The 57671-nt window shown below is 54.2% G+C and carries 49 protein-coding genes and 1 pseudogene (2 of these 50 cut by a window edge); 32 read left to right on the top strand and 18 right to left on the bottom strand.

Annotated elements, in window-relative coordinates:
• From WC598_RS08380 to WC598_RS08365, 4 genes and pseudogenes are all read left to right on the top strand, one after another.
• On the top strand, nucleotides 1-328 hold the 3' portion of the coding sequence (locus WC598_RS08380) for a hypothetical protein (RefSeq protein WP_372961032.1). It extends 59 nt beyond the left edge of the window; 328 of the gene's 387 nt are visible here — the last part of the coding sequence; the start codon falls outside the window, past its left edge; its stop codon occupies nucleotides 326-328.
• Between the two features lie 246 nt (nucleotides 329-574).
• Nucleotides 575-1249, top strand: coding sequence for a VWA domain-containing protein (locus tag WC598_RS08375; RefSeq protein ID WP_372961031.1), 675 nt, complete (start codon nucleotides 575-577; stop codon nucleotides 1247-1249).
• The gene (locus tag WC598_RS08370) at nucleotides 1246-2004 is read left to right on the top strand and encodes a PP2C family serine/threonine-protein phosphatase (RefSeq protein WP_372961030.1); all 759 of its coding nucleotides are present in this window, start codon (nucleotides 1246-1248) and stop codon (nucleotides 2002-2004) included. The genes WC598_RS08375 and WC598_RS08370 overlap by 4 nt, the downstream gene beginning before the upstream one ends.
• Before the next feature lie 12 nt (nucleotides 2005-2016).
• Nucleotides 2017-2691, top strand: a pseudogene (locus WC598_RS08365) (hypothetical protein); the annotation flags it as partial.
• Between the two features lie 278 nt (nucleotides 2692-2969).
• Here the strand turns inward: WC598_RS08365 and WC598_RS08360 are convergent.
• The 3 genes from WC598_RS08360 to WC598_RS08350 form a co-directional block, all read right to left on the bottom strand.
• Nucleotides 2970-3095: a CxxxxCH/CxxCH domain-containing protein gene (locus tag WC598_RS08360; RefSeq protein WP_372961042.1), complete on the bottom strand. Its 126-nt coding sequence runs from the start codon at nucleotides 3093-3095 to the stop codon at nucleotides 2970-2972.
• Between the two features lie 892 nt (nucleotides 3096-3987).
• A complete protein-coding gene (locus tag WC598_RS08355; RefSeq protein WP_372961029.1) occupies nucleotides 3988-4623 on the bottom strand; it encodes a class I SAM-dependent methyltransferase in 636 nt (211 codons plus the stop codon).
• A gap of 424 nt (nucleotides 4624-5047) precedes the next feature.
• Complete coding sequence (locus WC598_RS08350; protein ID WP_372961028.1) at nucleotides 5048-5800, bottom strand: class I SAM-dependent methyltransferase; 753 nt, start codon at nucleotides 5798-5800, stop codon at nucleotides 5048-5050.
• Nucleotides 5801-5849: 49 nt separating this feature from the next.
• Between WC598_RS08350 and pth2 the strand changes: the two genes are divergently transcribed.
• Together pth2 and truD are read left to right on the top strand one after the other, a co-directional pair.
• Entirely contained in the window at nucleotides 5850-6212 is a 363-nt protein-coding gene (gene pth2 / locus WC598_RS08345; protein ID WP_372961027.1) for a peptidyl-tRNA hydrolase Pth2, read from the top strand.
• Nucleotides 6209-7486, top strand: coding sequence for a tRNA pseudouridine(13) synthase TruD (truD, locus tag WC598_RS08340; RefSeq protein WP_372961026.1), 1278 nt, complete (start codon nucleotides 6209-6211; stop codon nucleotides 7484-7486). The genes pth2 and truD overlap by 4 nt, the downstream gene beginning before the upstream one ends.
• Here the strand turns inward: truD and sppA are convergent.
• Nucleotides 7483-8298 (bottom strand): signal peptide peptidase SppA, encoded by an 816-nt coding sequence (gene sppA, locus WC598_RS08335; protein WP_372961025.1) that lies wholly within the window; start codon nucleotides 8296-8298, stop codon nucleotides 7483-7485. The two genes, truD and sppA, sit on opposite strands and share 4 nt — an antisense overlap.
• The gene (locus WC598_RS08330) at nucleotides 8298-8987 is read right to left on the bottom strand and encodes a dihydrofolate reductase family protein (protein WP_372961024.1); all 690 of its coding nucleotides are present in this window, start codon (nucleotides 8985-8987) and stop codon (nucleotides 8298-8300) included. The genes sppA and WC598_RS08330 overlap by 1 nt, the downstream gene beginning before the upstream one ends.
• Before the next feature lie 132 nt (nucleotides 8988-9119).
• On the opposite strand from WC598_RS08330, the gene WC598_RS08325 reads away from it, so the two are divergent.
• Nucleotides 9120-9752 carry a CDP-alcohol phosphatidyltransferase family protein gene (locus tag WC598_RS08325; protein WP_372961023.1) on the top strand — a complete coding sequence of 211 codons (633 nt, stop codon included), beginning with the start codon at nucleotides 9120-9122 and terminating at the stop codon, nucleotides 9750-9752.
• Nucleotides 9753-9946: 194 nt separating this feature from the next.
• On the opposite strand, the gene artA is transcribed toward WC598_RS08325, so the two are convergent.
• Nucleotides 9947-10771, bottom strand: coding sequence for an archaeosortase A (gene artA, locus WC598_RS08320; RefSeq protein WP_372961022.1), 825 nt, complete (start codon nucleotides 10769-10771; stop codon nucleotides 9947-9949).
• A 162-nt stretch (nucleotides 10772-10933) separates the two neighbouring features.
• On the opposite strand from artA, the gene WC598_RS08315 reads away from it, so the two are divergent.
• Nucleotides 10934-11248, top strand: coding sequence for a transcription factor S (locus tag WC598_RS08315; RefSeq protein WP_372961021.1), 315 nt, complete (start codon nucleotides 10934-10936; stop codon nucleotides 11246-11248).
• Nucleotides 11249-11730: 482 nt separating this feature from the next.
• Here WC598_RS08315 and WC598_RS08310 read toward each other — a convergent pair whose 3' ends face one another.
• Nucleotides 11731-13794, bottom strand: coding sequence for an acetate--CoA ligase family protein (locus tag WC598_RS08310; RefSeq protein WP_372961020.1), 2064 nt, complete (start codon nucleotides 13792-13794; stop codon nucleotides 11731-11733).
• Nucleotides 13795-14063: 269 nt separating this feature from the next.
• Here WC598_RS08310 and acs point away from each other — a divergent pair, with 269 nt between their 5' ends.
• The 3 genes from acs to WC598_RS08295 all read left to right on the top strand — a co-directional run bounded on the left by acs (nucleotide 14064) and on the right by WC598_RS08295 (nucleotide 17759).
• The gene (acs, locus tag WC598_RS08305; RefSeq protein WP_372961019.1) at nucleotides 14064-15959 is read left to right on the top strand and encodes an acetate--CoA ligase; all 1896 of its coding nucleotides are present in this window, start codon (nucleotides 14064-14066) and stop codon (nucleotides 15957-15959) included.
• Between the two features lie 683 nt (nucleotides 15960-16642).
• Entirely contained in the window at nucleotides 16643-17203 is a 561-nt protein-coding gene (locus tag WC598_RS08300; RefSeq protein WP_372961018.1) for a TATA-box-binding protein, read from the top strand.
• A 181-nt stretch (nucleotides 17204-17384) separates the two neighbouring features.
• Entirely contained in the window at nucleotides 17385-17759 is a 375-nt protein-coding gene (locus WC598_RS08295; RefSeq protein WP_372961017.1) for an ArsR family transcriptional regulator, read from the top strand.
• Nucleotides 17760-17824: 65 nt separating this feature from the next.
• On the opposite strand, the gene rpiA is transcribed toward WC598_RS08295, so the two are convergent.
• A complete protein-coding gene (gene rpiA / locus WC598_RS08290; protein WP_372961016.1) occupies nucleotides 17825-18541 on the bottom strand; it encodes a ribose-5-phosphate isomerase RpiA in 717 nt (238 codons plus the stop codon).
• A gap of 71 nt (nucleotides 18542-18612) precedes the next feature.
• Nucleotides 18613-19395: a 5'/3'-nucleotidase SurE gene (gene surE, locus WC598_RS08285; protein WP_372961041.1), complete on the bottom strand. Its 783-nt coding sequence runs from the start codon at nucleotides 19393-19395 to the stop codon at nucleotides 18613-18615.
• Between the two features lie 81 nt (nucleotides 19396-19476).
• Between surE and WC598_RS08280 the strand changes: the two genes are divergently transcribed.
• The 9 genes from WC598_RS08280 (at nucleotide 19477) to WC598_RS08240 (ending at nucleotide 32239) form a co-directional block, all read left to right on the top strand.
• On the top strand, nucleotides 19477-20364 hold the full coding sequence (locus WC598_RS08280; RefSeq protein ID WP_372961015.1) for an ATP-grasp domain-containing protein: 888 nt from the start codon (nucleotides 19477-19479) through the stop codon (nucleotides 20362-20364).
• Nucleotides 20361-21299 (top strand): hydantoinase/oxoprolinase family protein, encoded by a 939-nt coding sequence (locus tag WC598_RS08275; protein ID WP_372961014.1) that lies wholly within the window; start codon nucleotides 20361-20363, stop codon nucleotides 21297-21299. Before WC598_RS08280 ends, WC598_RS08275 begins: the two co-directional genes overlap by 4 nt.
• 56 nt (nucleotides 21300-21355) lie before the next feature.
• On the top strand, nucleotides 21356-21559 hold the full coding sequence (locus WC598_RS08270; protein ID WP_372961013.1) for a hypothetical protein: 204 nt from the start codon (nucleotides 21356-21358) through the stop codon (nucleotides 21557-21559).
• 291 nt (nucleotides 21560-21850) lie between these two features.
• Entirely contained in the window at nucleotides 21851-22855 is a 1005-nt protein-coding gene (locus WC598_RS08265; RefSeq protein WP_372961012.1) for a chemotaxis protein CheW, read from the top strand.
• A gap of 1123 nt (nucleotides 22856-23978) precedes the next feature.
• Nucleotides 23979-26366 (top strand): methyl-accepting chemotaxis protein, encoded by a 2388-nt coding sequence (locus tag WC598_RS08260; protein ID WP_372961011.1) that lies wholly within the window; start codon nucleotides 23979-23981, stop codon nucleotides 26364-26366.
• Between the two features lie 11 nt (nucleotides 26367-26377).
• A complete protein-coding gene (locus tag WC598_RS08255) occupies nucleotides 26378-28798 on the top strand; it encodes a response regulator (RefSeq protein WP_372961010.1) in 2421 nt (806 codons plus the stop codon).
• 17 nt (nucleotides 28799-28815) lie between these two features.
• Complete coding sequence (locus WC598_RS08250) at nucleotides 28816-30138, top strand: response regulator (RefSeq protein WP_372961009.1); 1323 nt, start codon at nucleotides 28816-28818, stop codon at nucleotides 30136-30138.
• A 176-nt stretch (nucleotides 30139-30314) separates the two neighbouring features.
• Nucleotides 30315-31727, top strand: a complete 1413-nt coding sequence (locus tag WC598_RS08245) for a PAS domain S-box protein (RefSeq protein WP_372961008.1) — start codon at nucleotides 30315-30317, stop codon at nucleotides 31725-31727.
• A gap of 5 nt (nucleotides 31728-31732) precedes the next feature.
• A complete protein-coding gene (locus tag WC598_RS08240) occupies nucleotides 31733-32239 on the top strand; it encodes a GNAT family N-acetyltransferase (RefSeq protein ID WP_372961007.1) in 507 nt (168 codons plus the stop codon).
• A 93-nt stretch (nucleotides 32240-32332) separates the two neighbouring features.
• Here WC598_RS08240 and WC598_RS08235 read toward each other — a convergent pair whose 3' ends face one another.
• Together WC598_RS08235 and WC598_RS08230 are read right to left on the bottom strand one after the other, a co-directional pair.
• A complete protein-coding gene (locus WC598_RS08235; protein ID WP_372961006.1) occupies nucleotides 32333-32785 on the bottom strand; it encodes a hypothetical protein in 453 nt (150 codons plus the stop codon).
• A gap of 106 nt (nucleotides 32786-32891) precedes the next feature.
• On the bottom strand, nucleotides 32892-33938 hold the full coding sequence (locus tag WC598_RS08230) for a histone deacetylase (protein ID WP_372961005.1): 1047 nt from the start codon (nucleotides 33936-33938) through the stop codon (nucleotides 32892-32894).
• 473 nt (nucleotides 33939-34411) lie between these two features.
• Here WC598_RS08230 and WC598_RS08225 point away from each other — a divergent pair, with 473 nt between their 5' ends.
• From WC598_RS08225 to WC598_RS08210, 4 genes are all read left to right on the top strand, one after another.
• Nucleotides 34412-35290: a formate/nitrite transporter family protein gene (locus WC598_RS08225; RefSeq protein ID WP_372961004.1), complete on the top strand. Its 879-nt coding sequence runs from the start codon at nucleotides 34412-34414 to the stop codon at nucleotides 35288-35290.
• Between the two features lie 327 nt (nucleotides 35291-35617).
• Nucleotides 35618-36121: a nucleotide-binding protein gene (locus WC598_RS08220; RefSeq protein ID WP_372961003.1), complete on the top strand. Its 504-nt coding sequence runs from the start codon at nucleotides 35618-35620 to the stop codon at nucleotides 36119-36121.
• Between the two features lie 92 nt (nucleotides 36122-36213).
• Nucleotides 36214-37056 carry a hypothetical protein gene (locus WC598_RS08215; RefSeq protein ID WP_372961002.1) on the top strand — a complete coding sequence of 281 codons (843 nt, stop codon included), beginning with the start codon at nucleotides 36214-36216 and terminating at the stop codon, nucleotides 37054-37056.
• Between the two features lie 573 nt (nucleotides 37057-37629).
• Nucleotides 37630-38628: a PAS domain S-box protein gene (locus WC598_RS08210; protein ID WP_372961001.1), complete on the top strand. Its 999-nt coding sequence runs from the start codon at nucleotides 37630-37632 to the stop codon at nucleotides 38626-38628.
• Between the two features lie 95 nt (nucleotides 38629-38723).
• Here the strand turns inward: WC598_RS08210 and WC598_RS08205 are convergent, their stop codons facing one another.
• Nucleotides 38724-39392: a GNAT family N-acetyltransferase gene (locus tag WC598_RS08205; protein WP_372961000.1), complete on the bottom strand. Its 669-nt coding sequence runs from the start codon at nucleotides 39390-39392 to the stop codon at nucleotides 38724-38726.
• A 380-nt stretch (nucleotides 39393-39772) separates the two neighbouring features.
• Here WC598_RS08205 and WC598_RS08200 point away from each other — a divergent pair, with 380 nt between their 5' ends.
• On the top strand, nucleotides 39773-40372 hold the full coding sequence (locus tag WC598_RS08200; protein ID WP_372960999.1) for a carbonic anhydrase: 600 nt from the start codon (nucleotides 39773-39775) through the stop codon (nucleotides 40370-40372).
• Nucleotides 40373-40494: 122 nt separating this feature from the next.
• Here WC598_RS08200 and WC598_RS08195 read toward each other — a convergent pair whose 3' ends face one another.
• Nucleotides 40495-41136: an FmdE family protein gene (locus WC598_RS08195; protein WP_372960998.1), complete on the bottom strand. Its 642-nt coding sequence runs from the start codon at nucleotides 41134-41136 to the stop codon at nucleotides 40495-40497.
• Nucleotides 41137-41945: 809 nt separating this feature from the next.
• Nucleotides 41946-42368, bottom strand: coding sequence for a hypothetical protein (locus WC598_RS08190; RefSeq protein ID WP_372960997.1), 423 nt, complete (start codon nucleotides 42366-42368; stop codon nucleotides 41946-41948).
• A gap of 410 nt (nucleotides 42369-42778) precedes the next feature.
• Here WC598_RS08190 and fdhF (WC598_RS08185) point away from each other — a divergent pair, with 410 nt between their 5' ends.
• Nucleotides 42779-44848, top strand: coding sequence for a formate dehydrogenase subunit alpha (fdhF, locus tag WC598_RS08185; RefSeq protein WP_372960996.1), 2070 nt, complete (start codon nucleotides 42779-42781; stop codon nucleotides 44846-44848).
• Nucleotide 44849: 1 nt separating this feature from the next.
• Nucleotides 44850-46001 carry a Coenzyme F420 hydrogenase/dehydrogenase, beta subunit C-terminal domain gene (locus tag WC598_RS08180; RefSeq protein WP_372960995.1) on the top strand — a complete coding sequence of 384 codons (1152 nt, stop codon included), beginning with the start codon at nucleotides 44850-44852 and terminating at the stop codon, nucleotides 45999-46001.
• Between the two features lie 274 nt (nucleotides 46002-46275).
• Here the strand turns inward: WC598_RS08180 and WC598_RS08175 are convergent, their stop codons facing one another.
• The gene (locus tag WC598_RS08175) at nucleotides 46276-46875 is read right to left on the bottom strand and encodes a hypothetical protein (protein ID WP_372960994.1); all 600 of its coding nucleotides are present in this window, start codon (nucleotides 46873-46875) and stop codon (nucleotides 46276-46278) included.
• A 256-nt stretch (nucleotides 46876-47131) separates the two neighbouring features.
• Here WC598_RS08175 and fdhF (WC598_RS08170) point away from each other — a divergent pair, with 256 nt between their 5' ends.
• Nucleotides 47132-49198 (top strand): formate dehydrogenase subunit alpha, encoded by a 2067-nt coding sequence (gene fdhF, locus WC598_RS08170; RefSeq protein ID WP_372960993.1) that lies wholly within the window; start codon nucleotides 47132-47134, stop codon nucleotides 49196-49198.
• Nucleotides 49199-49200: 2 nt separating this feature from the next.
• Complete coding sequence (locus WC598_RS08165) at nucleotides 49201-50457, top strand: Coenzyme F420 hydrogenase/dehydrogenase, beta subunit C-terminal domain (protein ID WP_372960992.1); 1257 nt, start codon at nucleotides 49201-49203, stop codon at nucleotides 50455-50457.
• Nucleotides 50458-50742: 285 nt separating this feature from the next.
• Here the strand turns inward: WC598_RS08165 and WC598_RS08160 are convergent, their stop codons facing one another.
• Entirely contained in the window at nucleotides 50743-51411 is a 669-nt protein-coding gene (locus WC598_RS08160) for a DUF4013 domain-containing protein (RefSeq protein WP_372960991.1), read from the bottom strand.
• A 216-nt stretch (nucleotides 51412-51627) separates the two neighbouring features.
• Entirely contained in the window at nucleotides 51628-51801 is a 174-nt protein-coding gene (locus WC598_RS08155) for a hypothetical protein (protein ID WP_372960990.1), read from the bottom strand.
• Between the two features lie 324 nt (nucleotides 51802-52125).
• Here WC598_RS08155 and WC598_RS08150 point away from each other — a divergent pair, with 324 nt between their 5' ends.
• The 3 genes from WC598_RS08150 (at nucleotide 52126) to WC598_RS08140 (ending at nucleotide 57500) form a co-directional block, all read left to right on the top strand.
• Nucleotides 52126-53403, top strand: a complete 1278-nt coding sequence (locus tag WC598_RS08150; protein ID WP_372960989.1) for a GNAT family N-acetyltransferase — start codon at nucleotides 52126-52128, stop codon at nucleotides 53401-53403.
• 703 nt (nucleotides 53404-54106) lie between these two features.
• Nucleotides 54107-54481, top strand: coding sequence for a hypothetical protein (locus WC598_RS08145; protein ID WP_372960988.1), 375 nt, complete (start codon nucleotides 54107-54109; stop codon nucleotides 54479-54481).
• A gap of 58 nt (nucleotides 54482-54539) precedes the next feature.
• Nucleotides 54540-57500 (top strand): PAS domain S-box protein, encoded by a 2961-nt coding sequence (locus tag WC598_RS08140; protein ID WP_372960987.1) that lies wholly within the window; start codon nucleotides 54540-54542, stop codon nucleotides 57498-57500.
• A 130-nt stretch (nucleotides 57501-57630) separates the two neighbouring features.
• Here WC598_RS08140 and WC598_RS08135 read toward each other — a convergent pair whose 3' ends face one another.
• Nucleotides 57631-57671: the final stretch of a hypothetical protein gene (locus WC598_RS08135; RefSeq protein WP_372960986.1), read on the bottom strand. It continues 853 nt past the right edge of the window; 41 of the gene's 894 nt are visible here — the last part of the coding sequence; its start codon lies off the right edge, out of view — the gene reads right to left on this strand; its stop codon occupies nucleotides 57631-57633.

The raw sequence follows: 57671 nt of genomic DNA, 5'->3' as shown, positions 1-57671 counted from the left end.
ATGGCAATGCCCCAAATGCCAGGGACTTAATTTCAAGCTTCTCATGAAGAACATCCGGGAAACGGGGCTCTATCACACGCGGTGCAGGTACTGCAAGGCGAAATTCCGCGTGAGCTACCCGGATGCCGGCCGGAGCATTCCCGGTGAGGACGAATTCATGGAGCGGATCACCGAAGAGGATTTCCCGGATACCGACGTGCAGGACCTGATCAAGGACTACGCCGAGATCGAGTACCTGAAAGCCGACCGGGCCGCTCCCGGCGTAATTAAGGAAAAACAGAAGGCGCTCGAAGAGAAGATCGCCTTTGTAAAACGGCGGAGACGCTAGGCCGTTTTGATCCCGGGCAGAGAATACGGTGCGGGATCCGTTTCCGCTGAGGCGATGCGGGTCAGGATTTTACAGGACGGATACAGCCGTTTGTTTCCCTGTCCCCAGTTTTTTTTGGCGGGAGAAATCACCGCCCATTACCCCCGGGGTTAAAAACCAACGTGGAAACCTAAAATATTTAGAAAGCCGTATAGCTGGGTAAGAGTATGCGCTTTTCCGGGTACGGAAGATGTGCGGAGAATGTTAATGAGCGACGATTCCTATCTCGATCAGCAACCCCTTGGACCGGTAACTTTTGCGGAAAACCCCGAACCCCGCTGCCCCTGCCTGTTACTGCTGGACACATCCGGGTCCATGGCAGGACAGCCCATTGCCGAACTCAATGCCGGGCTCAGGGCATTTTACGAAGAACTGCAGGGAGATTCCCTTGCCTCAAAACGCGTCGAGGTAGCGCTCATCTCATTTGGCCCGGTGCGGGTTATCAGCAATTTCAATACCGTTGATTATTTCCTCGACCCGACACTCGTGGCCGAGGGCGACACGCCGCTTGGGGAAGCCATCCGGCAGGGAATCGATCTCGTGAGAAAGCGCAAGGAAGAGTACCGCGCCAACGGTATCTCGTTTTACCGGCCATGGATCTTCCTGATCACGGACGGCTCCCCCACCGACGCCTGGCAGCATGCAGCAGCTGCCATACGGGAGGGAGAGAGCTCGAAGTCGTTTGCGTTCTTTGTTGTAGGCGTCCAGAACGCGGACATGAAGACCCTCCGGCAGTTATCCGTCCGGGAGCCGCTCAAGCTCCAGGGTCTCAAGTTCCGGGAATTTTTCCAGTGGCTCTCCAATTCCATGAAATCGGCGTCAAGTAGCAATCCCGGCGACAAGATTATGCTTGCTCCACCCTCCGGCTGGAGTGAGATATGACATGGAAGCACATTGCAGCCACTGTTACGGGAATCTCGCACCTGAACCGCAATGAGGGCGGCCAGGATTACTGCAGGGTACAGGTTGTCCAGTTTGGCGACCGGGAATATTTTATCGGCCTTGTAGCCGACGGGGCGGGAAGCACGGCTGACGGTGGTGTCGGTGCGCAGATCGCCTGCGATACCATCCTCGGGTGCATCACCGTGTCGATCCGGGATACGGGTGAACTGTCCGGCATATCGCATGAGGATGTTGAACACTGGGTGTCCGCTGCCCGGGATGCAATAGCCCGGCAGGCAGAAATGAGTTCAAAACCCCTCCGGGAATATGCCTGCACGCTTCTTGGCGCGGTCATCGCCGACAACCATGCCCGGTATTTCCAGATTGGGGACGGGGGCATCGTGATCCACGAGGAGGCCGGTTACACTGCGGTCTTCTGGCCGGACCAGGGCGAGTATGCCAACACAACGTACTTCATCACGGACGAGGCCTTCCTCTCGCACCTCAGCCAGCAGAGTTCCGCAAGCCCCCCGGACGAGATCGCGCTCTTCACGGACGGGCTCCAGAACCTTGTCCTCTCGTTCTCCCGGAAGGTTCCCCATGACGGTTTTTTCAAACCCCTGTTTGAGACGCTCCGGAAAAGTTGTGGCGGAGAAAATCCCATACTGACCGAACAGCTCAGAACGTTTCTTACAAGTCGCGAGATCAACGAGCGCAGCGACGACGACAAGACCCTGATTCTTGCCACGCACTAGACGGTTTTTCTTATGGATGCACCTCCACCCGGATCATGTTTTGACAGCAGGGGCAGACAGGTACCGCTCGGGAAAATGATCGGCAGCGGGGGCGAGGGAAATGTATTCGAAATAGTCTCGTCAAGCCAGAAATTCGTGGCCAAGATCTATCACAAGCCGCTGGACGAGGCAAAGCAGGAGAAACTCCGCGTCATGGTGAGGGGGTGCAACGACACCCTCAAGGAGATATCCGCCTGGCCGGTCGATTTGATCCACAGCGGGGCCGGAGGGCCCGTGTGCGGTTTTGTCATGCCCCGGGTCATGGACTGCGAACCCGTCCACAAGGTGTACGGCCCCACCCACCGCAAGCAGTCGTTCCCGGAGGCCGACTGGAAGTTCCTTGTCCGGGCTGCAAAGAACCTTGCCGCCGCGTTCGACGCCATCCATTTCTACGGGTACGTGATCGGGGATGTCAATGAAGGAAACATCCTTGTTGACAAGCATGCCTGCGTGACCTTAATCGACTGCGATTCGTTCCAGGTCAAGACCTCGGCGGATGTGTACTGCTGCGAGGTCGGCGTTGCGCAGTTCACCCCCCCGGAGATCATCAACGGCAAGGACTTTGGTATCCAGCGGTCCCCGAACCATGACACGTTCGGGCTCGCCATCCTTATCTTCCAGCTCCTCTTCATGGGCCGGCACCCGTATTCCGGGGTGTATTCCGGCAAAGAGGACATGCCCATTGAAAAGGCGATCGCGGAATACCGGTTTGCGTTTGGGAAAAACTCCCGCTTGAAATCGATCTCCCCGCCCCCGAACTCCGTGGGGCTCGCGATCATCCCGACTGACCTTGCCGAACTCTTTGAACAGGCCTTTACGGAGAGCGGTACTTCGGGGGGACGGCCCACTGCCAACAAGTGGTGGAATGTCCTCAATTCCCTTGAAAAACACTTAAAGATCTGCCCGGCCGATTCTTCCCACAAGTATTATGCCGGGCTTGGTACCTGCCCGTGGTGCCGGCTCGAACTCCAGTCCGGCGTTTTTCTCTTCCTGAGCCGGGACGCGGTCTCGAAATTCGATCTCCCGTCAGAGTGGCAGAAGATTGCCGCCATCAAACCGCCCGGCCCGGCACCTGAGATCCAGCCCCGCAATTACCCGGCCCGGGCCACACCGCTTGCCCCGGGCATTGCAAATGCCCTTGCGTTCACGAGATTCCGCCAGGTGACCGGCGCGGTCATGATGATCGCGTGCATTGCCTTTGTCCTCCTGGACCTTGCCGGGGATTACTGGGGGGTTATCCTTGTCCTTGTCTTTGGAGCCGTGCTGGTCCTCGTACCCGGTCGGGAAGCCGGGGAGCGGGAGCGGAGGAAGGCCGCATACGAGAACGCCCGCTACAACTGGGGGCTCGTTGACCGGAAATGGAAGAAGGATGCCGGCGACGCGGAGTTCAATGCCCTGCTGGGAAAACTCAAAGCCATCCGGCGGAGTTATGAAAGTATTGAGCGGGAGTACAAGACGGTTCTTGCGTCCATGCAGCACACGGCCCGCGAACGGCAGCAGATCACGTTCCTTGAGAGTTGTTTCATTGACAGCTACAACTTTCTCCGGATCGGGGTAAACAGGAAAGCCACACTCCGGTCATTCGGGATCGAGACTGCTGCCGATATCACGCGGGCGTCCCTCATGCGGATAACCGAACTTGAAGAGATCCACAAGGATGAGCTGCTCACCTGGCGCCAGCAGATGGAGAACAAGTTCCGGTTCGATCCGGCGCACGGGATGGACAAGTCGGATATCCAGCCGCTGATCCATAAGTTCCAGCCGAAACTCAAACCCTTGGAGCGGGAACTGCACCTGGGCCCGGAGGCGCTGTACCGGATCCAGCAGGCAATCCTGAAAAACCGGGCGCGGTTTTTACCCATGACCGAGAAGAGTGCCCGGGAGCTTTCGCAGGCCCATGCCGATTACGAGCTCTTCCGCTTTTCCAATAAGTTCCCGTGAAGTCTATGCCGGTTTTTTCCCGGAGATGAGCGCTATTGTAAAGGTATGCGCTTTCCCGCCCGGCACCGGTTTTGTCCGGATGGCAGCGGTCCGGTCCTGTACCAGGACAAACCCGGCATTAAGGAATGCCTTTTTCTGGGCTTCGCGCTCGAACCCGAAGTGGAAGATCCCGGTATTATCGTCATGGAACTTCCCCCCGTCCGGGTCGAGATCCGCAATCGCAATCAGGCCCCCCGGGAGGAGTGCTTCAAAAAAATGCGCAAGGAGTTGCGGGATATCCTTTACGTGATGAAGGGTCATGCTGCTGACAATCAGGTGATAACGGCCGGGAATGTGGTCACCCCGGTCGAGATCGATGTGGCGGCTCTTCACGTTTTGCAGCTTGTTGTAATCTATCTTCTCGTTGAGGATGGCGAGCATTCCTTCCGAGCTGTCGATGCCGGTGATGGAGCGGACATGGGGCTGGATATGGAGCGTTAAGAGCCCGGTGCCGCAGCCGAAATCCAGCACGTCCATAGTGGGTGCAAGAGGAATGGTATCCGTAATTGCTGCTGCAACATCTGCGGCAAGCTTCACGCGGTCCGGGTTCTCGTCCCAGGTTTTTGCAACAGTATTGAAATCCCGAATCTCACCGGTCATGATTATCACCGGATTGTAGGCCGGGTCATGGGAAAAAGGTGGCGAAGACGGCGGGAACCAACCCCTGGTGTTCCGTGTTTTTGGAGGCACGATTCCGGGCATGTACAGGCCCCGGTTTCCTCATTATGGGATCGCACTTCATGTTTCCAGGGGAAGTGACGTCCACGCGGCTGGAAAAGTGCCAGGATTTACGTTATTTTTCAAAAATAATCCCAAACCGGCGAGTTTCAACCTGCAAAATAGCGGGCTTTGGCGGGCCTTCTTTCCGGCACCCTGTTTTATCCTGTGCCGGGATACAAACGCCAACCGGCATGCATCAGCACCCGTTTTCATTTTCACGTCGGAGAAACAGCGAAATATACGGCCATATGCTGGATCTCCCGCGGGCTCCCGGGAAAAACGTGCGAAAATTCCCGGCAGACCTTTACGCCCGTTCTGCAATGATCGTAATGAGACCATCTTCCGATTCAAAAAAAACAATGCCGAACCCGGCATCGGCCACCATCAGGACCAGATCGTCCGGTGCGACACGGAGCTTCGTGTAATCACTTGCCGTTCTCTCCCATTGTCCGGTTTTGCGGGAAACGAGAATGTCCGTCACGCTGATCGTTCTTTTGTCGTATTCCAGCCGGCAGAGAAAGATCCGGTCCGCATCCCGGCGTACCGGAATCACCACAACCGATCCCTCCGGTTCCATGGAATAATTACGGAGCGTGAGGACAAGCTTCCCGCCCGGTCCCAGCTCATCGTGACACTGCCGGATAAGATGGCGCACCGCGTCCAGGTCCGGCAGGTGGGTGAGCGTATCCCCCATGCAGACGATCAGTTCCGGATGGCGGGAAGTCCAGGCCATAAAATCAAAAATATCTGCTGCAATGCAATTGATGGGAAGCGTGCCGGCCCGGGCCCGGAGTTCAGCCAGCAGCGGCCGGCAGAAATCCACCGCGATAACAGAAAACCCGGCCTCCGCAAGCGGGATTGCCTGGAACCCGCAGCCGGCGCCAAGGTCGATTGCGGTATGCGTGCTCTGCGGGACCAGGTGATGCGAGGCAAAAAAATGCCGGTTCTTCCGGAGATTATGATCAAATCCCCCGCTCATCCAGAGGTACTGCTCAGCAAGAAACCGGTCATAGTGGGATTGTGTTCCGTTCGGGGGATCCTCCGTCATATCACGCATCACTGCCTGCTATACTTATTTGACGTGCGGCAACCAAGAAACTACCACAATGGCAATCGAGCCCGAGTTCCGGTACAAGCAGTGCCTCATCATCAGGAATGATGTCAAGATGAGCTGCGGCAAGCGGTGTGCGCAGGCAGCACACGCCTCCATAGGCGCCTACAATGGTGCAGACAAATCCCTGGTAAAATCCTGGACGGCAGAGGGTCAGAAGAAAGTCGTGCTCAAGGCAAACGACGAGCGGACCCTCTTTGAGATCAAGGTGATAGCCGAACGCGCCGGCATCTCCACGTCCCTGATCCAGGACGCCGGCATGACCGAGATCCCGCCCGGCACCATCACCGCCCTTGGCCTCGGCCCGGCAAAGTCCGAGGAACTCGACAAGATCACCGGGTCGCTCTCGCTCCTATGATGCAGAGCACTTATCCCCTTGAACGCGATCTCGGCATGCGGTATTACGCAAGCGATGCCGCCGGTACTGGCGGGAAGCTCCGGTCCGTTGCGGAGGATTTCATTGTCGAGGAGATCCCGCCCGAACCAAAAGGCGGGACAACCGGGCCGTACCTGATCTGCAACCTCACAAAGACCAACTGGGAACTCCAGCACGCGGTAAAAGAGATCGCAAACCGGCTCGCCATCAGCCACCGGAGGATCGGCTGGGCCGGCACCAAGGACAGAAACGCTATCACCAGGCAGCGGATCTCCATCTTCAATGTGACCGCAGAGCGGGTTTCTGAAGTCCGGCTCAAGGACATCGTGCTCGAACCCATCGGGATCTCGAACGAGAGCCTGCTCCTCGGTGATCTTCAGGGGAACCGTTTCGATATCCTGATCCGCGACACGGACTCAACCGATCTTGCGCATACGGTGGAGAGCATAACAAAGACGGCGAGCGAGGGAATCCCGAACTACTTCGGCCTCCAGCGCTTCGGGGCGCTCCGGCCGGTCACGCACCGGGTCGGGGAGTGGATCCTCAAGGGGAACTACGAACAGGCTGTCCTGACCTATGTCGGCATGGTATTTCCCGGCGAATCGGATTCCGCACGGGTTGTCCGCTCGGAGTTTCTTGAAAGCCGCGACATCGAGACCGCACTCCACCGCTTCCCGGTCCAGCTCTCGTTCGAGCGCTCCATGCTCCATTACCTCCGGTCGCACCCGGACGATTATGCCGGGGCACTTTTGGAACTCCCGCCCAAACTCCTTTCCATGTTCGTCTCTGCGTTCCAGTCGTACCTCTTCAACTGTGCGCTGAGCCAGCGGTTCGATGACGGGCACACCATGCACGACCCGCTGCCTGGCGACATGCTGATCTTCGCAAACGGGAGGACCGACACCGCCACGGCCACGAACCTCACGGCCGTCTCGATGCACATAAAACGCGGGCGGTGCGGTATTGCTCTTTTCATGCCGGGAAAAGAGATGGCAGCCGGCCAGGTTCCCGATGCCACAACGCTCTCGCTGCTTGAAGAGCATCACATAACGCCCTCTGATTTCGAGCGGGCAGCAAAGTTTGTCCGGACAAAATTCGAGGGGGCTTACCGTCCCATTGCCCTTCGGACCGAGATTGTCTCATCCCTTGAAAACAACGATAAGGACGTGCGGCTGAAGTTCACGCTGCCCCCCGGCCATTATGCCACAACGGTCTGCCGGGAGTTCATGAAGGCTGACCCGGTAAAAATGATCTAGGATCGGGACTTCGCCATCTTTTTTGCGCCTTCAATGGCGTCATGCAGGTTCCCGAGCTCATCTATCACATTGATCTTTATTGCATCTGCGCCCCGGATGACCCTGCCGTCATCGATACTGGACCGGTCGATCTTGCGCTGGCTCGTGACATCGCTGATGAAGGTCTCGAAGCTGTCGCTGACGATCTTCTGGGCATACAGTTCCTCATCGGAACTCAACGGGCGGGACGTGCTTCCCATGTCCTTTTTGCTGCCGGACTTGATGACGCTGACATTGTATCCCTCGTTGCTCATCCAGCGGCTGATATCGGAGAACTTCCAGATGACCCCTACCCCTGCGGTGAATGTGTCCGGGTTTGCGTAAATCCTGTCGGCATGGGCGCTCACGTAGTACGCAGCCGAGGTCCCCATGTCCCCCATGGAGACAACAACCGGCTTCTTGGTTTTCGCGTATTCCAAGTCGCCGATGATCTCCTGGGCGGCTGCCGGAGTTCCTCCGGGGCTGTCCACCCGGAGCACAATCGCTTCCACCATCGGGTCATCCGCTGCAGCGCGCAGCTCGCGGCCAACCACTTCGCTGCCTATTGAATCCCCGTCAGAGACCTCACCGGTCACCATAGCTCCCTCCAGGCGGACAACTGTTACGCCCCGCGTGTCATCGTGGGTGAGATAGTACGTTGAAAAGACAAAGCAGGCGATGAGGAACAGCCCGGCAATCAGCACGAGATACCATTTGAGCCCGGAGGGGGATTTCGGCGAGCCCTGCGGCTGCTGGCCGATGACCGGCCACTGCACGCGATCCTGTTCATCCATTAAGGTGCCTCACCATACAGCACGTCGAACTCGGAGACGAGGTTGCTGCCGCACAGGTAATATTTTTTCAGGTTGAGCCGGATCATCTCATCCTCGGAATTGATGTGCATGCCGCCAACGAGCGAGGGGGTGTCGGACCCTCCCACGATGAACGGCAGGTGGATGAGCCGGATCTCGTCTACGAGCCGGTCGTGCAGCATGTGCCAGTTGAGGGTCGGGCCGCCCTCGATCATCAGCTTGTTCACGCCGAATTTTTCCTTGAGGATTGTAAGGAGGAGCGGGAGTTCTACCCTTGTTTTCCCGGCCACGATAACGTGGGCTCCTTTTGCTTTGATAGCCTCGATGCGGTCCTTCGGAGCTGCTTCCGAGACGGCGATTGCGGTCGGGGCGTCGGGCCCGAGCACATTTGAATCAAGGGGGATATCCGCCAGGCTGCACGGGATCACCCGGAGCGGGCTCTTGCCCTGCACGTAACGGACGGTGAGAAACGAGTTGTCGATCCGGATCGTGTTGGCGCCGACCATGATGGCATCGTATTCCGCACGGGTGTTGTGGAGCAGAAGCTCGGTCTCGTGCGCCATATATTTCATCAGGATCTTGGAAGAGGCACCTTTTTTTAAGGTAAGTTTGCCGTCGGCAGTGATCTCTGACATCATCAGCACGTGAGGACGGTTTGTTTTAGTAGTCATTGCCACTTCACTCTCCGGTTACATTTGGTGCCAGGTATAAATAAAGTGATGATAGTGGAAGTAAAGGTATTAACCGCGCCGTTGCGACCTGAAGAGCAACTATTAATGGTTCGCGTACCCATGAAATACGTTATGAACATTACTGCCCTCCGGCCAAGGTTCATGAAATATCTTGAGCCGGTAGCAGATCTCTTTGTCCGGTTGAGGATAACTCCCAACCAGATCTCGCTCCTCGCCCTGCTTGCCGGTATTGCCTGTGCGTACCTGTTCTTCCAGCGCCAGTTTGCGCTCGGGGCTCTCATGCTGTTCCTTTCCGCCATTTTTGACCTTGTGGACGGGAGCGTTGCACGGAAGACCGGTGCCCACACCAATTTCGGGGCGGTCTTTGACTGGATTGTCGATAAGTACGTAGACGCCCTCGCATTGCTGGGCATCGGTCTTGCCGGCATCCCCATCATCAGCCAGTTTTTTGCTGTGCCGCCCGTTGCGGATTTTGCCGTGGTTGCCTTTGCTATCATCGGATCCCTGATGAACACGTTCATCAAGCCGGTGGTTTACGCCGAGATCGGGTACAAGGAGAAAGTGGAAGGAAAGATCGATGACCCGCTCGAAGGCGTTGGTTTTTTTGGCAGGCCCGAGACATTCCTTGTCCTGATCCTTGGCGGCATCTCCGGTTTTATCTGGGCATCGGTCATCATCATCGCGGTCTGCACGAACCTCTCTGCAATCCAGCGGATCGTTTACCTGTACCGGACGCTTGCCTGATCCTGTGTTGCAACAACTATCCCGTCACATTTTTTCCTGCCCGTGGTATGAGGGAACGGCAACAATTGCCGTTGCAAAAAAAAACGCCGCTGCAAAAAAGGAGCATCCCGTTTTCAGGATTTTGCATGAACAATACACGATTACGGGCATGCCGGGAAATGGTCATTTTTGTTACTGCGAAACCCTGCCCGGTATTATGGCTTCTTTTCAAATGCCTGCCGGATCTCCCCGTAATATAACCGGTACACCTCGTCAGCGAATTGGCCGAGGCTGGGGATCAGCCGGAAGAGGCCGTAGGCGATAAAGATGAGAACAAAAAGGGCGGTGATTTCGGCAACAACGTTGTGGGCCCAGAAGAAGCTCTCGTACCCGATCTCCCCGTTGCCGGCTATTTCCGGGTAATAGGGATACCACTGGTCCGTGTAAGCCATGATGACGTAGACGTTCCGGAGCAGGTTCAAGAAATAGATTGTCGGGGCTATGAGGAGGAATGCGAGGATCTTCTGGCGCAGTGTTGTCGGCACGGCAGCCGCAACCCCAAGAAGGATGGCGATGCTCTGGATGCCGGTGCATCCGAGGATGATCTCAACCCGGAAGTAGTTGTGCATGATGATATTCCATGCATCCAGGGTTACCGGGTACTGTAAGAGGCCGAGGATCCAGACCACCTGGCCTACAACAAGATCGATGAGGGCGTTCCCCAGCATTGCAAACGCGGGCACCTGGTCGAACCCGAAGGGAGCATAGATGAGGAAGGCGACCGCCGCTGCCCGGGAGAGGCTGATCGCCCGCATATCCTCCCTGAGGAGATATTTTATCGTAATGAATAGGAACGGAACCGAGAGTAACGCGACAATCGGGTACATGAAGTTATTCTCGGCAAAATACGTTGGCAGCTCGGCAAAGAGGGTTAAGACAATAAAGATCCAGCCGATGATGGCTGCATATTTCCGATGACGACCGGGTACGAGGAATGCCAGAAATCCAACACAGGAAATCAGGATCAGGTACTCGATCATTATAGGATTATCCACCCGATACCAAAAAAAGGATTCTGAAGAGCAATTTTTTCTCAATGGGGGTTGTCAGGAAAATGCGGAACCGTATCCGGTCTTTGGAACCAAATTTCCGGCCGGTAACGGTACAAGGCTTAATCTTCTATCATCACGCATAGTATACCGATGTTCTGTCCTGAATGTAAGAGTCTGCTCATGTCTTCAGCTGGTCAGCTCAAGTGCCGGAAGTGCGGGTATACCCGCAAGATTGAGGGCACTGACCAGATGAAGAAGAAAGTTGAGCGCAGGGAAAACGAGATTACGATTGTTGAGGAAGATGGAGAGAGCATAAAAACCATGCCTACCATCCAGATCCGGTGTCCCAAGTGCGAGCACAATCTCGCCATCTGGTGGCTCCGGCAACTGCGGGCGGCTGACGAGAGTGAGGTCCGTTTCTTCCGCTGTACCAAATGCGACCACACCTGGCGGCAATACGACTGATTTTTTTTATACCCTCTTTTTGAATTTGATCCGGTGAAACCGGGTTACGTGCAGGATCGTGTAGAATCGGGTTTTGCCGTCTTGCCGGATTTTTCCGGGCGGCTTTCCGCATAATTATTCCGTTGGAAAATTTCCGGATGAAGCCATTTCTGGATGTTGAAAAAAAGGGTAAAGTGCCAATCCAGCCCCTAACATCTATCTTTTACAATAGTCCGCCCCCCTTTGCGCCAGCCCTGCCCCCATTGGGGGCGGGGGCGCATGCGATTCCTCGGTATTACCAAAAATCCCGATTCAGGTAATACAGCACTATCGCAACCGTGGCGCCATAGCGGCGGGGCGAAGCTCCTGGAGCGTCAGTATTTCCGCTCCAAAACGAATTTACTTTTTTGCATTAAAATTTTAGGCATGTATTTTTTACCTCTTTCACTCCGTAAATCCTTCCTGGATTTAAGGTGCTGGAATAGTACATTACCCAAAAAAAATTAGAGCAGGCCCGGTGCCTTGACCCGGAACTTCTGCCAGAGTACGCGTCCCACGACCCGGTAGGTATAGTCCAGTTCTTCGAAGCTGGGAATATCGTGCTCTTTCAATATCTCCCGGCCCGTGTTCATCGAGTCCCCGCCCAGCAGGGTTGCAACGAGACGGTTCGGGGTCATGCCCGAGAACTTGAGGATCTGTTTGGCCATCTGCTCTGAAGTAAGGACGAGGTTCGGGAACGTGATGATGAATGCGATATCCCAGAGATCCTCATGCTTTGCGAGAACGGAGAACGTCTTCTCGAACCGTTTCTCGGTTGCATCGCCGAGCAGGTCGATAGGGTTGCCTTTGTTCCAGAATTCGGGGAGGAACTCGTTCAGCTCATCAATGACCTCCTTTGGCAGGTCAACGATCTCGACACCGTACCGCTCTGCGTAATCGGAGGAGAGCACGGCGTACCCGCCGGCGTTTGTTATGATAACGGCCCGCTTGCCTTTCGGGTACCGTTTCGGGTGGGCGAGCATCTGGGCCGCGAGGAATGCACCGGTGAGGGTGTGGACGGCGATGACACCGGATTTACGGAACGCTTCCATGTACACATCGTAGGACCCGGAGAGCGACCCCGTGTGCGAAGATGCGGCAGCCTGGCCCCTGCGGGATGAACCGGCTTTGATCGCAATGACCGGTTTTATCTTTGCCACTTCGGAGACGACTTCCATGAATCCCTTGCCATCCGTGATCTGCTCGATGTACATAATGATTGCCTTGGTCTTCTCGTCCTTTCCGACATAGCGCAGGTAATCGAGGAAATCGAGATCGGACTGGTTGCCCACGGAGATGACGTTCGAGAACCCGATGTTCTTTGCAAGACTCCAGTCAACGACGGTGTTGATGATGGCGCCGCTCTGGGAGATGAACGCGATGTTGCCGGGCTTTGGCGACTGGTGGACGTAAGTTGTATCGATGCCCCGCGGGGGAATGATGACACCAAGACAGTTCGGTCCGATGATGCGGGTCCCGTTTCTCTTTGCGATCTCAAGAACCCGATCTTCCAGCGCTTTTCCGCCCTCGCCCATTTCCTTGAAACCGGCAGTGATGATAACTGCCATCGGCACGCCTTTTGCCCCGCACTCTGCGATGACTGCCGGGACATGGATGGCAGGCACCGTGATAACGGCAAGGTCGACCGGTGCCGGGATGGCGGTGATGGACGGATAGGCCTTGAGCCCCTGGATCTCACTCCTCTTGTTGTTGACCGGGTAGAGCTGGCCGGGGAAGTGGAGCAGGTTGTGCATGACGGCGTACCCCATCTTCGATGAATCCTGCGATGCCCCGACAACGGCAATTGAACGGGGGTTGAAATATTCCATCGGGACCGGTATTCGTGCTACCTTCTCAACAACTGCTATTTCATCGTTAACGATGACACGTGCATCAACGGCACAGGCGCCTTTCTCGTAGAGCCTGATCGGGTTGATATCGAATTCCACGACTCGTTCGTTCTCTTCGAAGAAGCGGGCAACGTTCCCGATGATACGGACGAGCTCTTCCTCGTCCCGTGGCTTGGAGCCGCGGTACCCGGCAATGAGCGGGTATGCGTTGATCTCCTTGATCATCTGGCGGATCTCATCTTCCGTTATCGGCAGAATGCGGAGCGTCACATCCTTCATGAGCTCGACCATGGTCCCGCCCATACCAAACGTGATAACCTTGCCAAAGGCCGGGTCGGTCCTGCCGCCGATGATCAGTTCGAGGCCCGGCTCGGCCTGCTGCTCGACAATGACGCCCTCGATATGGGCATCGGGATTGTAGGCCTTCGCGCCGTCGATAATCTTGGTGAACGCACCGAGGGCGGCTTTCCTGCTCCCGATACCGACAATCACGCCGCCGGCATCGCTCTTGTGGACAATCTGGGGCGAGATGATCTTCATGACAACCGGGCAGCCCATGCGTTCAGCCGCATGTGCCGCGTCTTCCCCGCTCTTTACGATCTGGTACTCGGGTACCGGAAGATCGTATTTCCTGAGAATATCATATCCTTCTGCTTCACTCAACATTTTCTGGGTCACTTTTTCACCTCGGTTCTGATCTGTTTGTTCCCTTTTGGAAACTCGCGAATGTGTTAAAAGAAAATGCGTGCAGAAGGGATCCGATCCGGACAGGACCAATACCCGCACTACATTTTTTTAAAAAATTTGATATGGCACGATTTAAACATTCTGCAATTGTCGAATTCTGCTTCGGCATCGAATGCAGGCTGAAACGGGCGGATTTTGGCATTCAGACTAAAAGATTAAGTTAAATTATCATTATTGATAATGTAGATTGGGAGCACTCCATGCAAGAGAGCGCGGATTTGAAACACGAAGTGAAGTACTATACGCCTGATCCCTCCTACAGGACGAACAGCTGGATGGGGGATTACAGCTGGGCTTATAATGAATTCATCAAAGACCCCGAGGCGTTCTGGGCAAAGATTGCAAAGAAACTCCACTGGTTTTCCGAGTGGGACAAAGTGCGGGAGTGGAACTATCCCTATGCGAGATGGTTTGTCAACGGCAAGACCAACATAACCTACAACTGCCTTGACCGCCATGTTCTCGGGAAAAACCGGAACAAGGTTGCGCTCATCTGGAAAGGCGAGACCGATGAGGAAGAACGGGTCTATACGTACCGCCAGCTCCTCCGGGAAGTGAACCGGTTTGCGAACGGGCTCAAGACCCTGGGTGTTGTCAAGGGCGACCGGGTCTGTATCTACATGCCGATGATCCCGGAACAGGTCATCGCAATGCTCGGGTGTGCCCGGATAGGTGCCGTACACAGTGTCGTGTTCGGTGGATACGGTGCCGCCGCTCTCAACCAGCGGATTGTCGGGGCCGGGGCCAAGGTAGTCATCACTGCCGATATGGCGGTGCGCCGCGGCAAGTCCATTCCGCTCAAACATGTAATTGAAGAAGCGATCATCCATGCACCAACGGTCGAACACCTCATCGTCCTGCGTCGGGAGCTCGGGCGCCCTGTCGAGATCCACAGCGAGATGGAGATGGACTTCTATGAAGTGGTCAGGGACGCTTCTCCCGATTGCCCGGCGGAAGTCATGGACTCCGAAGACCCCATGTTCATCCTGTACACGAGCGGGACAACCGGAGCACCCAAAGGGATCGTCCATACCTGCGGGGGGTACATGGTCGGGGTCTATTATACCACGAAATATATCTTCGACTTAAAAGAGAGCGACGTGTACTGGTGTACCGCAGATCCCGGCTGGATCACCGGCCACTCATATGTTGTCTACGGTCCCCTTTCGGTCGGGGGAACGATCCTCATCTCGGAGAACACGCCCGATTACCCGGATCCCGGCATCTGGTGGAAGATGGTCGAGGAGTACGGTGTGAGCATCCTCTACACGGCCCCGACTGCCATCCGGATGTTTATGAAGCTGGGGCGGGAATGGCCCGACAAGTACAATCTCAGCTCCCTGCGTATCCTGGGATCGGTCGGGGAGCCGCTGAATCCCGAAGCCTTCGAGTGGTTCTACGATGTCATTGGGAAAAGCAAGTGCCCCATTGTCGATACCTGGTGGCAGACCGAGACCGGCATGCACATGATCACAACCGTTCTTGGCGAACCGATGCGCCCGGGTTTTGCCGGAAAATCCATACCCGGCGTTGTTGCCGATGTGGTGGACAAGGACGGGAAGAGTGTCGAGCCCGGGAAAAGCGGCCTGCTCGTGATAAAAGAGCCCTGGCCTTCCATGATGCGGACCGTGTACAATGATGATGCCCGGTACCGGAAATACTGGGAGACCATCCCCGGCTGTTACACGGTGGGCGATCTGGCCATCAAGGCCCCGGACGGGAACATCATGGTGATCGGCCGTTCCGATGACCTGATTGTAGTTGCCGGCCACAATATCGGTACAGCCGAAGTGGAGAGTGCGCTCGTGTCCCACAAGGCCGTGGCTGAAGCCGCGGTTATCGGGAAGCCCGATCCCCTGAAGGGAAACATCATCAAGGCCTTTGTCACCCTGCGGGTTGGCCATACGCCCAGCGACCGGCTGAAAAACGAACTTACTTACCACGTCCGGATCACCCTTGGACCTATCGCAATGCCGTCCGAGATCGAATTCGTGGATAATCTCCCCAAGACCCGGAGCGGCAAGATTGTCCGAAGAGTTCTCAAGGCAAGGGAGATGGGCGTGGACCCGGGCGATATCTCGACTCTCGATGAGTGATCCTTCCCGGGATTATACTTCATCTTTTTTGATTTTTTTATGACATTTGCGCTCCTTTGGTTTTAACTGGGTAATCAGTATCCCAAAAAAACATGTCACGGAATAACGAGCCGGTTAGATGTGGTTCAGGATAATCAACGGTGGCACAATGAATCTGACTGCCCGATGCATTTCCAGCCATAATGCCCTCTCATCCGGCCGTGAATCCTGAAATCCTGCAGGACTACCCTGCCATGATTCGCTGCGGGTAAATGTTACGAATAGTATCTGCCCATATAATTTTGGAACGCCGGTTAATCTGAATACCATTTTGATCTCGTTCTTCGCTCACGAGATTGCTGTGTATGAACCGTACGTCTTTTTTTTAAATTAGTGTTCCGGATTTTTGATCCTGAAAGAGTATTTCTTCTCCTGGTAAACATCAAAATTACCGGCAGATATCGTATGAATCGAATAAAAGGGGCTTAACGCACCCAGGGAAACTCTTTAGTATTGTTTTGGCACTACCGGTTGAATTGAAAATGATGATTGCGCACCGTTTATAAACGATGCCTTTTTATATGCCCCCCTCCCTTTCCTTATATACTTGATAAAGGGCAGTTGGAAAAACCGTGACGGGAATATTTTCCGTGAGGTTTTTAAAATGCCCGAAAATCAACGTAACCATACAGGTGGTAATAAATATGAAGGTCAGACCAGAAGACTCTCTCAAGATTGAAAACATCGTGGCCTCCGCAAAGGTTACGGATTATCTGGATCTACCCGCGCTCGCATCCCAGATCGAGGGTGCCGAATACAACAAGAAGCGGTTTCCCGGTGTCGTTCTCCGCATGCAGGATCCCAAAATTGCGGCCCTTGTTTTTGGTTCCGGAAAAGTGGTACTGACCGGGGCTAAAAGTATCGACAGCCTGAGCAAGGGGCTCAACATTCTTGGCGGGCTCCTGCGGAAACAGGGCATTGAGATCCCGAAAAAACTGGACTACAAGGTCCAGAATATCGTGACTTCTGCGGATCTTGCCACTCCCATCAATCTCAACAAGATCGCTGTAGGGTTTAACCTTGACCGGATTGAATACGAACCCGAACAGTTCCCCGGTCTCGTTTACCGGCTCGATGTGCCGAAAGTTGTCGTGCTCCTCTTTGGATCGGGCAAACTGATCATTACAGGCGGCAAGGAACCGGAAGATGCCAAGAAAGCGGTTGTCAAGATCATGGCCGATCTCCGGAGTATCGGACTTATCTGATTTCTTTTTCCCCATGCCCGGATTCTGACGTAAGCCAATGTGATGATGTTATGTCTTTCATCATCCGCAGAATTTGGGTATATAAAATGGGCGGGTATTGCTTGCCAATAAGAGTGCCTATATATCATTGGTCTAATAAATATATGTGTAAGGTTCAAACGAAATATAGTGGATGTGATGCATGAGAACTGAAAACGTGATGTATTTTACCGAGAAAGAGGAGGAGTTTGCAAACCTCCTTATCGAGATCGGTACGAAACGCAATGTGGCAAAAGTGCTTGTCTTCCTGGCAAACACCCCTGAGGCAACCTCACGCGCCATCGAACGTGGCACTGACCTCCGCCAGCCGGAAGTCAGTATCGCGATGCGCTACCTCTTAGAGCAGAACTGGATCACCAGCCGGGAGAGCAAAGCTGAGAGCAAAGGCCGCCCGGTCAAGATCTACGAACTGGCAAAACCGATCCACGAGATCATGGACAGCATAGAAAAAGAGAAGAAGAAAGAGGCGACCAACCAGCTCGCCCTTGTCCAGAAATTACGGGATTACATCCGCTGATACGTTTATTCAGCGGGTATCATTTTTTTAAAATGTTTTATTCAAAAAAAATCATCAACGAATCATTACGGGGTATTCACATCCGCTGATGTAATCACCCTGCACTTTTTTTCACCACCGACAATCACGGTTGTCTTATCCATAAAATTACAGAAGAGACCGCTCTCGACTACCCCCGGGATATCGGCAATTGCCAGCTCAAGTGCTCTTGGGTCCGGAATCTCATAGAATTTGCAGTCAACAATAAAATTCCCGTTATCGGAGATGACCGGGCCATCCTTCCTGACCGCCTCACGTATAATCGGGACGCACCCGAGGGCACGAAGCTGGTTCATGACCGATCGTGTGGCAAAGGGGAGGACTTCAACCGGGACCGGGGCACTGAACCGGTTCACGACTTTCTGTTCGTCAACAACGACCACGAACTGGAGCGCGGCTGCCGCCACGCACTTTTCGCGGGTATGAGCAGCTCCCCGCCCCTTGATCAGGTGAAGTTTTGGATCCACTTCATCCGCCCCGTCAATTGCCATCTCGATGACCGGGTGATCGTCGAGCGTTGTTAACGGGATGCCGTATTCGCGTGCACGCATGGCCGTCTGGTATGAGGTAGGTATGCCGGATACCCGGATCCCCTCCCGGATCCGTACGGCTAACCGTTCGATCATGTAATACACGGTTGAGCCTGTGCCAAGGCCGACCACCATGCCGTCTTCAACCATGTCGGCTGCCGCATAACCGGCCTCCTGTTTGGCCGACGCGAGTTTTTGTGCCTTTTCATCCATCAAAGTGATACTAATCAATGCACGGATAATTAAAAGTGGTGATATGGATGCGGAATAGTACCCCCTGGGATTTAATTGGTGAAAATATCCTTGATCTCATCGCAGGCGGCATATGCCGTGCAGTCAAGGGTTATGGGGGTGACGGAGATGTTGCCTATCCGGACCGCGTGGACATCTGTACCCTCCTCCGCATCCTCAATGAGCGGCCCATTGATCCAGAAGTAGGGCCGTCCCCTTGGATCGAGCCGCTTCTCAACGCCGGTATGGAACAACTTGTGGGCGAGCCGGGTCACTTCGTACCCGCCCCTGACGGTCGATGGGATGTTCACGTTAATCACATCCGCATGCGGGCAGAATCCTTTTGAAAGTACCCGCTGGACAACATCGCGCACAATCCCTTTTGCGGCATCAAAACTCCCGGCATTCGTGCTGGGATCATCGAACTTCTCACCCTGGTCCTCCACCTGGAGCGAGAATGCGATTCCCTTGACCCCCTGGTTTGAACCTTCGAGCGCAGCCCCGACCGTGCCGGAGGTCATGATAGACTCTGTTGAAAGATTTTCCCCGATATTGATCCCGCTGACGATCAGCGTCGGGTTGAGTTTGAGCGCGTAGAGACCGATAATCACCGAATCGGTAGGTTTACCGGCAACCGACCAGGCTTTCTCGCCATTGATCACGATCCTGCTGGCCCGCAGGGGCTCAAAGATCGAGATGGACCTGCCGACCGCGCTCTGCTGGGTTGCCGGGGCAACTACCGTAACATCCGCAATGGGTTTCAGGGCTTCGTACGCGGCCCAGAGCCCGATAGAGCTTACGCCGTCATCATTGGTCAACAGGATCGATGGTCTCATGTTCATCTTCTTTTGCTCCCGCCCCACAAATAGTTCACCGATCGGATAGGGTAATTTTACCAGACCGCATACTAAGGATCAATGAAAGTCCTGCTCGCCGAATACACGTCCGCACACGATCCTTCCCTTGCCGATGAGGGTAATGCGATGCTTGCCGTGCTGAAAACCAGTTTTGAGCGCTGCGGGTACGAGACCGTTCTCTGTGGCCCGGGTGATTTTGCTGCCGAGATCGAACGGCTCGCGCCGGCCTGCGACATGGGTCTCGTTATTGCGCCCGACCACCTTCTCTCCCGGTTCACGATGATCCTAGAACAGCACATACACAACCTCGGTTGCGGTTTCATGACGATCGCGATCTGTGCAAACAAAGTGCAGACAGCACGGATCCTTGCCGGGCACGGCATTCCGATCCCCGGGGACGCGGGAGCCGGAAAACGGGTGATCAAGCCGGTGAAAGGCTGCGGGTCGCAGGGTGTCAGGATATCCGAAGGAAATGCCGGTGAAGGAGAATTTGCCGAACGGTTCATCGAGGGCGAACACTTCTCCGTGAGTATCATCCCGAACCGGGTCATCGGGGATGCCTGCCTGTTTTTCAAGGGCAATCCCCCGGCTGTACTTGCGGTGAACCGCCAGAATATCGAAATAGATCCGGACGGACTGATCCGCTACCTGGGCGGCGAAACCCCGGTTCAAACGGCCCGCAAAGAAGAGATCGTCAGCACTGCGAGGAAGGTTGTTGAAGTTCTCGGCTGCCAGGGTTATTGCGGCGTGGATGTCGTGGTTGCCGACAAGGTTTATGTTGTGGATGTCAACCCGCGGATTACAACGAGCCTTGTCGGTATTGCAGCCTGCATGAAGGAGGAGATTGCCGATCTCCTTGTTGCAGCCTCCAAAGGGGAAGGCCCGGCAACCGTTCACCTGGAGGGCCAGGTACGGTTTGACACTCATGGGACGGTAACCCGGGTATGATCGGGATCGATGTCGGCGGAGCTAACTTAAAAGTGGTGGATGAGGAGGGCGTCCACATCCACTACTGCCCGCTCTGGGAGAATGCCCCCATCACCCGCCTGCTCGAACCGTACGTGCGGCACATGGACGATCCGGCCGCGGTCGTGATGAGCGGGGAACTGGCCGATTGTTTTGATAACAAGCTGCAGGGCATAGCCTTCATTGTGGATGCGGTCCGGAAAGCATTTCCTGCGGCCAGGTTTTACGGCACGGATGCCCGGTTTCACGACTATGCGGTCCCCCAGCTGGCTGCTGCCAACTGGCTGGCATCGGCTGATTATCTCCGGAAAAAATACCCGGATGCAGTCCTGCTCGATATCGGGAGCACTACTGCGGACATTATTCCGCTGGGCCGGTTCTTACGGCTGGCGGGGCTCACCGACCTTTTGAGACTCCAGGCCGGGTACCTCATCTATACCGGTATGCTCCGGACCAATGTCGCCACCCTTCTTCGGACGGTTGACCTCGATGGTATCCACACTCCGATAAGCACTGAGTACTTTGCCACGAGTGCTGACGCCCATCTGGTACTGGGGCATATCACGCCATCCCTTTATACGTGCGACACCCCGGACCGGAAAGAGCGGACGCGGGATGCGTCCCTCCGCCGGCTTGCCCGGGTGGTCTGTGCAGATCTCGAAGAGATCGGTGAAAACGGGGCGCTCCGGATTGCCGCACGGTTCTGGGATTACCAGAAAGATTTGATCTGCGGGCAGGTACGGAAGATTGCCGCAGAGTGCGGGGCCGGTCAGATCATCGTTGCCGGGATAGGTGCTCCCCTGTTTGCAAAAGAACTCGGTGGTATCGATCTCCTGCAGGAACTTGGGCCGGTCGCAGATGCGTTACCGGCCTTTGCTGCCCGCGAGCTGGCATGCTCCGGGATGAACGACGGCTGAATAGGGTACCTGTGGATTCGTAGAAGCTGAGTATTGTCCTGGTTGCGGGATCGGTTGTGCTGACTGTTGTGCTCTGGATGATTGGCCTGCCCCTCTTCTTTCTCTGCCTCGTCATCCCGATCATCCCGTTTCTCCGGCACACCGCGGTGCGGCGCTGCCCGGTCTGCGGACGGGAAACCACCGGCAGCGAGCGCTTCTGCCCTTTCGATGCACCACCTCTTGCGGAGATGGACCGCAACAGTGGCATGGATACGGCCTGACTGGGGAACTGAAGCCTGAACCTGTTGTTGGTCGTGATCTACGATTTGGTCCTGTCATGTCCAATCCTCCAAGGGAACGGTCTACCGGGAGGTCTGTTGATTCTATGACCCGTGCATCCCCGCTCTTAAAAACACCCGCAGCACTATGATCTACAGGAACGTTTTCCCCCTCAAGGGACATGACCTTTTTTGCGGCTGTGAATTCTTGGATACTATACTCCGGACTATTTGCCGGGCCGCTGGTTATTTTGTCGCAGGCAACTCCTTACCATTTTTATTCCAGCAGCACTAATGCAGGATCAACGGGGAGAACTCATGGTCCAGCAACTTTTATTCTCAGTTGGGGAGATCCCGTGCGCTATCCCTCTTGCCGGAACATCACATGTGATCAGGATGGTTTGGCCGGGAGCAAACCCCGGAAAGACTCCGTGGGAAGCCGGGCAGATAAACCTTCATGGCACGATCATACCGGTTCTATCGATGCGATCTGTCTTCGGACTGGAGGTCCTGTCGCCCCGGCTTACTGATATGCTGATCATTGCCCATGCAGGGGATGGCGATGTTGCACTCTGGGTGGATGCCACCTCGGGTATTGAGGGAAGTGTGCTTTCCCCTGACCTTCAGGAGATCACAGATCCGGCAGAATCCGGTATACCCGGTCTTTTGAGAACCCCGGAAGGATTGGTACTGGTCCAGGATCTCTCCCTCCTTCTCGCCAGTAGCTCAATGGTCCCGTGTGAAACCAGTCTGCCTTTGCAACCCGTTGAGGAAGAATCCGGAACCGGTCTTTCCCCGGTCAATGCCCTCCTTGTGGAGCGGGCTAAAAAACTTGCCGAGCCTGAACACGAGTTGTCCGACACGGCCATTGTCGAGGTCCTCAAATTCCGGCTGGCATACCGGGAATATGCCCTGGAGATGCAGTATATCCGGGAAGTCATCTTAACGGGCGAGATAACGCCGGTTCCCGGTACGCCGGATTATATATCGGGCATATGCGTTGTGCGGGGGGAGATCATCTCGCTTGTGGATCTCCGCGTCCTGCTTGGTATCCCGGAAAAAGGGTTGACCGACCTGAACCGCGTGATCGTAGTGACAAACAAGACGCTGTCGTTCGGTATCCTTGCCGACCACATTACGGGGATTGGGATACTCGGACTCAACAGCATCTCCCAACCGGATCCGGGTGCGGTGCCGGTGCGGAATACCTATGTCAAGGGAGTTGCCGGCGGGTTCCTGACCGTCATTGATGCTGAGGCACTCTTTGCGGATCCCAAAATGGTTATCGAGGATCCCTGAGGATCTCCCCGGCATTGCAGCGGACTTGCGCTATCGCACCGTGCTTCGGATTCATTTCAACGAAGTGTTCCGGTTGTCTCTCCCCATTTTTTCCATCTGATGGATCACGGTGAGTTTTCTTTTTAAAACCGGTGTGATACAAAAACCGGCTTTTTTAAGGAGATCAATCGTGAAGCAACAATGGCCGGTGTTTTTCCGGTACGGAGTTCGTTTCATGACTTTTTCTCGTGAAAAAAAATTCCAAAAACATTTCCGGAAAAAACCGAAGACTTCCCCTGTGAAAAACCGGGATGATTTCCCCACTCCGGAATCCCGGAAAAGAGGGCAGGAATGACGTTAAAACCGGCTTCTCCGAGGTGAAATCGCTATCGGGCCATAGAACGCGTGTACGGGCATCCGAGCCCTCGCCACCTCATAATCTATGCAGCAGAACGAAACGCCCGTAAAAGCCCGCTAAAATGCAGGTTTAAATCCTCTCAAAATCGGGTATTTTGGCAAAATAACCGAAAATCATCTGATTTTTTTGTGAGGTGGACATGAGATCCCCAAAAATCCGGAATGGTGATCCGGTTTTTGGCAATCCGACTCAGAATTGAGCCCGGAATAGTGTATCTTCATCCCCCCGCGTAACCCCCCCGGTCCCGACCCATATCCGATGTGTCGGGTATCTTGGATCCCGAGGTTGCCACTCTGTCTGGAAAAAGAGGAGGTTTCCCCTCATACTCATACCGGCTGTTGCGGGAAATTACGGGTAACCGGATTTCCGCAGGATGATACCTGGTTTTTTCAGAAATCAAACAATAAAAAAACGTAAACAAGAAAAAAGGTTTGGCACTACAAAAACACTACAAAATAATTCCCCTCTGCACACATTTTTTTAAAAATCGTAAACAACCTTTCACCATCCGTGAACCGCGTGCAATCCTCCCGAAGAATATCGTTTGCCCGACAACGAAACGCTCTTGAATGCAATTGAGAGAATTCCGTTGACGCGTCCGGGCCCGTGAGTACAGTATCCGAGATCTCCTGCCGGTTCCGGCAGAGAACAGGATCATTATGTTTATCCGACATGGCGTCAGTTTATTCAATCAGCAGAATCATCCGGTGTTTAAGGAGTCAGGAAATGTTCGAGTTTTTCTCCAACCTGAAAGTCGGGACCAAGATTCTGGTAATCTGCCTGTTTCTCGCCATCATCCCGACACTGTTGCTCGGCCTTGTGGCATATTCCAGTTCAAGCACAGTGATCAACGAGCAGATCCAGACTCTTCTCGAAACCCAGGTCCAGGACATGAAAGGCTGGACCAACGATGTGTACAAGCTCACGCGGAATAAGGTCAACAGTGATCTGAACGTTGCAAAACAGAATTTTTATGGCAAGGGAACCCCCCAGATCATCAAGGACAAGATGACCCTTGTCGACAGTAAAGGCAACGAATATGTTGTGAACGACAATTTTGAGATTGTTGATAAAGTCCAGTCGCTTGTCGGGGGTGCGGCCACGGTCTTCCAGGTTTACAACAATACCTACGCGGCCCGCATCTCCACCAATGTCCTTGACTCGAATGGACACAGGGCCGTCGGTACCCACCTCACGGACAATGTCTATGAAGTGGCGGTCGATAAAGGGGAGACCTACTACGGGCGCCGCGACCTGTTTGGTAAGAACTATGTGACCGCATACGAACCGATCCGGAATTCCCAGGGAATGGTTATCGGGGTTCTCTTTGTCGGAACCGAGGAAGGACAGACCCTTGATGTCGTGAAAAAGAGTATACGGGAGACGGTCGTGGGCACGCACGGGTACATGTACGTGCTCGACAGCGAGGGAAACGTGCTCGTCCACCCGAGTCTTGAAGGACAGAACTGGGCCGACAAAGATTATGTCAGGGAGATGTTCCGGAACAAGGAGGGTGCAGTTCCCCATGAGGTGAACGGGACCCGGGTTCTTGACGCGTACACCTATTACGAGCCGCTCGACTGGTACATAGTTTCGCGTGCGGAACTGCCCGATTTCAGCGGCCCGATAGATACCATACGCAATACGATATTTGCTCTCGTTCTCGGGTCGATGACGATCGGTATTGTCGTTGCGGTCCTCTTCGGCCGTTCGATATCCGGGCCACTCCAGCAGGTGGTCGTGATGATCAAGGAGCTCAGGAACGGCCACTTATCCGCCCGGCTGAATATCCGGCGCAAGGATGAGATAGGTACCATGTCCGCGACTATGGATGAGTTTGCTGACGATCTCCAGACTAACGTGGTGGGGGGCATCAAGAAGATCGCAAACGGTGAATATATCGAGCGTTTCTCGGAACCCGTTGACGACCAGGACGAGATACGGCCGGCGCTCAAGATGATGGTTGATTCACTGGACCATCTCCACCGGGAGACCATCAAGCTCACCGATGCGGCCCGGGCCGGCGACTTGTCCGTGCGGGGCGACGAGAAAGCGTTCCGTGGCGGGTACAAGATGATCATTGCCGGGTTCAACAAGACGCTTGAGACGATCACGGAGCCGGTGAACGAAGCCATGCGGCTTGCGCGGTTCTATGCGTCCGGTGACCTTACCGCCCGGTTTGATGAGAAGATCCCGGTTGCCGGCGAATTTGTTGCATACCGCGATGCCCTCAACACGATCGGTATCGAGCTCCAGCGGATGATGAAGCTGATCAACGAGGAACTGTATGAAGGAATCTCGGTTCTCTCATCAGCGTCGAGCGAGATCCTGACAATCACCACCCAGTTATCCACGGCCAGTTCCCAGACCGCGACAACGGTCAATGAATCCTCCGACACGGTCGAGAGCGTCCGGACAAAGACCGATCTCATCAACCAGAAAACCAAAGAGGTTTCCGAAAAAGCAGTCAACGCCCTCAACGATTCCGTTGACGGCCAGAAATCCGTGCAGGAGATCCTTGACGGTATGAACCATATCCAGCGGCAGATGGATATGATTGGCATGAACGTCATCAAGCTCTCCGAACAGAGCCAGGCAATCGGGGAGATCATCGCAACGGTCACTGATATCTCCGAACAGTCCAACCTGCTTGCCGTGAATGCCTCTATTGAAGCGGCAAAAGCCGGCGAGTTCGGGAAAGGCTTTGCCGTGGTTGCCCATGAGATCCACAACCTTGCCGAGCAGTCAAAGCAGGCAACGGCGAATATCCGGACAATCCTTACCGATATCCAGCGGGGTGTGTCCTCTACGGTGATCTCGACCGAGCGCGGAACAAGTTCTGTGGCAGACGCGGTGAGGCTGACGAGTGATGCCCGGGAAGCAATTGAAGTTCTCACCCGCTCAACCGCGGAATCCTCCAGGCAGGCAATTGAGATCGCGTCGTCCATTCACGAACAGGCTGCCGGCATGGACCAGATCTCGCTTGCCATGGAAAAGATCCGCGATGCTGCGCAGAAAAACCTCCAGATCACGCGACAGGCTGAGAAGACCGCAGAAGACCTGCACGAACTGGGCCTCCGGTTAAAGAAACTCACGGTGCAGTACCATGTGTAACCTGGCCTCCCATGACCTCCCCGGATGCTGAGTTCCAGAAACGGCTTCTTGCCACATTCCGTGAAGAAGCCGAAGAACATCTTGGCGTAATGGGGACCCTGCTCCTGGAGCTGGAGAGCGCAGGCTCCGGGGCGGACCCCGGGCTTATTGAGCGCATCTATCGGACAACCCACAGCCTGAAAGGCGCAGCCCGGGCAGTCAGCCAGAAGGAGATCGAATCTGTCTGCCAGAACCTTGAGACGGTCTTTTCCCGGATGAAAAAGGGGACATTTATTCCGGATGCGGAAGCCTTCGACATCTTTTTCCAGGCAATAAAAGTTGTACAATGTCTTCTCCTTGGGGAGAAACGTCCCGATGTATCCCCGGTGGGCATCGTGTCGGCGCTCCGTGCCCTTACCGGAAAAGAGGGCACAGGGAGCGGGAGCACGGCTCCGGAACCGGTTCCCGTTTCTGGATCCACGGCTTCCGGTCCCCGTTCGGTTTCCGGTGAACCGCGCCAGCCCCCCAAAAAAGTCATCATGCCGTTATCGGAACGACAGCCTCAGTCCCCGGAAGAGACTGCACGACAGGATACGAACAGCCAGGATCTTTTCAACCCCGCCGCAGCCGGGATCCCTATCCGGTCCGGGGTTGACAGCGGAACGGTCCGCATCGCCACCCACAAGCTCGACCGGCTCATTGCCGGATCGGATGATCTTCTCACAACCCGCCTCTTCATCACGCAGCGGATGCGGGAACTCGAAGAGATGATGGGCCGTTTTGCGCTCTGGCGATGGAACCACACGCTTGTCTCATCCGACCTGTACCTGATCCGCGAGACCGCATCCGGGATCCGGAAGACCAGCATCCCGCCCGATCTCCTGCCGCCCCTCCAGCGGCTGATCGAATTCATGGACTATGACCGTGAGTTCGTGACGCATCTCCAGCACGACCTGGACGCACATATCCGGGCCACTGAACGCGACCGGTCGGCCCTCGAGACCAGCACATCGGAGATCTCGGACCTGATCCATGATGCGGTACTGCTGCCGGTCTCGAGCATACTCACACCGTTTCCCGGGCTGGTCCGGGAATATTCCAGGACTACCGGAAAGCAGGTTGAACTGGTGACCGAGGGTGTGGAGATTGAAGTTGACCGGCGTATCCTTGATGCCCTCAAGGATCCGCTCATGCACCTGATCTACAACGGCATCGACCACGGGATCGAGTGGCCCGATATACGGTCCGCCCGGAACAAACCCGTTCGCGGCAGGGTTCAGATCACGGTGTTTCCCCTTTCCGGTGGCAGGGTTGGTATCGAAGTGAGCGATGACGGGGCGGGTATCGATGCCGATGTTATCCGGAAAACTGCCGTCCGGACCGGCCTTATCACTGCCCGCGAGGAAGCCCGGCTCACCAATGCCGAAGCGATCTGGTTGATCTTCCGCTCCGGGCTTTCGACCAGCCGGAACGTATCTGAGATCTCCGGCCGTGGTCTTGGCCTGGCTATTGTCGAAGACACCGTAACCCGACTGGGAGGGGATGTCACGATCTCGTCCGGGGATGGGAAAGGAACCAGCATCGTGATGCGCGTTCCCGTGAGGCTGGTGACGTTCCGGGGGGTCGTGGTCCGCTCGGGAAACCGGGTCTACGTCCTTCCCATGCAGCAGGTCCGGCAGGTCCTCCGCGCACGGCCGGATGCTATCGTGCTCCAGGGAAACCGGCCCGTACTCTCATTCCAGAACGAGATGATCGATGTTGTCCATCTCTCGGCGATCCTTTCGACACCTCATACGGGAATTGTGCGCGGAGGGGATGTGCCGCTCTCGGTTGTCATCATCGCGTACGGAGCCGGGCAGGTAGCATGTATCGTGGACGAGATCATCCGGGTCCAGGAGATTGTGGTCCGGCCTCTCGGAAGCCAGCTCCGCCGGGTGAGACGGATAGCCGGAGCTGCAATCCTCGGGGACGGGACGATCGCCCTTGTCCTCGATACGCCCGACCTGATCCAGGAAGCCCTGAAATCAACGGTCACACCGGCCCCGCTGGTGTATGCAGATCCGGATGCGCAGCGGATCCTGGTTGTTGAAGATTCTGTTACGTCCCGGACGTTTCTCCAGATGGTTCTTGAACGGGAAGGTTACCATGTCCAGACGGCAATAGACGGGATGCAGGCTTTCGCCCTGCTCAAAAAAGAGATGTTTGATATGGTGGTTTCCGATGTTGATATGCCCCGGATGAGCGGCTTTACCTTGACCGAGAAGATCCGTGCCGACAGCCGGCTCGCATCGATACCGGTCATCCTCGTTACCTCCCTTGATTCTGTGGAGGACGAGAAGCACGGGCTCGCGATCGGGGCAGACGCCTACGTGGTAAAGAGCGGGTTTGAAAAGAATGACCTGCAAACTATTGTTAAGGACCTGTTAAGAACCGCCCGTCAGTCCGGGCGGTAACCCGGGGGAGAATCTGAATGGAAAACCCAAACAACCGAATGATAACAATCCTGCTTGTCGAGGACAGCCGGACCCAGGCAGAATACTTACGCCATATTCTTGAGAATGAAGGATACCGCGTCACCCTTGCTGACAACGGTTCTGATGCACTCTTACAGCTTGCAAAGGACCGGCCGTCCATCATCCTCTCCGATATCGTTATGCCCGAGATGGATGGCTATGAGCTCTGTTCCCGGGTCAAGCAGAACAAAGAGACCGCCTCAATTCCGGTTATCCTTGTCACCCAGCTCTTCGATCCGGTTGACGTGATTAAGGGCCTTGAGTCCGGGGCGGATGATTTTATTATCAAACCTTTTGACCCGGAATATGTCCAGTTACGGATCTGCAGTATCCTCAAAACCATGAAACAGCCTGACCCGGATGGTCCAGCCCAGCCTCTCAAAATAACCCTCTTCAGCAAAACCCACATCATTCCCGCAAGCAGGGTCCAGATCTTAAGCATCCTCCTCTCAACGTACGAAGTGGCGGTACGAAAAAATGTTGAACTGGAAGAGGCCCGGGAACGGCTCAACGCGGTGAATGAGCAGATCCAGCAGGCAATTGCCGATCTCAAACGATCCAACACCCGGCTCGAAGAGGAGAATCTTGAACGACGGAGAGTTGAAAAAGCTCTTGATGAGGCAAATAAAAAACTCAACCTCATGGCAAGCATCACGCGCCACGATGTGATCAACCAGCTCAACAGCCAGCACGAGTCGCTCGAATCTGCCCTTTCCTTAAGCACCCGGGATCCGGTCAAGGCATGGGAACATGTAGCGGCCGCATCCCAGATCACGACCCAGACCTTAAACTCGGTCCGGTTCACGGAAGATTACCAGAAAGTCGGGATCAAGTCCCCCCAGTGGCAGGATCTCTCAACACTTGTCGATACTGCGGGAAAGAATCAGGCACACGACCGGATCTCAATCATCAACGAGATTGCTCCGGGGACCGGGATCTATGCCGATCCCCTTATCGGAAAAGTGTTCTCCAACCTGATTGAAAATGCGGTAAAATACGGGGGAAACGTTTCTCTCGTCCGGTTCAGTACGGCGGTGGAAGGAACGGACACGATCATCCTCTGCCAGGATGACGGGGCCGGAATCCCGTCCGGTAAAAAAGAGCGGATTTTCAGTTACGAATACGGGATGAACACCGGTCTTGGTCTCTTCCTCTCCCGCGAGATCCTGGCAATAACCTCAATTACCATCCGCGAAACCGGGGTTACCGGTTCCGGGGCACGGTTTGAGCTCCGGTGTCCTGCAGGGACAATCCGCACTGCGGGCCGGGTGGAATCCTAACTCATCAGGATGCGATAGAACGGACTTTCAAATGAAGGGCACAGATCGCGAGATCTGATCCGGGCAGCTGCGCAGTTAAAAAGGGATATTCCGTTCATTCTCGTCCGGACCTGTTGTATCTGCGGCAATCTTTTTGCACGTTGACAGCGAAAAAAACATACGCAGGATTTTTCATCATGCATATCCCCGCTTTTTCTCATAACGGCGATCCCGTTCACAGCCGACGCATCCTGGTGCTGATTGCACTGACCGCTATCACTCTCGGGGTAAACCTCTTTGGCATGACCGCCGGCCTCACTGCCGTTCTTTCCCACCTGCTCTATTTCCCGGTCATCCTGGCCTCTTACTGGTATCCCCGACGCGGGCTCAGTTTCTCGGTAGGCATTGCTGCTGGCTACGCACTCCTCGTTTTCCTGTCAGTTCCTGTCAATACACTGATTGGTATTGAAACCTTCACGCGCATGGCAATCCTTGTGCTTGTTGGCAGCGTTGTGGCCTTTCTCTCTTTGAATCTTGCCGAATCCGAACAAAAACTCCAGGATATCATAGAATTCCTGCCCGATCCTGTCTTTGCCATCGATCACGAAGGAAAAGTAATTGCGTGGAACCGGGCCGTTGAAGAGATGACCGGAAAACCCAAAGCTGCAGTGCTGGGCCGGATGAATGATGAATATTCCCTTGCATTCTACAGCGAACGGCGCCCTATGCTCGCAGGCCTGATCCTGAAAAATGAGGAGGGTATCCTAAAAAAGTACCCGTCCGTCCGCCGCGAATCCCGTCGGTTTGTCGCGGAATCATATCTCCCGCATTTTCATGGTGAACGGGGGGTGTACCTGCGGTTCTCGGCCACTGCTCTCCTGGATGCCCGGGGAAATGTCACCGGTGCTATCGAATCTGTCCGGGATATCTCCGACCAGGTGATGACTGAGTCGGCTCTCAAGAATACCGGAAACCGGCTCAATACAATATCAGGGATCCTCCGCCACGACATGTCCAGGATACTTGCTGTTCTCTACGGCCAGCTCCGGCTCGGGGTGATGAAATTCCGGGATCCGGGTATTATCGCCTTCATCTCCGAGATCAAGGAATCCGCAAACAGTCTCAAACACCAGATCGACATATCCCGGGAATTCCGGGATATCGGTACTACGCCTCCCTCATGGATTCCCGTGCAGCAGGCAATTACTGAAGCGGCAGGCCAGCTGGATTTCGGAAAGACGGAAATGAGGGCCTGGACCGAGCGTCTCGAAGTTTTTTCGGACCCGCACCTGTCCGGGGTTTTTTACCATCTCCTCCACAATGCACTCAAGGAATCCACGGGTGTGACAAACGTGATCATCACCTACCATATCCGCGACAACGGATGCGCTATCGTTATTGAGGACAACGGGACCGGCATCGCGGATGCTGAAAAGGAGCAGCTGTTCCTCCAGAGGGAAGACAGTTTCGGGCGCGGGCTGTCCCTGTCCCACGAGATCCTGTCCTTAACCGGCATGAAAATCCGTGAGACCGGGATATATATGAAAGGTGCACGGTTCGAGATCATCATACCTCCGGAAGGCTACCGGATTATTGGCATGGGAGCGTGAAGAGTATGGATCCCCCTCAGCCACCCTCATCCATGGCGTCAAAGGAATTTCAACAAAATGTCCGTTCAACATTCTCCGGACCATGTACTGTTCGGGAACTACGGGCAGACGAGTTCCATCTTGCGGACGAGATCTGGATGGATTACCACGAAACGAAAGGGGATCCGTCCCATGACCGGATTTTTGCAGTATTCTCCGGCTCAACTCCCGTCTCCGTTGCACGGTGCCGGCGTCATCCTGACGGGGTGGAAGTGGATGGTATCTTCACTCCGGAGACGTATCGCGGCAGAGGATATTCCCGGATTGCGGTGGGTGCGCTTGTTGAAGCCTGCCATAATGACAATCTCTTCATGTATGCAGTCCGGCATCTTGTCGGGTTTTATACCGGCTTCGGGTTCCAGCTGATCTCGGAAAAGGATCTTCCCGATGTGATACGGGAGCGGTATACCTGGGCAGCCGGAAATCTCGAAGGGGCCGAAGTTCAGCCCATGCGCCGGAACGCCGGCCTGTAACCCGCGGTGAAAAAAAAAAAGAAGTATGGTGAATCAAATCTTAAAATTGGGAGGGTTTCCTGTCGGGACACCCATGATTCGCAGAATCCGGTTTTATTTCCACCGGAAGATCGGGATCATCGGCTTGAGGGGATCATAACTCTCACCACTTGACGATAACTGCCAGGTGCGGGAGAATGTATCGTTTTTTTCGTTCTCAAAGGTGATGACAACCTTTACCTCAGCAACCATCTTCTCCAGTTGACGGACAGAAATTGCATCCGCTTGCAGCGAATCAAGATCGAACTCGATATTTTCTGGAACCAGTGCAACATGGATTTTCTGTGCAACTGCATTTCCCGAATTACGGATGGTGATCCCTTTTGCATCCGGGTTGAGTTCAGCCACGATATCCGGCAGGGATGCGCTGTCCTGCATGATGAGGAGTGTCATGACAAGGGCAGCCAGGATAACAAAGACAATACCGGCTGCATAGATATTGATAAAGAAAACAACCCCGGTAATGATGAGTCCTGCAACGATCAGGATTCGTGTCTTTTGGTCCATAGTGTCCTTTGTGCGCTCCAGTTTTTGTGTTTAACGGTTTGATCACCGGGTTTTGAGAGGTGGAGATTGGTCTTAAGGATCCGACTGCGAGGAACTATCGTTTGGGTTATCCCTGCAGGTTGTGGATTTTTTTGAGGAGACTGATTGTTTCAATGGTTTTCTGTCCCGGTTTTCCGGCAGTGTTTTCTTCCGGTACCTTTCCTTTGAGTACGTCAAAGACAGATCTCACGGCAGCCCCATGGGAAGGGCCATATCCCCCCTCAAGGATGAGAGCGAGCGGGCAGTCTGCGGCTTTCAGAACGAGATGGGTGAGGAGGCCGATATCGGCCGGCCCGAGTTTCATGGAACCCAGGGGATCGTCTTCCAGGATATCCTGTCCTGCGGATATAATTACGAGACCCGGACGGAATCTCCGGAATGCCGGGATAAATATATCTCTGAACGTGAGCAGGTAATCGGCGATTGCGGAATTGCGCTCAAGGGGCGCGTTGATGGTAAACCCTTTTCCCGCGCCGGTGCCGATCTCTTCGATGAGGCCCGTGTGGGGGAAGAAATCCTTCTGGTGGACGGAACAGTACAGTACGCGATCCTCCTCATAAAAAATATTCTGGGTGCCATTGCCGTGATGGGCATCCCAGTCAATGATCGCTACCCGGTCAACGGACTTGAGGGCATCTGCCGCAGCAACGGCGGTATTATTCAGGAGGCAGAATCCCATGGCCCGGTCCGCTTCGGCATGATGGCCCGGGGGCCGGACAAGGGCAAAGCAGCGCTCTCCGGAAAGGGCGTATTCGACCGCCGCTGCCGCAGACCCGGCCGCGTACGTGGCAACTTCGTACGAGCAGGGGTTGATGTAGGTATTCGGATCAATATACCCCGGGACCAGCTGGTTGTTCTCGAAGTATCCCCCGGAATACGCGTATTCATCGAGACTGCAGAAGTCAACGTGCTTAACACACTGTCGTTCAAGCCATGTCAGGTATCCCGGGACATGGACCCTTTCCAGCTGGGAACGGGTTGCCTGCACCGGCTCGTGGATGGTGATATCCGCGGGCATGCTTTCCAGTACAGACAGGAGCCGGTCGTGGCACTCTGCATGACCTTTGCAGTCATGATTTTTAAAAATCGGGCCCGAAATTGCAGAAACGTTCATTGGATGGTGGTCCCTGGTAATCCGATACTACATATCCGTTTTTTACAGATTATGAACGTTGTGAAATTTGCATAGAGCACACGCATACCCGGTAATATCCTCCGAACCGGCTCGTGTTTTCCAGGGTTTCCGTTTTTTTTCCGACGTGGCTGATCTGTCTTCCACCTCGGTGTCCGGTGTGTTTTTGCCATGCGCGTTGGGTGTTTCGGGGAACTAAACCGGTCACCGGAAAGGCTTTAAAGACCTTTGGGGGTGATCCGCAGGTAACCGGTTTTCATAAAAAAATATATAAAGTAAATAACAACTGATTCGTCGGAGTTATGCGCTTTTTTACCATCCCGGCTGAAAGCGGGCCCTGCCGGCGAGCAATTCGAAAATTATTAATAACTCGGTACAAAAGTTTTCATTGGCCTATACGAGATTCGTATCAATAGTCACTGGTATAGGTGAATGATTCAGAGGTGTGTTAAAAAATGGTTTTTCATCCGCCGGTAGCAATTACTGCAAAGGCAGGAGATGCCGGTAAGTACAAAGTCGGCTTACCGGCCTGGAACATGGTCCTCCGTGGATTCATGTCGGGCGCATATATCGCCATGGGTGCAGCTCTTGCGACAGTCTGTTCAACAGGTATAATGGCAACTGATGTTGCTCTCCGCTACGGTACTGCGAGTGCCGGGTTTTCCCAGTTGATTCTGGGATGTGTGTTCCCGGTTGGGCTTATCATCACCGTTCTTACGGGTGCTGAGCTCTTCACTGGTGATGCAATGCTCGCCCCGATGGCAGCGTTCATTCACAAGGTCACCTGGATGCAGGTTATCAACCTGTGGATCTTCGTGTATATCGGTAACCTCATCGGATCGATCGTATTTGCCTACATCATGGCATATGGTCCGTTTGTCTCCTTCGATGCCGCAGGTGTCGGAACGGTTTCCGCTTTCGGTACACGGGCAATTGCTATAGCCGGAGCCAAAGTCAGCTATGTCGGAATGATGGGCATGTGGTCTGCATTCCTCAAGGGTATCGCCTGCAACTGGCTTGTCAACCTCGCTATCCTGCTCGGTATCTGTGCGGATGACGCGGTCGGCAAGTTCTTTGGTATCTGGTTCCCGATCATGGCCTTCGTTTCCAGCGGATTCGAACACTGCGTTGCAAACATGTACTTCATACCTGCGGGAATATTCACCCAGGGATTCATTACAGACCCAACGAAGATCAACGCCAGCATCAACTGGGTTACCATGTGGACCGCTAACATCATACCGGTAACAATCGGTAACATCGTCGGTGGACTCCTGTTTGTGGGTATAATTTACTGGGTTGCATTCCGGAAAGAGATTGCTGCCCTGAAGTAATTTTTCACCACATTCATATATTTTTATGAATATCAGGCATACCAAAATCCAAATTTTCCTACTCGCAATAGCGGGAGTAATCTCTTTTCGGTCCCGCATATTGCCGCCTCATGTCTGTGTCCCGCGGCCCGGATTCATCTCATCCGGATAATCGCGGGGCCTTTTTTCATCAGTTATTCCGCAGGTATTGCCGATGCAGTACGTCCGGTCAGCCTCCGGATCGGAAGATGAGATCCTCTCTCAATCTCTTTTGGTGCAGCGCGTATCCCGGGAATGCGGAAACATAATCGTAGCACTGAAGTAGGTTAACGCCAAACATTCATTTTGATGAAGATTGGAAATGTTGACGTGAAGGTCTCAATTGTCTCAATCGCGGTATTTGTGTTCTTCACCCTGATTCTTATCATCGCCTCCCTGTTCAGTCCTGAAGTACGGTCGAACCTGATCTGGATGATCCCGTGCCTGTTCCTGCTTCTCGTCATCCCTGTTGCGCTCAACTATATGAGCCGCAGCGAATATGCGGATCTCACTCCCCAATACGAGGTTGAAGCAAAAACCGTACGGGTCAGGCTGATCAATGAGAGTATGGTCGGCAAACCCGTGCGGATTGAAGGTGTGGTGGAACGGGTTCATTTCCAGTTCCTGAACCGGCCGCAGTTTATGGTTGCAGACCGGTCCGGCGCAATCTCGGTCAAGATGTTCACCAGTCCCGATGAAGATATAAAGGTCAATGATATCGTCGAGGTGCTGGGACAGGTAATCCGCCGGTATATCGTAACCGGTGATCCGGTGATCAACTGCGTATCCATACGGAAGATCAGAAAAAACTAAGGTGGTCCCTCATCTCCATATCCCGGAGTTGAACCAACCCGGATTTTAATCTTCCCTGCAGAACAGATTTTTCTCATAAAATGGTGATACAGATGCCTGATCAACAGACGCCACAAAATCAGAATTCCCCCGGCTCAACGATCCTGTACCTGGAGCTGGCAGTACCTGCACTCTCCTTTGGCGGGGCCTTTCTGGCCCTGTTTTTTTCCGGTATCGGCAGTACCCTGGATATTCGGTACTTTGCCATGGGATGCGTTATCAGCTCATTCGTACTGGCCTATCTCGCATGGATCCGGCCGCGGAAAGATATTGTCGCACTGTCAACGCCGATCTATTCCATTATCTTCTTTGTCGCACCTTCGGATATTGCGGTCAACCTTGTCCTTGAACTGCTTTACGCAACAAGCCTTACTATCCTGCTCGTGCGGCTGAAACACCGGTTTGGTGCAGTCCATCTGTCAGATGCTCATAAAAGAAATGTTCTCGAAGATTCCTTAAACGGATACTGTGATTCTGTGAACGCACAGGTATCCGGCCTGAACCCGGCAATAGTACATTATGCAGCGGCCGGGTTTATCCGGTTCGCCCAGGGAGATTACCGGGATGTGGTCACTGTGGCAGATGTGGCAATCGCAGAGATCGTGGATGCAGAGTATCACCCCGCCATTTCAACCGCGTTTGCCATTATGCGCGAACAGGCTCTGTTGCTTGATGCGTCTGCGGATCAACCGGAACATTTCATTGAATTCTCTGAAACTGACATTAGTCTCCTTGTAAAACCTCTGCCTCCCAAGGATAAATCCCGTGAGCGGTTTGAGGTAATGCTCGAGAATGCCCTGCTCCTCCTCTTTGCAGCTGCATGGAATGGATCCGAAAAGGAGCACCCGCTCCTCCTTACCGGGCAGAGTTTTGCCGTAAAGCTCTGCACCCTTTAATCACAGGCTCCACTACGGTATCTGTTTTTTTTCGGGTGAACTGCTGCCAGTAAACGATCCGTGAAGCCGGCTTTCTTCTCACGTGGTTTTGGGTATTGACGTCCCGGAACCCCCCCTATCCAGCAATCCGGTATTGGGGGAATTGCGCCCCGGGGGCTGGAACACCCGGTTATACCGGGCACATGGTCGTGCGCGAACGGTAAGGGAAACACTGAAGAACCGGAACCTGCAGGAACCGCAGGCAGATTTTTATTGACGGATTACCCGGCGCTTGTGGGTTGAAACGAATGTGAAATGTCTGACAACGTCATCAGCGGGTTACACAACGGTTGATAAGAAAGGTATTGGGAGAGTCCTGGATATGGTGATATGGTTCAGAGGTGTGTATACCAACATAGGGTGAGCAGGATCTTTCCCATTGGGCAGTATGCAGTGCACTAGTGCACAAACACTATGCACAATACATATTATTGCACACCCATAATTAAGCATTGGCATCAATAATGCAGTGCAGATGCAGTGAGCACAGCACACAACAACCTGTGATGCGGACTTTACTGAGGTGGCGGTTCAATGGCTGGAAATGTGGGTGAAGACGAGACAACACGTATCCTGAAGATCCTCAAAGAGCATCCGCTGGGTATGAGTATCAAGGAGATCTCGGCTGCGGTTTCCATGAGCCGGAACTCCGCTGCGAAGTATCTCGAGGTACTCACGGTTTCGGGTCAGCTGGAACTCCGCCACATAGGAAATGCCAAGCTGTATACCCTGTCCCGCAGGATTCCGATCGGGAACCTCCTCAACCATGCGGGCGAACTCATCATCGTCCTTGACAATGACCTGCGGATCGTTCAGGCAAGCGACTCGTTCTGCCTGTTTGCCGGGGTCCCCCGGCCGAAGATACTTGGCTTCCACTTAAGTTCCCTCACGGTTCCGCTTCTGTCGGAACGGGATGAACTGGAACTCCAGGCGCTCCTGCGTGGCGGCCCCTCCCTAAAAAAAGAGATACGGGCAGTCCGGAACGGGGATGAGGTCTTCTTCAACGGCCGGTTCATTCCCGCACTGTTCGAGAACGGGGGGTCCGGCGTCACCGTGATTCTTGAGGATATCACGGAACGGATGCGGGCTGAGCGGGCAACTCTCGAACGTGACCGGCTTCTCCATACGATCTTCCATATTCCAACCACTCCCCAGTTTTACATTGACCGGAATCACAAGGTCGTGTACTGGGACCGGGCGCTCGAGATCATGACCGGCATAAAAGCCGAAGAGATGGTTGGCACTCACAATCACTGGAAAATGTTTTATCCGGCAGAGCGGCCCTGCCTTGCGGATCTGGTGATTGACGGGAACCATGCGAGAATCGCCGCGCTGTATGCCGGATCCCGTTTGCCGAATGCCGATGAACAATATGAATATACGGGATTTTTCAGTTCCCTTGGTGCTGGAGGAAAGTGGCTGCATATCACCGCTATGCCGATTCGGGACCCGGCCGGAAACCTGACCGGCGCAATGGAGACGGTCGAGGATGTAACCGACAAGAAAAACCGGGGGTTCATTGTCTCGGAGTGATATCATTAAAACCAGTTCCTTAACGAAGCCAACCGGTTATTCAAAACGAAAAAGATCTGAACATGGGAAAACCGGTTTTTTGTAACAAGGGAGAGTTATGCGATCACTTTTTTCTGGCTGGTTTCCCGCTGGACCTGCCCGTGGGAACCCGGTTCCCGGCGCATAGGGCAGACATCGATTCCCTTAAGATTTCCCATGCAGAAGTCGAACCGGTCCCGAATCGATTTGGGAAGCTCGATCTCCGGAATTGAGTAAAATCCGAAACTGCCATAGAAGTCCATCAGTTCCAGTTTGGAATGCATGTACAGGGTCTCGTTCCTGCCGCACTCCTCAATTAAGAGGGACATGACCGAGCGGGCAAAACCCCGGAGCCGGTATTCGTCGAGCACGTAAACAGCATCCACCTCAAGACCGTCTTCGTGCCGCGCACAGCGGGCAACACCAATGATACGCGTTCCGACAAACACCGCAAAGAGCCGGTCGTGCTCCCGGTCAGCTTTCTGCTGGTGATAGTGGATCCACAGTTCCCGTTCGGCCCGCGCCATCTCGGAAGGCGTGAGTTCCCGGACCTCGACGGCCTCATAGATGCGCGCAGGTGCAGCTGTGGTACTCTCCGAGAAAATGGCCCTGCCGATCCTGCCGATAAAACCCGGCCGGAACGTAACAAAGCCCCCGCTCTCCTCGCCGGCAAGAGCATAAAGGGTGAGGAGCGTCTTGTCCTCATTATATTCTTCAACCTCAGCAGGTGCGGAGATGGTTGGCATGGGATACCTCCTCTGCTTTTTGGGGTGCACTCAGAAAAGAGCGGTTTTTTTCTCGCATTGTGATCATCACGGGAGAACAACGGTCTCTGATATTCTATAGCCGTTATCGTTCCAACCAGATAAAACCTGCCAGCCTGCCCCGATCATTTTTATCTTTGTCGTACGCGACAATTCCGATCTATTCCGGATCACAACCCTGCCATAGTGGGGAACTGGTTTTTCACAGAGAAATATTCCGGTACCCGGACACCGGCTGACATTCATACCCGTGCCCACAGACTCATAACGAAAAGTATTTTGATCCTCCTTACCAGTATCAGTATACGCATACGCCGGTTCCTGCCAGCGTATGTAATAACACTGTCAGAGGTGTGTATGGCATGATAGACAAACTCTTACTAGGGAACCTGAGGTTTCGGGAGACTGATTTCACCCCGAACATTGACTATTACAAGGAACTGGCCGGAAGCCAGCACCCGACAACGCTCTGGATAGCCTGTTCGGACTCACGGCTCCAGTCCGGGCACATAACGCAGGCACGCGCAGGGGAACTCTTTATCCAGCGCAATATCGGTAATATTGTCCCGATCCACGACTGGAATTTTGCAACGGTTCTGGAATACGCGGTCGTTCACCTGAAAGTTAATGACGTGGTCATCTGCGGCCACTCGAACTGCGGGGCGATACGGGCACTTGACAAGGAGAGCACGGACTCCTACATTCCGCTCTGGCTCAACAATGCCCGCGAGGCCAAAACCCGGGTGGATGCAAAGATCCCACCGCCGCAGACCGTGCTTGAGAAGGATGAACGCTACAAGCTCATCGAGCAGGAGAATGTCCGGCTCCAGATCGAACACCTGTTCACGTACCCGCTCCTGAAAAAAGCGGTGGATGAGAAAAGGGTGGAAGTTCACGGACTCTACTACGATCTGGGCACCGGTGTGTTGTCAAGGATAAAGTCGGCCGGTCCTGCGACTTGAGATGGATATGCGTTCTCCCGGTGGAACCGCCTGCGGGCGTGAATACAACTGTTGAGACGGATCCGGTTTCCCGCGTCCGCGCTCCCGTCTATTTTTGGGAAATTCTTTCCCATTATTGTTGTTCAGGACAACCGCTCATAATATTTCATGGAGCCGCAGGCACCGCACTGCTCCCCCTCGATGAGGTAATCCGGGACTGTCTCGCCGCAACATTTGCAGGAGACCGAAATCCATTTCTTCTTTTTGTGTACAGTAACCCGGACCTGCTCTGAGGAGAGGATCTGTCGTCCGGCCCGGAAAATCTCTTCCTGCAGGAGGCCTTTCATGGTGTGTTTGTCGTAGGCCGGACTGTTGGCATACCAGGTGTCAATGGTGGGGAATTTTTTGAGTTTATCCAGGTCCACGTACACCCTGACTGCATCAGCTGTATCAGATTCTGACGGGGCGTTGAGCGTTATGGCGAATTTTCCTATGGGCACGACTTTGAGCCGGTTGTTGCCGGTCGTGCAGTGAGCTATCACCTGCAGGGCATCCGGAAGGCACTTGGGCGTCTCGCAGACCCCGTAGAGTTTTTTATCCGGTGTAACCCCGAGCAGTTCCAGGGCATAATCCACCATGAATGCTCCGATCAGGACCCCGGGGGCCGGGTAGGTGTGGAATTCAGACACCCGGAGGATCTCCTGCGTGAGGTGGGGGCTGACCCCGCAGGCTTTCAGACTGGCTTTCAGCGCTTCCGGAGATTCTTCCTGGTGACCTGATTTCATACCAATACGTAAGCACATTATCTGATAAACATGTTATGAAAAACAACGTATTTTATTGAATGAATATGGGTAGGTGTACCGGACATCCCGGGACGGGCGAAACTCGTGGTGGCTGACCTGTAAATTTGTAAGGACTGCAGTCAATTGCAGAGTTTTAGCTCTTAACAAAAATGAACGCGTGATAAGAATCCATCTCTATTATCACTTGTGGAAACTGATGCCCCCCGTATGGGGAATGCCACAACGACTTTTCAATTATCTGTGAAAAACGAACATTTTACCCGCCGTTCCCATGGAGAGACCTGATCTGGAGAACTCAAGGGTTCTGTCCGCCGGCTCACTGATTCTGGTCATCTTATTATGGATCCATTTGGATCATTTCTGATAAATTCCAGCACAAAAATCCCCATCCGGTTTTGCATAAAAAAACCCGCGATCAATATCCGGCAAAAAAATTTCAATCACCCCCTCACCCCCTGCCCGGAATTTTTCAACCGCACCCTGGTTGCATTTTTTGGTGGGTCTCACCGGAGAATCAAAAATTTTGTAGCATGTACATGCCGATTGTAGGATAATTATCCGATTGTAGCCTCATCAACTAACACCCCATGATCGCGATTGAAATTTTTTTAGCAGGGTCTGATATGAAAAAGTACCTGGAAACGTGCACTAAAAATGTGATGCCAGATCCTGCATCAGGTCCTTTTCAGCATCATCTTATGTGGGATCCAATCGATCGGGCATCTAGAATTATTGAGCAACGTATCCAGACATTTATACTTACGTTTCGTTCTCTCTTTCCCCTCGTGCTACAGCCTGTTGCGGGAGGGAAATAAGCAGGCTGCGAGTACATCCTCACCGCTGGCGTGACCGCTTTCCATAAGCGATCCGGCAAGGGCTGATAGTGAGATTATCGAGACCGGGATCTTCAGGCCGAATGCCTTGATTGTTGCCGGGGGGATAAATGGTGTTCGGCAATACGCACGCACGCTCCAGCGGTCGACCACGATTCCCATCTGGCCGAGTCGTGTGGCCACCCGGCTGTACGACATCGTATCCGCGAATGCCCGGCAGAGATCCACTACCGGGGATCCAATCCGCGTCCCGGGATAGAACGGTTCTTCGGGTACCACAATCTTCCCGCAGGATCGACAGTATGCCCGGTGGATGATCACTTCGATTATGTGATCCCCGTCGTCCTCATGGAGGATCGCAAATCGCTTTCTCCGCATATCATAGCCGGAAAGGGTGCCGCCACAGATTTTACAGGGACCTGCTGTCACATATCCGGTTTCGTTACATACCCGGAGCGCGGCATGCACAATACCTCCGAGTATGGGAGGTACCGGGCGCAGCTTCACTGCAATCGCCCCGTATCATCGCCGTTCATTCTTCGAGGGGCAGACTTCAGGAAGATCATATATTCGTGTATACCCTGCCCCCATAAGCGGAGAATGCCAATAACCCCCAGATAATCACCAATTATGAGGTATTTTTCAGAATGTATAAATATGGTGTTTACCGAGATCAGTAATCAAGCAAAGTTGTTTAACCAATTTTGCAAAAAACACTGTCAGAGGTGTGTGTGCATGGTTGTTCCGGCTGCTTTAGGCCGGGGCTTCTGTGAGTGTTTGGTGATATAATGGTCAATAGTTCGAGTACTCTTAAGTATGTACCGACAACTTGTCCGTACTGCGGGGTGGGCTGCGGCCTGAACCTTGTGGTGAACGATGGCAAGCTTGTTGGTGTTGAACCGTATAAGCGCAGCCCCATCAATGAGGGAAAACTCTGCCCGAAAGGCGCATCCTGCTGGGAATCTGTCCAGAAGCCCGGACGGCTTACAAAGCCGAAGATCAAGAAGAACGGCAAGTTCGTGGACGCTTCCTGGGACGAAGCCATTGAGCTGATTACGAAAAAGTTCAAGGAGACCTCCGATAAGTTCGGCCCCCGGTCCCTCGGTTTCCATACCTCGTGCCGTACCGTCAACGAGGACTGCTACGCCCTGCAGAAGTGGGCACGGGTTGCTTTCCAGACAAACAACGTTGACAACTGCGCGCGCATCTGCCATGGACCCTCCGTTGCCGGTCTCTCGCTCTCGTTTGGTTCCGGTGCAGCAACGAACCCGTTTGAAGATGTCCTGAACTCCAAGCTTATCGTTCTCTGGGGTTCCAATGCAGTCGAGGCCCACCCGCTTGCCGGCCGGCGTATCATGCAGGCCAAGAAGGCAGGTATCCCCATCATTGTTGTTGACCCGCGGTACAGTGCCACTGCCCGGCTTGCTGACCAGTGGATCCAGTTCAACCCGTCGACCCACATTGCGCTTGCCAACTCCATGATGTACTGGATCATCCATGACGATCTCCAGGACAAGGCGTTCATCGCGGACCGGACCAAGGGCTTTGACGATCTCAAGAAGACCGTCGAGAAATACGCCAATGTTGAGGATATCACCGGTGTCCCGACGGATATTGTCAGGGCATTTGCCCGCCAGTATGCATCTGCAAAGAATGCAGTTATCATCTACTGCCTGGGCATCACCGAGCTGACGACCGGAACCGACAATGTCCGATCCATGGGCAACCTCGCTCTCTTAACCGGGAATGTCGGCCGCCCCGGTGTCGGTGTCAACCCGCTCCGTGGCCAGAACAACGTGCAGGGCGCCTGCGACATGGGTGCATACCCTAACGTCTTCTCAGGCTACCAGGCTGTTGCCGTTGCCGATAACCGTGCCAAGATGGAGAAACTCTGGTTCATGAAGGAAGGCTCCCTGCCCGACTGGTATGGTGTCACCTTAACCGAACAGATCACCCAGTGCGGCGACCCCATCAAGGCGATGTATATCCTCGGCCTGAACCCGGTAGTTTCCTACCCTGATTCAAACCATGTCAAGAGATCCCTTGACAAACTCGACTTCCTTGTCATCCAGGATATCTACTGGAACGAGAGCTGCGAGTACGCGGACGTTGTCCTGCCCGGCACCTGCTTTGCCGAGAAGGACGGCACGTTCACAAGCGGTGAGCGCCGTGTCAATCGTGTCCGTAAGGCCGTTGACGGTCCCGGCGAAGCTAAGTACGACTGGGAGATCATCGGCATGCTTGCCAAGAAGATGGGCCTCAAGGGCTTTGACTGGAAGACCGCAAAGGATGTCTGGGACGATATGCGGGCATGCACCCCGAACCTGTTTGGTGTAACCTACGAGAAGATGGAGAAGCCCGAATCGATCCACTGGCCCTGCCCGACCGAGGAACACGCGGGAACGCCGATCCTTCATATCGGGAAATTCTCCGCAGCGGATGGCAAGGGCACCATGTTTGGTCTCGAATACAAGCCGCCGGCAGAAGTTGCCGATGCAGAGTACCCGTATACCATGATGACCGGCCGTGTCATCTTCCACTACCACACCAGGACCCAGACAGACCAGTGTGCAGTCCTGCACTACGAAGTCCCCGAGTCCTATGTCCAGATGAACATCAAGGATGCAAAGGAACTTGGTGTCAAGAACGGTGAGAAGGTCAAGATCAAGAGCCGCCGTGGCGAGACAATTACCATCGCCCGGGTTGGCACCGATGTTGCCCCGAAGGTGCTCTATATGGCCATGCATTTTGCTGATGGTGTCAACAACCTCACCAACACCGCGCTCGACCCGCTCTCAAAGATGCCTGAGCTCAAGCACTGTGCTGTCAGTGTTGAAAAGATCGCGGGGGCGAAGTAACATGGCAAAGAAAGGCGATATGCTCTATGCCTGGACCAATGATGCCGGTCTTGCAAAGAAGGCAGAATGCGGTGGTGCGGTAACCGAGCTTCTCAAGTATGCTCTCGAGAGCAAGACCGTTGATGCAGTGCTTGCAGTCAGGCGCGGCGTTGACCTCTATGATGCGATCCCGGCTATCGTCACCGACCCCAAGGATCTTGACGCGTGCGCCGGCTCGCTCCACTGCGGAACGATCCTCCTCTCCAAGCTGGTTGTAGAATACGCACCCAAGCTTTCCGGCAAGAAGATTGGCATGGTTGTCAAGGGCTGCGACATGATGGGCGTCCTTGAGCTTGCCAAGCGGAACATCCTCAACCTTGACAACATCGTTATGATCGGTGTCAATTGCGGTGGATCGGTCAACCCGACCCTTGCCCGCCGGATGATCAAGGAAGTGTACGGTGTGGACCCGAACAAGGTCACCAAGGAAGAGATTGACAAGGGCCAGTTCATCATCGAGTACGAAGGAGGTCACAAGGGTATCTCCGTTGACGAGCTCGAAGAGGCAGGCTTTGGCCGCAGATCGAACTGCCGCCGTTGCAAAGTAAAGATCCCGCGCCAGGCAGACCTTGCCTGCGGGAACTGGGGAGTTATTGGCGAGAAGGCTGGCAAGGCAACCTTTGTTGAGGTCTGCTCCGAGAAGGGTGCAAAACTCATCAAAGGCGCTGTCGATGCCAAGAAACTCTCTACCGAGGCAGCAAATCCCAAGGGTATCGAGATCCGCGGAAAAGTCGAGAGTGCAATGCACAAGCTTGGCGACAAGTGGCGGAAGCATGACTTCGAAGCCCTTGCACCCGTTCTCTGGGAGACCATTGCAAAGGAGACCGGCCGCTGCATGAAGTGCTACGCATGCATCGACCACTGCCCGGTCTGTGTTACCCGTGCTGACAAGTTCCAGCAGCCCGACATGATGGTTCGCCACGGGGTAATCCCGGCCGACCCGATGTTCCACCTGCGCCGGCTTGCGCATATCTCAGACTCCTGCATCAACTGCGGGCAGTGCGAAGAATGCTGTCCTTCGGAGATCCCGCTGGCGCTCTTCAGCCATGCAATCCGCACGGAGGCAGACAAGCTGTTCGAACCCAAGCTGGGGAAATCAGCTTACACCAACTAATTTTTTTGGTGAATGCTGTAAACCGTTGTTTGGTTTCTTATTCCATATCCATCTCTAGGGATACTCACGGGGACCTGTGCTCCAGGGGGAGATCTTGCAGGCGATCTCCCCCGTATCTCATCAACAATCCCGTGAAAGATCCGGTTTTTCGTCACACCACTGTAACGTGTGTTATGCCGTTTTAAAATGGACCCGCAGATCCCGGAATTTTCCCCTAACCCGGTTCGGACCCGGAGTAATGCTCTCCCAATGGAAATAACCCGTTCTGGTTCCTTCACCGCTCCGGTGGATCGTGAACCTGATCCTGTAATGATATCTCTGCAGGGTGATTTTTCTTTGAGGGATACCCGCAGGCTGCAAGAACTCTCCCTGCATCGATGGCCTTGTCTTCACGTATCCCCATGGAAAGGGATGAGAGAGAAACAACCGATACCGGGACCCTGATGCCGAACATGTCCACTGCGGGAACCGGAAAGCGGTTGTTTTGAATATAATTGCGAACGCTCCAGCGGTCGACAATAATTCCCATATCCGCAAGGGTGGAAGACACGCGGGGGAAATGCATGGTCTCCCCGAGTGTCACACAGAGATCCACCACCGGAGCCCCGATGCGGGTATCCGGGTAAACGGGCTGATCGGCAAGACAGATCTGCCTGCAGCGGCGACAACGGAACCGTTTCACCAGTACATGGATGATCTTCTTTTGTTCCCCATCCATCAAAACGGCAAACTGTTTTTTTTTCACATCATATCCGGCAGGTTCCCCCCCGCATCTGGGACATGCTTCGCAGGATTCAAACCGGATATTGTCACAGGATGTAAGCGCTGCCAGGATGAGATCCGGGAGCATTGGCGGTATCCGGTTTTTTTTCATGATAATCATCCCTGTCCTTTTTTACGATATCTTTATCTTTTTGCAGTTACCCGCATGAATATTTCAAGCATGGAGCATACCTACAATTACTGAGATGAGATGATAAACCCACTTCTGTTCACCAGTTTTTGTGAAAATTTCAGAACGGTTAAATAATCCAAGGGTAGACAATTTGTGTTCAATCAAAATTCTATGAACAAATCCACTAAGTCAATTGTTGTTATAAAAAACAGATGAACAAATCTGGTGATCATTCATGGAAGACATAAAATCAGAACTGAAATATACAGCAACGACCTGTCCCTACTGCGGGGTTGGCTGCGGCCTTAACCTCGTATCCAAGGGGAATAAGCTCGTTGGTGTCGAGCCGTACAAGCGGACACCGATCAACGAGGGCAAGCTCTGCCCGAAGGGTGCAACCTGCTGGGAAACCGTCCAGAAGCCGGGCCGGCTGACAAAGCCCTTAATCAAGAAGGGCGACAAGTTCGAGGAAGCCTCCTGGGACGAAGCTATTGACCTGATTACGAAAAAGTTCAAGGAGATCTCCGACAAGAACGGCCCCAGGGCTCTTGGTTTCCACACCTCGTGCCGTACAGTCAACGAGGACTGTTATGCCCTGCAGAAGTGGGCCCGCGTTGCGTTCCAGACCAACAACGTTGACAACTGTGCCCGTATCTGCCACGGACCCTCCGTTGCCGGCCTCTCGCTCTCGTTTGGTTCCGGTGCAGCAACAAACCCGTTCGAAGATGTCCTGAACTCCGACCTCATCGTCATGTGGGGATCCAACGCCGTTGAGGCCCACCCGCTTGCCGCCCGCCGCGTTATGCAGGCCAGGAAGAAGGGAATCCCGGTTGTTGTCGTTGACCCGCGTTTCAGCCCGACTGCACGGCTTGCCGACAAGTATATCCGGTTCAACCCGTCGACCCACATCGCCCTTGCCAACAACATGATGTACTACATCATCAAGGAAGGCCTTGAGGACAAAGAGTACATCAAGGAACGCACGAAAGGCTTCGAGGACCTCAAGAAGACGGTCGAGAACTATGCCGATGCCACGAAGATCCATGGTGTTCCGCAGGAGATCGTCCAGGAGTTCGCCCGCCAGTATGCAAATGCAAAGAACGCAGTCATCATCTACTGCCTCGGCATCACCGAACTCACCACCGGTACCGATAATGTCCGGTCCATGGGTAACCTTGCTCTCTTAACCGGCAATGTCGGCCGCCCCGGTGTCGGTGTCAACCCGCTCCGTGGACAGAACAACGTGCAGGGCGCCTGCGACATGGGTGCATACCCGAACGTATTCTCAGGTTACCAGGCCGTTGCCATCCCCGAGAACCGTGCCAAGATGGAGAAGGCATGGGGTATGAAGGAAGGCTCCCTGCCCGACTGGTATGGTGTCACCTTGACCGAACAGATCACCCAGTGCGGCGACCCGATCAAGGCGCTGTACATCCTCGGCCTGAACCCGGTAGTATCCTACCCCGACTCGAATCATGTCAGGAGATCCCTTGACAAACTCGACTTCCTTGTCATCCAGGATATCTACTGGAACGAGAGCTGCGAGTACGCGGACGTTGTCCTGCCCGGCACCTGCTTTGCCGAGAAGGACGGTACGTTCACAAGCGGCGAGCGCCGTGTCAATCGTGTCCGTAAGGCCGTTGACGGTCCCGGCGAAGCTAAGTACGACTGGGAGATCATCGGCATGCTTGCCAAGAAGATGGGCCTCAAGGGCTTTGACTGGGAGACCGCAAAGGACGTCTGGGACGACATGCGTTCAGTTACCCCCGGCCAGTTCGGAGTAACCTACGAGAAGATGGAGAAGCCCGAGTCAGTCCACTGGCCCTGCCCGACCATCGAGCACCCGGGAACACCAATCCTCCACATCGGAAAATTCTCCGCAGCGGATGGCAAGGGCACGATGTTCGGCCTTGAGTACCGCCCGCCCGCAGAAGTGGCCGATGCCGAGTACCCGTTCACGCTCATGACCGGTCGTATCATCTTCCACTACCACACCAGAACCCAGACCGACCGGAGCCCGACCCTGCATAACGATGTGCCTGAAAACTACATGCAGATGAACACGCTGGATGCAAAGGAACTCGGCATCAAGCCGTACGAGAAGGTCAAAGTGACAAGCCGCCGTGGAGAATCCATTGCTATTGCACGCGTTACCGATGATGTGGGACCAAAAGTGCTGTACATGCCAATGCACTTCGCTAACGGTGCAAACAACCTTACCAACACGGCACTCGACCCCCTCTCCAAGATGCCGGAGCTCAAGCACTGTGCTGTCAAGGTTGAGAAGATCAAGGAGGCCTGAACATGACCAAGAAAGGCGATATGCTCTATGCCTGGACCAACGATGCTGAGATCCAGAAGAAAGCTGAACTCGGTGGCGCAGTCACCGCAATCTGGAAGTATGCACTCGAGAGCAAGGCCGTTGACGCGATCTTCGCGGTCACCAAAGGTGTAGACCTCTACGATGCGGTCCCTGTCCTTATAAGGGACCCCAGGGACCTCCCGAAGACTGCCGGATCACTCCACTGCGGTACGCTCCTCATGGCCAAGCTCGTCAAGAAGTTCCTTGACGGTGCAAACGACATGAAGATCGGTGTCACCGTCAAGGGTTGCGATGCAATGGCATTCTACGAACTGGCCAAGAGGAAGCAGATCAACCTTGACAACATCGTCATGATCGGTGTCAACTGCGGAGGTTCGGTCAGCCCGATCGTTGCCCGCAAGATGATCAAGGAGAAGTACGGTGTCGACCTCGAGACCGTCCACAAGGAAGAGATCGACAAGGGCCAGTTCATCATCGAGTACGAGGGAGGCCACAAGGGTATCTCCGTTGACGAGCTCGAAGAGGCAGGCTATGGCCGCAGGTCCAACTGCCGCCGCTGCAAGATGAAGATCCCCCGCCAGGCAGACCTTGCCTGCGGAAACTGGGGAGTCATCGGCCCCAAGGCCGGAAAGGCAACCTTTGTTGAGGTCTGCTCCGAGAAGGGTGCAGCTCTCCTAGACGGTGCTGTCAAGAAGGGTGTCCTCGCAACCGAGGCTGCCAACCCCAAGGGTCTCGAGATCCGGGGCAAAGTCGAAGGCGCAATGCTCAAGCTCGGCGACAAGTGGCGCAAGCACGACTTCGAGGCACTTGGCGAAGGCAAGGATCGCTTGAAGAAGATTATGAGCGAGACCTCCCGCTGCATCAAGTGTTACCAGTGCATTGATGTCTGCCCGATCTGCTACTGTGTGGACTGCACGACCAAGAACCCGGCGTATGTTCCACCCGGCGAACTGCCGGTCAACTTCATGTTCCACCTGATCCGGTACTCGCACATTGCAGATTCCTGTGTGAACTGCGGCCAGTGTGAGGAAATCTGTGCAGCAGAAATCCCGAATGCACTTTTCATGCACGCCCAGCAGGTTGAACTCGAGAAGATGTTCGGCCACGTGCCCGGCGTTGACATGGAACTTCCGCTCATGGCCTATGCCGAGGAGAAAGAGGAGCGATCACGGCTCCACAACACCGGCAGCGATATGATCTACGAAAACGTGTTCAACCCGCTTTCCAAAAAGCACTAATCCCTCTTTTTTTATCCTGCTACATTTCCGATCCTGGGATGCCTTAGCGTAAAACCGGATATGTCGGATTTTTACGTTTTTCATTGCAGCTATGCCGATCCGTTTCCGGGGGAATTCTGTATGCCTGACCCGTAATACCCTCAATGTTGTCCGGGTTTTGATCTCATCCAGAATCCGGTAAAGACGCACGCAGTTTTGATCTTTTTTGTAAGATACACTATCCTGTTCCGGATAGTAAGCCCCGTATCAGCAGGAACCTGGTAAAAAAAAGGAAAGAAAAAGAGATTATGCAGGTCCGGCAGAATCGTAGATCCGACAGAGGTAGCGGGCCTGGAACATCGTGAGGAACGGGATGATGATGAAGAGAATGAGTGTCCCAACCATGGGAATGAGCGCGCAGATCATTTCAACAACCCCAAAGATGATTCCCATGATGATCAGGGCAATGATGTAGTTGACCCAGCCAATCTTTGCAATGGTGGTGAGAATGGCACCAAAGTTGAAGGCCTCACCCATGCTGCCGGTCCTGGCAAAACGGACAATACCGATATTTGCAAATAATCCGATGATGATGGCAGCGATGATGAAGATGACAAGTCCGAGAAGGAATGTCCCGACTGCACCCATTGCAATTGAGTTCACTGCTGCGGGGTTGCCACCGGCCGCTACAGCTTCCATGACCAGCGGGGCAAGCGTGAGGAACGCAATGATGAAGAGCGGGATTGCATAGATTATGCCTATGATGAGGTACTTGATACCGTCAATGAACAGGGTTCCCCAGTTCTCGACTTCGGGTGAGGGTTTCTCGCCGCGGAGAATCCGAAGCGTGTAGCCCATGAGGGGCAGCGTGAGCAGGATCGTTGCAATGAGAAGCAGGATCCACTTCATCCATTTTCCTACGAGACCTTCCTTTGCATATTCAAAGGATTCTCCAATCATGTTTCCAAAATCCATATCTGTCACCTTTTTGATGATACTTCACGTTATGGCGTATCGCTATAAAAAAGGCTTGATGAGAAACGATTCCGCGCTGGCAGGAACCTTTTTTCCCGGTGATTTCCCTGCTCCTCTTCAGCAGAGCCGGCAGGACTGGATGTGGATTCAACCCGCAAGCAGCCCCGCTTTCAGCATGAACGTGGAGGATGCCCGCAGGAAAGAGGATACACTCCCTCAGAGATTGACGATCTCAAGGCCCAGGTCATTCCCGATGACCGGTGTTGAGATAGCGAGTGAGGCCATGAGAACCGGTGAGAGAAAATTTCCGATGATGGCGGCTGTAATCCCCGCCCGGATCATTGCCGGGGAATAATACGTCTGACCCGGAGATTCATTTTCGGTATTCATTATCAGAAGGCTCCGATATATTGGCTGTGGGCAATACCGTTTCACATACAATCAGCCGCATGCACAATACGCTCTTCTCATGTGGGGGTCGAATCCGAAGGTAAATCTGCACTGTACGGATACCTTTGCTGGAGATCTCGAAAGGGAAAAATCAGGAATTGTTTTAAAATACCTCCTATCTACATCGCGTTCATAGGGAATGATACGATCTTAACCAAGGTCTGCCGCTCTTTTTTCCTAAGGGTGCATTCACCGGGATCCGATTCAGATCACTATGCATAAAAAAGGGCCGGATCATAGTATCCTGAAGAGCAAGGCTGCCCGATGTTCGAAAAGGTCCTCCTCCCTACCGATCTGTCAGAGATGTCAGGAAAACTCATCGCATGCGTAGCCGACATCCGGAACGTCAAAGAGGTAATCCTGCTCCATATCGTCCGTAACGGGCAGTCACTGGTACGGGAACGTGAAGCTGTGGAGCACCAGCAGGCCCTCATCACGAACCCGGATATTGCGGTGAGATGTCTCATCCAGGAAGATTCCGGTGATGATATTCCTGCTGCAATCCTCAAAACCGCCGAGGCCGAGCGCCCCTCCCTTATCCTCATGGGGGCCAGGAAAGGGCGCCTTAGTAAAATCCTCCTGGGCCATGACGATATTGAGGTCCTCGCCCACAGCAGGACCCATGTCCTTATCATGCGGTTTCCCACGCAGGGTTTCTTTTCATACCATCCCCGGATGATGGAGGCTTCGCTCTTCTATCGGATCCTCTTCCCTCTCGATTTTTCCCGGCCCGCAAACGATGCACTGAAATATGTTGGTGAACTCGAAGGGGTCTCGGAGATCATTCTCCTCCATGTCATCCGGAAGATCGAAACCGAGGAGCGGATGAATTACATTGTACGGGAAGTCGAGAAACGCCTGGCAGATGCCCGGGAGGCGATCAAGGCGGACCCCCCGGACATACGGGTGAGAATGATGGTCCGGTACGGCGACCCGACCCGGCAGATCGAGATTGTGGCAGACGAAGAGGTGGTCTCGCTCGTCATGATGTCCCGCTTCGGGAAGGCGGATTACATAAGGAAAGTTCCCCTTGGCATGACGACATCGAGGGTTACCGCCCTGGTAAAAAAGCCCGTGCTGGTCATGTTCACTGCTATCCAGCTGGAGATCAACACCCGAGAGCTCACCGCGTCCGAATTCTACCTGGCCGAGAAGATCTGGTTTGATTACCACCAGACGAAATCGGATCATGATCACGACCGGATCTTTGCCGTTTTTATTGAAGACACGCTGGTCAGCGTTGCCCGGTGCAAGCGGCACGATGACGGGTACGAGGTGGACGGGATCTTCACGTGGGAGGAGTTCCGGGGAAACGGGTACTCCAGAAAGGCCCTCGACCTCATGATGCAGGAGTGCGGCAGCCACGTCCTCTACATGTATGCGGTGCGGCACCTCGTTGATTTCTATGCATCGTTCGGGTTTGTTTCCATTCCTGAAGAGGAACTGCCCCTCTCGATCCGGGAGCGATACTCCTGGGCAATGGGCGAGATAGTTGGCGCCGGGGTCTGCCCGATGAAACGGGAACCGGATAAAGGTCTATGAGGTCTATGAGGTCATCCTCTCGTACTGGGAAGGGGACGGGTTCCGGACCAGTTTTGTCTGGATGAACTGCATCAGGATCCTCCGGCGGCTCATCGCATATCTCATCTGCCGGAATGCACACGATCAAAAAAGCCCGCACCGGTTTTGGTTATCCGTAGAATCATTTCGGTGTTCGGGTTTCTCTCCAGGGTAATGTACTATTCTAGCCCCTGAATCCATAACGGATTTACAGATTGAAAAAAGGTAAAAAAAATCTGCCTAAAATTTAATGCAAAAAAGGAAATTCGTTTTGGAGCGGAAATACTGACGCTCCAGGGGCTTCGCCCCGCCGCCATGGCACCCCATTTGCGATAGTGCTGTATTACCAGGATCGGGATTTTTGGTAATACCGAGGAATCGCATGCGCCCCCGCCCCCAATGGGGGCAGGGCTGGCGCAAAGGGGGGGCGGACTATTGTAAATGATAGATGTTAGGGGCTGGATTGGCACTTTACCCCTCTCCAATCCGCTTTATGTCATCCAACGGGTGACCCGGCCCGCCAGGAAACCCGGACACCCCTCGGGCAGAAATCCGAAACCCCGGGCTGCCGCACGATCTGGTGCGTACCTCTCCTGTAGCCTCCGGCCCTTTTTCCCTTCTGACTTCTCACCCGGCAGGAACAAATATCCGGGCGGAAATACTCTGATGCACGGATCCTGATGCTATGAAAAAAGCCTGTCTGCTCCTGCTGGTACTCCTAGCCATTTCCCTTAGTACGGGATGCGTCTCCCCCTCTCCCAACCGGGAGATCGTGGTCACCAGTCCGGATATCGAAAACCCGGACCCGGTTAGCATCGGCTCGGTTGACATGTACACCCCCCGGTTCCGGATAATGAATCCCTCCAACCAGACCTATACCAATATCGTCGTCAGGATCGATGTATCCCCGCTGCTGACCTACTGTCACCCGGCCACAAAAACCATTGAGATTACGGCCCTGCATCCCGGGGAGAAGAAGATCGAACAGATCCCGATTACCGAGTTTCACGATATTAACTGTCAGTATTCTTTCACGTATGATGTGATGTCGGACCTATGATCCCCCACAAGAATCTATTTATCATTGTTAAATAATCAGTAATCCACGGAAAAATCCCATGCCCCCCGTCCCCTCGCTTGAAGACGAATTACCGCTCCTGAAAATATCGGTTGATCAGTCATCCGATGAAGTCTTCTGGCTTGATTTTGCGGGCAATGTTCTCTATGTCAACGATGCCGCCTGCCGGATCACCGGGTATTCCCGTGAAGAGCTCTGCGCCATGAAGATAGCCGGACTGGACCCCGGGATGTCCCCCGGGGCCTGGGAAGCATCCGTGGCTGATCTTCGGGAGAAAAAGACCCAGTTCATCACCTCCCGGCACCAGTGCAAAGATGGCAGGTTCATCGATGTCGATATCCTGGCCATCTATGTCAATCAGGGCGACCGGGAATTCAGTTTTGCCTATGTTAGGGATATCACGGAGCGCAAACAGGCCGAAGCATTGCTCCGGGAGACCGACCGGAAGTACCACCTGCTGGCAGATCATGTCCACGATGTCATCTGGACTACCGGCCGTGATTTGCATTTTACGTATTTCTCTCCCTCGGTCATGGCACTCCGGGGTCTGACTCCTGAAGAAGCCATGGCAGAGATGTGGCAGGATGCACTGACGCCAAACTCCTACCGGGCACTGAGGGAGAGCCGCGAGCAGGGACTGGCCGCGTGGAGGAGCGGCGGGTCTGTTCCCCGCAACATTGTCATGGAGCTGGAGTTCCGGTGCAAGGACGGATCAACGGTCTGGACCGAAATGGCCATTACCCCCATCTTTGACAAAGACAGGACACCGGACGGAGCTGTTGGCATTATCCGGGATATTTCCCAGAGACGGCTGATGGAACAATCCTTGCGGGAGAGCCATGCGAAGCTTCGCACGGTCCTTGATAATTTACCGGATCTCGTTCTCGTGCACCGGGACGGGATCATCCTCTATGTCAATCCTCCCATGATCGAGAACATGGGTGTATCCCCGGAGGAAGTCCTGAACACGCCTATTCTCGATTACATCCCTGCCCGGTTCCATGCACGTATTACTGCGGCCATCCGTGAGCGTAAGGAGAATGGCCCGCATGAGCCGTACGAGATCGAGGTAGAATCTCCCGTGAAGGGCCACCGGGTCGTTCTCATCCGCGGATCCGTCATAGAATTCAACGGCTCTCCTGCAGTCCTGACGGTGCTGACTGATGTTACCGAGCAAAAACGGGCTGAAGATGCGCTCCGGGAGAGCGAGGAGAAATTCCGGTCCTTTGTTGAGAATGCAAATGACATCGTTTTTTCTCTGACTCCCGATGGTATTACGTCTTATGTCTCCCCGAACTGGACGGAGATCCTGGGACATGATACTGCAGAAATTATCGGAAAACCGGTGAGACACATCCATCCCGATGATTTACCCCGTGTCCGCGAGTTTATCCGGCAGTCCGTTGCAACCAGGAAAAAGGCGTCCGGGATAGAATACCGGATACAGCACAAGGATGGTACCTGGCAGTGGCATACCCAGAATATCTCCCCGGTCTATGATGCCGGTGGTACGGTTGCTGCAATTCACGGCATCTGTCATGATATCACCGGGCGCAAGAGAACCGAGGAGACACTCCGGAAGAGCCAGCAGCAGCTCTCTGAAGCAATGGATATCGCCTCCCTGGTAAACTGGGAATACGATGCCACTGCCCGGCTTTTCACCTTCGATGACCGTTTCTATAATCTCTATGGCACTACTGCTGAGCGGGAAGGCGGCATGCAGATGTCTCCGCAGACCTATGCGCAGGAATTTGTCCACCCCGACGATCAGCATCTCCTGTTCCGGGAAATTGAAAAACTCCTAAAGACAACCGATCCCGGTTACCGGGCAGAAGTGGAACACCGGATTATCCGCCGGGATGGAGAAATCCGGTACATTATCGCCCGTATCGGGGTTGTTCTGGATGCAGAAGGAAGGCTGATCAGGACCCATGGCGCAAACCAGGACATCACCGAGCGCAGGCGGCTGGAAGAGGCGCTCAGGCAGAGCGAGGAGAAATTCCGGTCCTATGTGGAGAACGCCAATGATATCATCTACTCCTTAACGCCCGAAGGTATTTTTACGTACGTCTCGCCGCGGTGGACGGAAGTGCTGGGTCACGATGCCCGGGACGTCCTTGGAAAACCGATTGACCTCTTTCTCCATCCCGATGATCTTCCCGCATGCCATGCATTTGTGCGGCAGGTTCTCGACACCGGGGAGAAGAAGGGTGGTATCGAGTACCGCATCCGGCATAAGGATGGCACCTGGCAGTGGCATACGACAACGGCGTCCCCTCTCCGCGATGACGCGGGATCGGTTGTATCGTTCCTCGGCATCTGCCGGGATATTACCGGGCGCAGGCGATCTGAAGACGCCATCCGGTCCGCGAACCGCCAGCTCACCCTGCTCACCGGCATCACCCGGCATGATATCCTCAACAAGGTCTCGGTCATCCTCGGTTTTCTTTCCTTTGCCGAGATGAAATCCACCGATCCGGTCATAAGCGGGTACCTGGAAAAGATCCATGCCGCAACCACGGCGGTCCAGTCGCAGATCGAGTTCACCCGGGTGTACGAGGACCTCGGTACCCATGAGCCGCAATGGATTGACCTGAGCACGATCCTGTCCCGCCTGCATCTCCCGGCAACGATTGGCCTTTTTGCCGATGTGAAGGGTTTACAGATTTTATCAGACCCCATGTTTGAAAAAGTCTTTTTCAACCTCCTGGACAACTCGATCCGGCACGGGCAACAGGTGACTGCGATCCGGATCTCGGTCCACCCCTCCGGTGGGGATATGATTGTTGTGTGGGAGGACAACGGGGTTGGCATTGCTGCTGACGAGAAGGAGAAGATCTTCGAACGGGGTTTTGGGAAGAACACCGGCCTTGGCCTCTTCCTCTCCCGCGAGATTCTCACCCTGACGGGGATCACGATATCGGAGACCGGGGATCCGAGCCGGGGAGCCCGTTTCGAGATACGGGTGCCAAAAGGGGTATTCCGGATTTCCGCGGAATAACGTCACCGTGTTTTTACAGGTGAAGAATGGTATGATTCCGCTGAATCTTTCGTAACAATCCTGTTTTTTTTATTTCCAAGGCTCCGTGTTTACCGTTTCCCCTGACGGGAAACTGGATCCGGGTACCGGTTTACTGGGACGGGGTCTGCCGTATCCAGGTGCGGAGGCGCA

Source organism: Methanoregula sp., assembly GCF_041645475.1.
Taxonomy (GTDB): Archaea; Halobacteriota; Methanomicrobia; order Methanomicrobiales; family Methanospirillaceae; genus Methanoregula.
The sequence above is the reverse complement of the archived record's forward strand: the minus strand, read 5'-3'. Positions and strand labels throughout refer to the sequence as shown.

Coding starts and splice junctions, on each gene's coding strand:
- WC598_RS08160 (WP_372960991.1), bottom strand. CDS start 51,411: ATGGATTTTGGAAACATGATTGGAGAATCCTTTGAATATGCAAAGGAA.
- WC598_RS08240 (WP_372961007.1), top strand. CDS start 31,733: ATGGATCCCCCTCAGCCACCCTCATCCATGGCGTCAAAGGAATTTCAA.
- WC598_RS08330 (WP_372961024.1), bottom strand. CDS start 8,987: ATGACTACTAAAACAAACCGTCCTCACGTGCTGATGATGTCAGAGATC.
- WC598_RS08200 (WP_372960999.1), top strand. CDS start 39,773: ATGATAGACAAACTCTTACTAGGGAACCTGAGGTTTCGGGAGACTGAT.
- WC598_RS08225 (WP_372961004.1), top strand. CDS start 34,412: ATGGTTTTTCATCCGCCGGTAGCAATTACTGCAAAGGCAGGAGATGCC.
- WC598_RS08245 (WP_372961008.1), top strand. CDS start 30,315: ATGCATATCCCCGCTTTTTCTCATAACGGCGATCCCGTTCACAGCCGA.
- WC598_RS08315 (WP_372961021.1), top strand. CDS start 10,934: ATGTTCTGTCCTGAATGTAAGAGTCTGCTCATGTCTTCAGCTGGTCAG.
- WC598_RS08265 (WP_372961012.1), top strand. CDS start 21,851: ATGCAGGATCAACGGGGAGAACTCATGGTCCAGCAACTTTTATTCTCA.
- surE (WP_372961041.1), bottom strand. CDS start 19,395: ATGAGACCATCGATCCTGTTGACCAATGATGACGGCGTAAGCTCTATC.
- artA (WP_372961022.1), bottom strand. CDS start 10,771: ATGATCGAGTACCTGATCCTGATTTCCTGTGTTGGATTTCTGGCATTC.
- WC598_RS08260 (WP_372961011.1), top strand. CDS start 23,979: ATGTTCGAGTTTTTCTCCAACCTGAAAGTCGGGACCAAGATTCTGGTA.
- truD (WP_372961026.1), top strand. CDS start 6,209: ATGATGCAGAGCACTTATCCCCTTGAACGCGATCTCGGCATGCGGTAT.
- WC598_RS08250 (WP_372961009.1), top strand. CDS start 28,816: ATGGAAAACCCAAACAACCGAATGATAACAATCCTGCTTGTCGAGGAC.
- pth2 (WP_372961027.1), top strand. CDS start 5,850: ATGGCAATCGAGCCCGAGTTCCGGTACAAGCAGTGCCTCATCATCAGG.
- WC598_RS08165 (WP_372960992.1), top strand. CDS start 49,201: ATGACCAAGAAAGGCGATATGCTCTATGCCTGGACCAACGATGCTGAG.
- WC598_RS08360 (WP_372961042.1), bottom strand. CDS start 3,095: ATGGCGGCAATCTTCTGCCACTCTGACGGGAGATCGAATTTCGAGACC.
- WC598_RS08150 (WP_372960989.1), top strand. CDS start 52,126: ATGTTCGAAAAGGTCCTCCTCCCTACCGATCTGTCAGAGATGTCAGGA.
- WC598_RS08230 (WP_372961005.1), bottom strand. CDS start 33,938: ATGAACGTTTCTGCAATTTCGGGCCCGATTTTTAAAAATCATGACTGC.
- WC598_RS08350 (WP_372961028.1), bottom strand. CDS start 5,800: ATGCGTGATATGACGGAGGATCCCCCGAACGGAACACAATCCCACTAT.
- acs (WP_372961019.1), top strand. CDS start 14,064: ATGCAAGAGAGCGCGGATTTGAAACACGAAGTGAAGTACTATACGCCT.
- WC598_RS08275 (WP_372961014.1), top strand. CDS start 20,361: ATGATCGGGATCGATGTCGGCGGAGCTAACTTAAAAGTGGTGGATGAG.
- WC598_RS08255 (WP_372961010.1), top strand. CDS start 26,378: ATGACCTCCCCGGATGCTGAGTTCCAGAAACGGCTTCTTGCCACATTC.
- WC598_RS08370 (WP_372961030.1), top strand. CDS start 1,246: ATGACATGGAAGCACATTGCAGCCACTGTTACGGGAATCTCGCACCTG.
- WC598_RS08195 (WP_372960998.1), bottom strand. CDS start 41,136: ATGAAATCAGGTCACCAGGAAGAATCTCCGGAAGCGCTGAAAGCCAGT.
- WC598_RS08235 (WP_372961006.1), bottom strand. CDS start 32,785: ATGGACCAAAAGACACGAATCCTGATCGTTGCAGGACTCATCATTACC.
- sppA (WP_372961025.1), bottom strand. CDS start 8,298: ATGGATGAACAGGATCGCGTGCAGTGGCCGGTCATCGGCCAGCAGCCG.
- WC598_RS08155 (WP_372960990.1), bottom strand. CDS start 51,801: ATGAATACCGAAAATGAATCTCCGGGTCAGACGTATTATTCCCCGGCA.
- WC598_RS08190 (WP_372960997.1), bottom strand. CDS start 42,368: ATGCGGAGAAAGCGATTTGCGATCCTCCATGAGGACGACGGGGATCAC.
- WC598_RS08300 (WP_372961018.1), top strand. CDS start 16,643: ATGAAGGTCAGACCAGAAGACTCTCTCAAGATTGAAAACATCGTGGCC.
- WC598_RS08140 (WP_372960987.1), top strand. CDS start 54,540: ATGCCCCCCGTCCCCTCGCTTGAAGACGAATTACCGCTCCTGAAAATA.
- WC598_RS08210 (WP_372961001.1), top strand. CDS start 37,630: ATGGCTGGAAATGTGGGTGAAGACGAGACAACACGTATCCTGAAGATC.
- WC598_RS08375 (WP_372961031.1), top strand. CDS start 575: ATGAGCGACGATTCCTATCTCGATCAGCAACCCCTTGGACCGGTAACT.
- WC598_RS08205 (WP_372961000.1), bottom strand. CDS start 39,392: ATGCCAACCATCTCCGCACCTGCTGAGGTTGAAGAATATAATGAGGAC.
- rpiA (WP_372961016.1), bottom strand. CDS start 18,541: ATGGATGAAAAGGCACAAAAACTCGCGTCGGCCAAACAGGAGGCCGGT.
- WC598_RS08280 (WP_372961015.1), top strand. CDS start 19,477: ATGAAAGTCCTGCTCGCCGAATACACGTCCGCACACGATCCTTCCCTT.
- fdhF (WP_372960993.1), top strand. CDS start 47,132: ATGGAAGACATAAAATCAGAACTGAAATATACAGCAACGACCTGTCCC.
- WC598_RS08295 (WP_372961017.1), top strand. CDS start 17,385: ATGAGAACTGAAAACGTGATGTATTTTACCGAGAAAGAGGAGGAGTTT.
- WC598_RS08145 (WP_372960988.1), top strand. CDS start 54,107: ATGAAAAAAGCCTGTCTGCTCCTGCTGGTACTCCTAGCCATTTCCCTT.
- WC598_RS08175 (WP_372960994.1), bottom strand. CDS start 46,875: ATGAAAAAAAACCGGATACCGCCAATGCTCCCGGATCTCATCCTGGCA.
- WC598_RS08220 (WP_372961003.1), top strand. CDS start 35,618: ATGAAGATTGGAAATGTTGACGTGAAGGTCTCAATTGTCTCAATCGCG.
- WC598_RS08180 (WP_372960995.1), top strand. CDS start 44,850: ATGGCAAAGAAAGGCGATATGCTCTATGCCTGGACCAATGATGCCGGT.
- fdhF (WP_372960996.1), top strand. CDS start 42,779: ATGGTCAATAGTTCGAGTACTCTTAAGTATGTACCGACAACTTGTCCG.
- WC598_RS08355 (WP_372961029.1), bottom strand. CDS start 4,623: ATGACCGGTGAGATTCGGGATTTCAATACTGTTGCAAAAACCTGGGAC.
- WC598_RS08325 (WP_372961023.1), top strand. CDS start 9,120: ATGAACATTACTGCCCTCCGGCCAAGGTTCATGAAATATCTTGAGCCG.
- WC598_RS08215 (WP_372961002.1), top strand. CDS start 36,214: ATGCCTGATCAACAGACGCCACAAAATCAGAATTCCCCCGGCTCAACG.